Genomic DNA, 56,440 nt, shown 5'->3' on the forward strand with positions numbered 1-56,440 from the left:
CGCCGGTTTTATCGCGCGCAACTTCCTGTTGTTCGCCTGGCCGGTCTGGCCGATCGCGGCCTTTGCGTGGCTGTCGTGGCGCGGCATGCGGCGTGCGCCTCACATGGCGCTGCCGCTGGCCATCCTGGGCATGCTGTTCCTGCTGCTGGTGCTGCAACGCAGCCCGGGCGACGTGCAGTTCATCCTGCTGCTGCCGCCGATGGCCATCCTGGCTGCGTTCGCGCTGCCCACGCTGCCGCGCGCGGCGATCAACGCGGTGGACTGGTTCGCCCTGCTCTTCTTCACGATCTTCGGCGGCACGGTGTGGTTCATGTGGATCGCCAAGACCACGGGCTGGCCGCCCAAGGTGGCCAACAACGTGTTCCGGCAGATTCCCGGCTTCGAGCACACGTTCACGATCAGCGCCGTAGTTATCGCGCTGGCCGCCACGGTCGCCTGGGTGCTGGTCGTGCGCTGGCGGCTGTCACGCGCGCCCAAGCAGATCTGGCGCCCGGTGGTGATCTCGGCCGCCGGCACCACGCTGATGTGGGTCATGGCCATGACGCTGTGGCTGCCGTCGATCAACTACGGCAAGACCTACCGCGACGTGGCAAAGGCCGCCGCGCTGGCGCTGCCGTCCACGTACGAATGCGTGCAGCCGATCCGCATGGGCGATGCGCAGCTTGCGTCGTTTGCGTACTTCGGCAATATCCGCTTCGGCGGCCCGGGCGACGGCTGCGACGTGCTGCTGCGCCACGATGCCGTGGACTACGGCGCGCCAAGCAATGTCTCGCACTTCGAATGGCGCCTGATCTGGGAAGGCCGGCGCCCGGCGGACCGTGACGAGCGGTTCCGGCTGTATCGACTGGTCGATACATCGCAAGCCAAGTCGGCGCAGGCCCCCGCGCGACGCCGTCTGCCACGGCAGTAATCCCTTCCCCCGCGCGGGCGGCCAGCCGCCCGCGAACTGGCCCGGCCCCGCGCCGGGTGCGTCCCCAACCTACCTTCCACGATGAGCAGCGCGCTGCAGGACCTTCGTCGCATCGTTCACCTTGCCGCCCCGGTACTGGTGGGGCAACTGGCCGTCATCGCCTTCGGTGTCACGGACACCATCATGGCCGGTCAGGCCTCGGCCGCCGATCTGGCCGCGGTCGGGCTGGGCGGATCGATTTACGTCACCGTCTATATCAGCCTGATGGGCGTGCTGCAGGCGCTTGCGCCGGTCGCCGGCCAGCTCTACGGCGCCGGACGCACCGCCGAGATTGGCGTCGAAGTCCGCCAGGCCGCGTGGCTGGGACTGGCGCTGGCCGTTCCCGGGATGCTGCTGTTGCTGTTCCCCGGTCCGCTGCTGACGTTCGCCCAGGCGCCGCCCGAGCTGGTGGACAAGGCATCGCGCTACCTGCATATCGTGGCGTTCGGCCTGCCTGCAGGGCTGGCGTTCCGTATTTACATGGCGCTGAACAATGCGCTGTCCCGGCCGATCATGGTCACGGTGCTGCAGATTGCCGGCCTGATACTCAAGGTGCCGCTCAATGCGTGGTTCATCCACGGCGGTTTTGGCGTGCCGGCGATGGGCGGGCCGGGGTGCGCGCTGGCCTCCACGCTGATCAGCTGGACGTGGTGCCTGTCAGGGCTGGCCATCCTGCGGCTTGGGTCTGCCTACCAGCCGCTGGCGATTTTTGCGCGCTGGGAATGGCCCCGATGGGACCGTATCCGGCCGTTGCTGCGGCTCGGGGTGCCGATGGGCCTGACCTACCTGATCGAGATTACCTCGTTCACGCTGATGTCGATCTTCATTACGCGGCTCGGCACCGAAACGCTGGCCGGCCATCAGATCATCGCCAACCTGAGCGCGGTGGCGTACATGATGCCGCTGTCGCTGTCGATTGCCACGTCCACGCTGGTGGCACAAGCCATCGGCGCCCGCGACATGTGCGGCGCCCGACGCATTGGCTGGCGGGGCATCCGTTTTGGCGCCGGCCTGGCACTGTTCACTGGCGCGCTGCTGTGGCTATTTCGCGAGCCGCTGCTGCACGCCTACGCCAAGGACCCGGCCGTGGTGGCCAAGGCACTGCCGCTGATGCTCTTCGTGGCCTTCTACCAGGCCTTCGACGCCATCCAGGTGATGAGCGCGTTCATCCTTCGCGCGTACAAGATCGCATTGATTCCAACGCTGATCTATGCGGGCTCGCTATGGGGTGTCGGCCTCGGCGGCGGCTATGTGCTGGGCTTCGGCCTGATCGACGCGCTGCCGGCCTTCACCCGTGGCGCAGCCGGATTCTGGATGGCGAACAGCATCAGCCTGGCCATCGCCGGGACGCTGCTGGTCCGCTACTTCAGGCAGGTGAGCCAGGTAAAGGCAGTCGACGCAAGGGAGACGGCGGAGGTGGCGTGATAGCTCCGCGGTTGGGACCAAAAAAGCCTGCTTGCGCAGGCTTTTTTAAATTTGGCGGAGCGGACGGGGCTCGCCTACATCCCGCAGGCCGCGGATTCGCTTGCAAGCGAATCCCTTCTCGCCCCGCCGGGAGCTGCGCAGGCAGCTCCCTTCGCTCCTTATGGACGAAAAAAAAGCCTGCTTGCGCAGGCTTTTTTAAATTTGGCGGAGCGGACGGGGCTCGAACCCGCGACCCCCGGCGTGACAGGCCGGTATTCTAACCAACTGAACTACCGCTCCGTTTTCTGCTGTTACCCGGGAATCCCGGCTAACTGCTAGGCGTTTGATTACGCCCGGCTGTTTGGCGTCCCCTAGGGGATTCGAACCCCTGTACTCACCGTGAAAGGGTGATGTCCTAGGCCTCTAGACGAAGGGGACAGAAATCTGTTGCAAGCAACGTCTTCCGTCGTTTGCTGCGAAGTCCGGCATTCTACCAGAATTTTCGCAACTTGAAGCAACTTTTTTACTGCATCGGTTACTTCGAAATTCTTGGTGGAGCTAAGCGGGATCGAACCGCTGACCTCTTGCATGCCATGCAAGCGCTCTCCCAGCTGAGCTATAGCCCCGAATACTTCCGGTACTGCCTATAATCGCAACGACTTGCGAGGCCGCGATTATAATTTGATTTTTCGAAGCTAACAACATTCGCCTCGGGTAAATCGAAACGTGATTATCTAATAATCACCTCTCACCCAAATAAAAACCCGCTTGGTTTCACCCAAGCGGGCTCAGTCTGGCGGAGCGGACGGGGCTCGAACCCGCGACCCCCGGCGTGACAGGCCGGTATTCTAACCAACTGAACTACCGCTCCGTTTTTTGCGGTTGCCACCCGAAGCTTCGCTCCGGACAGCCAACTGGACGTATGATTACGTCCAACATCTGGCGTCCCCTAGGGGATTCGAACCCCTGTACTCACCGTGAAAGGGTGATGTCCTAGGCCTCTAGACGAAGGGGACAGAAACTTTGGTGGAGCTAAGCGGGATCGAACCGCTGACCTCTTGCATGCCATGCAAGCGCTCTCCCAGCTGAGCTATAGCCCCAGAGTTACTGCCATTTACTACTGCTTGCCGCCAGATTTACTGCTTTCCGGCGAAGCGGCGATTATAAATCAATCACCATATTTTGCAAGCCCCTTTTTCCGGCTTTTCAACCGGGCTGCTTGACTTGCGTCGCGCAGCAGGGAGAACGAGATTATGCTGAAGTCTCGGCCTGAGCGCAAGCCCCTGCCGAGACATTTCTGCACATTTTTATGCGGCGCCCAGACGACGCAGCACCGTATCGCGACCGAACAGCTCCAGCACGGCATCGATGCTCGGCGTCTGCAGCTGTCCTGCCACCAGCAGGCGTACCGGCATGGCCAACTTCGGCATTTTCAGCCCGAACTCGGCCAGCACGGCCTTGAACGTGGCGTTGATGGCTTCGCGCTTCCACTCGGGCAACGCGGCCAGTTGCGTCGCCAGCGCCTGCAGCGCCGGCCGGATCTCGTCGGTCAGGTGCTCCGCCTTCAGCGCCGCGTCGGCCTGCGGCTCGCCGCGATAGAACAGCATCGCCGTCTGCGCCACTTCCTTCAGCGTGTTCGCACGGTCCTTGACCAGCGCGACCACGCCCACCAGATCCACGCCTTCCACCTTACCGCCCAGCGCCTCGATGAACGGACGCGTCAGGTCGGCCAGGCGCGCATTGTCGCCAGTCTTGATGTAGTGATTGTTCAGCCAGGCCAGCTTTTCGGGGTTGTACTGCGCCGGCGACTTGCCCAGGTGATCCAGGTCGAACCACTCCACGAACTGTTCGCGCGTGAAGATCTCTGCGTCGCCGTGAGACCAGCCCAGCCGCGCCAGGTAGTTCAGCACGGCCTCGGGCAGGTAACCTTCGTCGCGGTAGCCGGTCACGGGCATCGCGCCGTGGCGCTTGCTCATCTTCTCGCCCTGCTCGTTCAGCACGGTCGGCAGGTGGGCGTACACAGGCTCTTTACCACCGAGCGCGCGGATGATGTTGATCTGGCGCGGCGTGTTGTTGACGTGGTCGTCGCCACGGATCACGTGCGTGATCTTCATGTCGAGGTCATCGATCACCACGCAGAAGTTGTACGTCGGCGTGCCGTCGGGGCGGGCGATCACCAGGTCGTCGAGCTCTTCGTTCGAGATCTCGATGCGACCCTTCACGGCGTCGTCCCACACCACGCTGCCGCCTAGCGGATTCTTGAAGCGGACCACGGGCTGCACGCCGGCCGGCGGTTCGGGCAAAACCTTGCCCGGCTCCGGGCGCCAGAAACCGTTGTAGCGCGGCTTTTCGCCGGCGGCGCGCTGGGCTTCGCGCAGCGCGTCCAGTTCCTCGGTGCTCATGTAGCAGTGATAGGCCATGCCGTTGTCCAGCATCTCGCGCACAACCTGGCGATATCGGTCCATGCGCTGCATCTGGTAGAACGGGCCCTCGTCGATATCGAGGTCCAGCCAGGCCATGCTTTCCAGGATCACATCCACGGCTTCCTCGGAAGACCGCTCGACGTCGGTATCCTCGATGCGCAGGATGAAGTCGCCCTTCATGCGGCGGGCAAACGCCCACGGGTAGAGCGCGGAGCGGATGTTGCCTAGGTGGATAAAGCCGGTCGGGCTCGGCGCGAAGCGGGTGCGGACGCGTTGTGTCATGGTCGGGGAGAAACAAAAAGGCCCACGCACGGATGCGCGCAGGCCGGATTTCGCTGAACTTCTGAACGCTGCATTATACGCCCTGCCCGATTCCGGACTGACCACGGAATCATTTATGCTTGCCACCGGTCTGAATCCAGGCCGCGCGCATCCGGTGACGCGATGCGCGCCTGCCGATGCCCGGCACATCACTTCCGCAAGCGTTTTCCATCCTCGATGCAACGACGACATTTTCTTGGCGCCTCGGCGGCCATGCTGCTGGCAGGCTGTGCGTTCGGCCCGAAGCCGACCACCCCGACCACCCCGACCACCACGCCCACCATGGCCGCCGTACCGCCCGTCGCCACGCCGCCGCGGCCGATCCGGGTTGGCCTGGCCCTGGGTGGCGGCGCCGCACGCGGCTTTGCCCATATCGGCGTCATCAAGGCGCTGGAAGCCCAGGGCATTCACGCCGATATCGTCACGGGCACCAGCGCGGGTTCGGTGGTGGCGGCGCTCTATGCCACCGGCATGGACGGCTTCCAGCTCAACAAGCTGGCACTGACGATGGACGAAGCGGCCATCGCCGACTGGGCCCTGCCCTTCGGCACCAAGTTCGGCGGCTGGCTCAAGGGCGAGGCGCTGCAGAACTACGTCAACCGGCTGGTCAATAACCGGCCCATCGAGGCCATGAAGCTGCCGCTGGGCATCGTGGCCACCGACCTGAAGACCGGCGAGCGCATCGTGTTCCGGCGCGGCAATACGGGCCAGGCCGTGCGCGCATCCAGCAGCGTGCCGGGTGTGTTCCAGCCGGTGTCGATTGCCGGCCACGATTACGTCGATGGCGGCCTGGTCGAACCGGTGCCGGTGGACGCGGCGCGCGAGATGGGTGCCGATTTCGTGATCGCCGTGAATATCTCGGCCGATCCGTCCAGCCAGAAGAACAACGGCCAGAGCGGCGTGCTGTTGCAGACCACCGCCATCATGGGCCAGTCGATCAACCGCATGGCGCTGTCCCGCGCCGACATCGTCATCCGCCCCGACCTGCCCGACATGGGCGGCAGCGACTTTACCTCGCGCAACCGGGCGATCCTGGCCGGCGAGCAGGCCACCTCGGCGGTGATCGGCGCACTGCGCGAGAAGCTGGCGGCGGCGCGGCTGCGGCCCGCGCAGGCGGGCGCAATCGCCGTTCAATAGGAAGGTGCCGCCCGTCGGTTGTCACATGTCCTGTCACATGGATCGACATGCCTGACAGAAACCGTCACCGACGATGACAGAGGATGTCACCCTTTGGTGGGGTATTTGTCTTAAGACATGGTAGCAACGCACAACAAAAAAGGACTGCCGAGGCAGTCCTTTTTGCTTGCGCGAACGATGCGTCAACCACCGAACATCGTACGGCCTTGGGCATTCGGATCGAAACGCTTGAGCGTCTCGATCATGCTGCCCGTATTTTCGACCGAGCCACGGGCCGAATCGTCGATGCGACGGGCGCCGTTGTAGCGCGTGACCCAGTACGACGCACGCATGTCGTCAACGCGAATCTTGCTGCCGGTGGACGGCGCGTGGACGAACTTGTTGTCGCCGATATAGATGCCAACGTGCGAGAACGTATGGCGCATCGTGTTGAAGAACACGAGATCGCCCGGACGCAGCTCGTTGACCGCCACCGTGGTGCCCACCTGGCTCATTTCGACGGAACGGCGCGGCAACATGAAGCCGAAGGTGTCGTTGAACACGTAGCGGACAAACCCGCTGCAGTCCAGACCTGATTCGGGGCTGTTACCGCCGAAGCGATAACGCACGCCAATCAGGCCCAGCGCGTTCATGACCAGGTCGCCAGCCTTGCTGGCGACGTTGCTGGTGGAGTTCATCACCGACGACAGCAAGCCACGCTTGCCTTCCGGATGCGCATCCGCGTCAACGCGGGCCTCGATCCGGGCGTCGGGGTCCTTGAACACCGTATCCGCCAGCACTCCATTCGACACAGTCGCACCGCAGGCAATGGCAATTCCGATAGCGGCGCGCGCCAGGGAATGAAGTACCGTTTGCATTGGCTCTCCTGATGATCGGACAAAACTGACCGGCAAGTCAGACAAAGCCGGACAGCGTGAAAACATCAGGGCGGAACGTACGCAAGAAGTACGCCAGCGCGACTGCGCCTGCCGCGTGCAACGTCGACCTTCCCCAAGGCCTGCATGCGGCGGACGAACCACCCCCGACAAAACTCATCGCGGGATAGTAAAGGACGCACCCTTGACGTGTCAAAGATGGTTACAACTTTCCCGCAAAGCGCCGCCAAATCAATGAATTAGCGTAAAAAACGTATTCTGTTTCTCGGAAACGCTATAAAGATTTCGTGTTACTTCGGCGTGACAAGGCGTACTGCCCAGCACATCATTCAGGCGCACCCAGCTGCGCGGCGGCCATCAGCTTTCTGGTATACGGATGCTGCGGCGCGCCGAGTACGGTTTCCGTCTCGCCTGATTCCACCACTTCACCGTTTTTCATGACGATGACTCGGTGCGCCATCGCACGAATCACGGCCAGATCGTGGCTGATGAACAGATAGCTGAGGTTGTACTTGTGTTGCAGCTGTGACAGCAGCGCCAGCACCTGCTGCTGGATCGACACATCAAGTGCAGAGGTCGGCTCATCCAGCACCAGCACCTGCGGCTTCAGGATCAGCACGCGCGCAATGGCAATGCGCTGGCGCTGGCCCCCCGAGAATTCGTGCGGATAGCGGCCCAGCGCCGTGCGGTCCAGCCCCACCTCGCGCAGGGCCTCGGTCACACGTTCGCGCATGACTTCCTTCGTCAGCCCGGGCTGATGCAGCGCCAGCCCCTCGCCCACGATCTGCTCGATCGTCATGCGGGGAGACAGCGAGCCGAACGGGTCCTGGAACACCACCTGCATGCGCTTGCGCAGCGCGCTGCGTTCTTTCTGCGAGCAGGCGTCGAAGCTGCGCCCCAGGAACTGGATGGCGCCGCTGCTCTTGCGCTGCAGCGCCAGCACCGCGTGCGCCAGCGTGGTCTTTCCGGACCCCGATTCGCCGACGATGCCCACGGTCTCGCCCTCGCGCAACTGCAGCGTGACGTCCTTGACCGCCGCGAACGCCTCCTTGCCGAACCAGCCGGCAATACCGGCCCGCTTCTTGTGATAGTTCACACACAGCGCGTCGGTTTCCAGCAGCACCGGCGCCAGCGGCACCAGCGGCAGCACTTCGCGCCGGGGCCGGCTGTCGATCAGCTTGCGGGTGTACGGATGATGCGGATTGGCAAAGACCTCGGCGGTCTCGCCGGTTTCGACCAGCACGCCCTTTTCCATCACGCCGACCCGCTGCGCGAACGCGCGCACCATGTTCAGATCGTGCGTGATCAGCATCACCGCCATGCCGAATTCGGCCTGCAGGCTGCGCAGCAGGTCCAGGATCTGGGCGCGGATCGTGACATCGAGGGCCGTGGTCGGCTCGTCGGCCAACAGCAGCTTGGGGCGACAGGCCAGCGCCATGGCGATCATCGCGCGCTGGCGCTGCCCGCCGGACAACTGGTGCGGAAAGCTGTTGAAGCGGTTGGCCGCATCGCTGATGCCGGTGCGCTCCAGCAGCGCGATGGCGCGGTCGCGTGCGGCGCGGCGGTCCAGGCCCTCATGCAGCGCCAGTGTCTCCACGATCTGGTTGCCGATCGTATAGAGGGGGTTCAGCGCCGTCATCGGCTCCTGGAAGATCATCGCGATCTCGGACCCGCGGATACCGCGCATCTCGCGATCGGATACCTGCAGCAGGTCCTTGCCTTCGAAGCGGATGGCACCCTGGTAGCGCGCATCTTCCACCAGCCGAAGCATGGCCAGCGCCGTCACGGTCTTGCCGGAGCCGGACTCGCCCACCAGCGCATAGCGTTCGCCGGCACGCAGGTCGAAGCTGACATCGCGCACCGCGCGCGTGGCGTGCTCGCCTTCGCCAAAGGTGACGGACAGGCGATCCACGCACATCAGCTTGGTGCCGGGCGCCGGGATGTCCGCCAGGTCCGGAAATACCGGATTCACCGCCATGGCGGGATTTGCCGAGTTCATGACGTCGCCTCCGCCGCCGCGCCGCCGGCCGGCACCTTCGGCTCCACCCGGCCGCGCAACTGGGCCAGGCCCAAGCGCGTGTCGAATGCATCACGCAGGGCATCACCCATGAACGTGAGCAGCAGCAGCGTGATCACCAGCACGGCAAACGTCGAGAGTGAAATCCACCAGGCATCAAGGTTGGCCTTGCCCTGGGCCAGCAGTTCGCCCAGGCTCGGCGTGGTCGGCGGCACGCCCAGGCCCAGGAAGTCGAGGCTGGTCAGCGCCAGGATGGCCGCGCTCATGCGGAACGGCAGGAACGTGATCACCGGCGTCAGGCTGTTCGGCAGGATATGGCGCCACATGATCTGCACGTTCGACAGGCCCAGCGCCCGCGCGGCCTTGACGTAGTCCAGCGACCGGTTGCGGTAGAACTCGGCGCGCACGTAGTCGGACAGGCCCATCCAGCCGAACAGCGACAGCAGGATGATCAACAGCGCCAGGCTCGGCTCGAAGATCGACGCGAAGATGATCAGCAGGTAAAGCTCGGGCATCGAGCTCCAGATTTCGATGGCGCGCTGCGAAAACAGGTCGAAGCGGCCCCCGAAGAAGCCCATCAGCGCCCCGGTGAGCGTACCGATCAGCACACCGATCACCGTCAGGGCCATGCCGAACAGCACCGATACCCGGAAGCCGTACAGCAGGCGCGCCAGCACGTCGCGGCCGCGATCGTCGGTACCGAGCCAGTTGTCGGCCGACGGCGGCGCCGGGTTCGGCTCCTTGGCGAAATAGTTGATCGAATCGTAGGAATAGCGATTCAGCGGATAGACGGCGAAGTTGCCGTTCGACGTGATCCGGTCCCGGATGAACGGGTCCAGGTAGTCGGCCCGCGTCGGAAAATCGCCATCGAATGTGGTTTCCGGATACGCCTTGACGATCGGGAAGTAGTACTCGCCCTTGTAGCGCACCACCAGCGGCCGGTCGCTCGACAGCAGTTCGGCGCCCATGCTGACGACAAAGATGATCACGAACAGCACCAGGCTCCAGTAGCCCAGCCGGTTGCGGCGAAAACGCTGCCAGGCCCGCTGGCGCGGCGACAGCGAATGCGGCAGGCCGTTCTTGGCGGCAGCTTTCATCGGTGCATCCCCTCGAAATGGATGCGCGGATCCACCATGACGTAGCAAACGTCCGAAATCAGGCGCGTCACCAGCCCGATCAGCGTAAACAGGTACAGCGTGCCCAGCACCACCGGATAGTCGCGGCGCAGCACGGCCTCATAGGACAGCAGGCCCAGGCCGTCGAGCGAGAACAGCGTCTCGATCAGCAGCGAACCCGTGAAGAAGGCGCCGATGAAGGCGGCCGGGAAGCCCGTGACCAGCGGAATCAGCGCATTGCGGAACACATGCTTCCACAGCACGCGGCGCTCCGACAAACCCTTGGCGCGGGCCGTCAGCACGTACTGCTTGCGGATTTCTTCCAGGAAGGCGTTCTTGGTCAGCATCGTCACCACGGCGAAGCTGCCCACCACCGAGGCCGTGATCGGGAGCACCAGGTGCCACAAATAGTCCATGACCTTGCCCATCAGCGACAGCTGGTCCCAGTCGTCGGAAGTCAGCCCGCGCAGCGGGAACCACTGCACGAAGGTGCCGCCGCCGAACAGCACCAGCAGCAGCACGCCCAGCACGAAACCGGGGATGGCATAGCCCACCAGCACCACCATGCTGCTGATCACGTCGAACCGGCTGCCCGCCCGGATCGCCTTCGAGATGCCGAGCGGCACCGATATCAGATAAGTGAGAAAGAACGTCCAGAGCCCCAGGCTGATCGACACGGGCATCTTCGACTTGACCAGCTCCCAGACACTGCGGTGCTGGAAGTAGCTCTGTCCCAGGTCGAACTGGGCAAACCGCTTGAGCATCATGAAATAGCGTTCCAGCGGCGGCTTGTCGAAGCCGTAGAGCGCCTGGATTTCCTTGATCTTGTCGGGGTCCACGCCGCGCCGGCCACGGTATTCCGCCCCGCCGCCGCTGGCTTCCCCGCCGCCGCCCCGGCCCTTCATCTCCAGCATCATCTGCTCGACCGGGCCGCCCGGCACGAACTGGATCACGACAAAGGTAAGCGTCACCACCCCGACCAGCGTCGGGATCATCAGCAGGATGCGCTTCAGCAGATAGGCAAGCATTGGCCGTCCGATTGGGGGGATGACTGGAAGACTGGGTTACTGGGTCTTCGGCGCCAGGTCCTTGCGCCACCAGCTTGAAAGAATCCAGCCCTCCGCGGTGTAGAAGTACGGCAGGCGGGTCGGATACGCCAGTTCCTTGCGGTACGACACACGATGGAAAGCACTGTACCAGTTCGGCACGATGTAATAGCCGTGCATCAGCACGCGGTCCAGCGCGCGGCCCGCCGTGATCAGTTCGTCGCGGGTTTCGGCGTGCAGCACGGCGTCCACCAGCTTGTCCACGGCCGGCGACTTCAGGCCGAACAGGTTGTCCGATCCGGGCATGCCGGCGGCTTCGGCCGAAAAACGGTCGCGCAGCTCGTTGCCGGGGCTTTGCGAATCCGGGAAGCGGATCGACACCATGTCGAAGTCGAAATCCTCCAGCCGCTTCTGGTACAGGGCAAAGTCGGTGGTGCGCTGGTGCACCTCGATGCCGAGCTTTTCCAGGTTGCGCACGTAGGCCGTGATGACGCGGCTCATGGCGCCACCGTCATCGAGGAATTCGAACACCATCGGCTCGCCCCTGGCGTTGCGCAGCGCGCCATCGTCGTAGGTCCAGCCGGCCTGGGCCAGCAGGCGCCGCGCGTCGCGCAGGTTGTCCCGCAGCGACCGGGGCGCATTGGTGCTGGGCTGCACCACGTCGGGGCCGAACACTTCCGCCGGCAACTGGGCGCGCAACGGCTCCAGCAGCTTCAGCTCGCCAGCCCCGGGCCGACCGTCGAAGGTGGCGCTGGCGGCCAGTTCACTGTTGGAGAACCAGCTGTCGAGCCGCTTGTAGGCCCCATAGAACAACTGGCGATTCAGCCATTCGAAATCGAGCGCCAGGATCAGGGCCTGGCGCACGCGGACGTCCTGGAACATCGGCTTGCGCATATTCATGACGAAGCCCTGCATGCCGGCGCCGTTGCGGTGCGGAAATTCGGTCTTGATCAGGCTGCCGTCCCGGAACTTGGTGCCGACATAGCTCTTGGCCCAGTTTTTCGAGCGGTATTCGACGATGGCGTCGAACTCGCCCGCCTTGAACGCCTCCAGCTTGGCGGTCTCGTCCTTGTACAGCCGGTAGACCACGCGGTTGAAGTTGAACGTGCCGCGCCGTACGTTCAGGTTCTTGCCCCAGTAGTTCGGATCTCGCTGGAATACGATGCCGCGACCGGCGTCGTAGCGTTCGATCTTGTACGGGCCGCTGGTGATCGGATCTTCGAAGGTCAGCTTCTCGAACGGCACCTTGGCCGTCCATTTCTTCGAGAACACGGGCAACTGGCCGACGATCAGCGGCAATTCGGCGTTGCGTTGCTTGAAGTCAAAGCGGATCGAGCGTTCGCCGGTCACCACCACGGCCTTCACATCGGTACACATGCTGCGGTAGCCCGGGCTGGCGGACTTGCTCATCAGCATGTCGTAGGAATACTTCACGTCGGCGGCCAGCACCGGATCGCCATTGACGAAGCGGGCCTCGGGGCGGATACGGAAGGTGACCGACAGCTGGTCGGGGGCCACCGTCACGTCGTCGGCCAGCAGGCCATAGGCGCTGGCGGTCTCGTCGGCGCTGCTGATCAGCAGCGTCTCGAACATCAGCGAGGTCAGGCCCGGTGCGGCCGTGCCCTTCAGCGTGAACGGATTGAACTTGTCGAAGCTGGTGCGGCGGTCGGGATTGGCCAGCGTCAGCGTGCCGCCCTGGGGCGCATCGGCGTTGACATAGTCGAAGTGGCCAAAATCGGGCGGATACTTGAGATCGCCGTGGAGCGCAAAGCCGTGTGCGCCATAGCCCAATGCGGGAAAACCCCAGCCCAGCACGATCGACAGTGCCAGCGCCCAATGCACTACCGCGCGTCGACGGAAGCACTGCCCTGCCGCCAGACGCGGCCAACGTGCATGAATCAGCATCCGGTTGCAGACCTCCACAATGCCCGAGACGGCCCGGCGGCTTGTGGCCGGGCGAAGTTGTGCGACAATTTTACATGCGTTCGGGTGGCGCCCAACCATCCGGACATTCCCTCTACGCGGCGCAACAAACAGCGGGGATTTGACTCCCTGCCATGCACCGGACACGGGCCAGTGCATGAAGCATGCCCGTCCCCCACAAACAATCTGGAGAATTTATGGGATTTCTGGCAGGTAAGCGGATCCTGATCACGGGCTTGCTTTCGAACCGTTCCATCGCCTACGGCATTGCGTCGGCCTGCAAGCGCGAAGGCGCCGAGCTGGCCTTCACCTATGTGGGCGAGCGTTTCAAGGACCGCATCACGGACTTCGCCAAGGAATTCGGCTCCGACATGATCTTCGAATGCGACGTCGGCAGCGATGAACAGATCGCCGCCACGTTCGCCGCTTTGGGGCAGCGTTGGGAAAAATTCGACGGCCTGGTGCATTCGATCGGTTTTGCACCGCGCGAAGCCATCGCCGGCGACTTCCTCGAAGGCCTGTCGCGCGAGGGGTTCCGCATCGCGCATGACATCTCCGCCTACAGCTTCCCGGCACTGGCCAAGGCCGCCCTGCCGCTGCTGAACGACAAGGCGTCGCTGCTGACGCTGACGTACCTGGGCGCCGAGCGCGTCGTGCCGAACTACAACACGATGGGCCTGGCCAAGGCATCGCTGGAAGCCAGCGTGCGCTACCTGGCATCGGCCGTGGGCCCGAAGGGCATCCGCGCCAACGGCATCTCCGCCGGCCCGATCAAGACGCTGGCCGCGTCGGGCATCAAGGACTTCGGCAAGCTGCTCAAGCATTTCGAGGACGTGGCCCCGATGCGCCGCAACGTGACGATCGAGGAAGTCGGCAACGTGGCCGCCTTCCTGCTGTCGGACCTGTCCAGCGGTGTGACCGGCGAGATCACCTACGTCGACGGCGGCTACAACATCGTCGGCACGGCCGTCGAAGAGTAAGCAGCCAGATCCCGGCAGGCGGCACGTTGGTCCGCCGCATCGAGAAAGCGCTCCCTGGGGCGCTTTTTTGTTTGCCTCTGCCCCGTTTTCACGTCCGCGCGATGGACTCGATCACGGCCACGGCGCGCTCGGCCGCCGGCGACAGCGTCCGCTGCGCGAGCCGGACGATCGCAAACTGCATCGTGATCTCGGGCAACTCCGGGATCTCCAGCGCGACGAGCCGGCCGGCTTCGACCAGTTCCTCGCGCACCGCCCGCGCCGGCGCCAGCAGCAGCGCATCGGCATGCCGCACCAGGTGCGTCAGCGCGCGGAAATCGTTGCTTTCCACCTGGAACGGCAAGGCCTCGCCCGGCTTGCAGCGCAGCAGCTTGCGCAGCCGTTCGTGGGTTTCCGGTGGGAAGACCACCGATACCAGCGCCGATTCGCGCAGCGTGGCCAGGCTCACGGGCCCTGCCGCCAGCGGATGCCCGGCGCGGGCATAGACCCCGCCGGGGCCGGCGGGCAGTCGTATCACTTCCAGTTCGGCGGCCGTGGGCACGGTGCTGTGCTCGACCACCACGAAATCCACCTGCTCGCCGTGCAAGGCGTCCAGCAACGCGGCGGGATGGCTGACCTCGGTCGTGATGCGCAGCTTCGGCCATTGCCGGTGCAGCTGGCACAGCAGTTCCGGCAGCAGGATGGCCGCCGGGAACGCCCCCAGCCCGATCTGCACGCTGCCGATCTCGTGCTGCCGCACCAGGGCCAGGTCGCGCGCCAGGCAGCCCGACTCGAACAGGATGCGCCGGGCGCGCTCGGTCACCATGCGGCCCACGGTGGTCAGCGTCACGCCACGCGCGCCCCGGTCGAACAGCACGGCGCCGGCCTCTTCCTCCAGCGCCTGGATGCTGCGCGTCAGCGCGGGCTGGCTCAGATGCACGCGCCGTGCCGCCGCAGCCAGCGAGCCTTCTTCCGCCACCGCCACCAGGTGTTCGAGCCGTTTCAGATTCATATATGCACCATTCGCATTGCTGCGATACGAAATTTGCAATTGAATTATAGGTGCGGCGCGCTTTCAATGGATGCCTTGCCCAACCGAGGAGTCGATTTCCCATGCGTTTTGCCCGCACCGCCATGCTGGCCGCAGCCGTTCTGACCCTGCCCGCCGCGCCGACCGCTTCGGCAGCTTCGGCCACGCCGGCTGGCCCGAACGCCGCCACGCCACTGACCGAGCAATCGAATGCCGAATGGCTGCGCCGCCTGCCGTTCTCGGATCGCGCCGATTTCGAGGACGCCCGGCGCGGGCTGGTGGCGCGCTTTCCAGAGGCCGCCATCAAGACCGCGGACGGCAAGGTGGCGTGGGATTTCAACGCCTACGCGTTCGAATCGGCGGCGGACGCGCCAAAAACCGTCAATCCGAGCCTGTGGCGGCTGGCGCAGCTGAACAACGAAGCGGGGCTGTTCAAGGTCACCGACCGCGTGTACCAGGTGCGCGGCGCGGACATCGCCAACATGAACATCATCGAGGGCGATACCGGCCTGATCGTGATCGATACGCTGCTGACCGCCGAGACCGCCCGCGCCGCGCTGGACCTGTACTACGCCCACCGCCCCCGCAAGCCGGTGGTGGCGGTGATCTACACCCATAGCCACGTCGACCACTTCGGCGGCGTGCGCGGCATCGTCAACGAAGCCGATGTCAAGAGCGGCAAGGTGGAGATCCTGGCGCCAAGCGGCTTTATGGACGAGGCGGTCAGCGAGAACGTGCTGGCCGGTAGCGCCATGAGCCGCCGTGCGCAGTACATGTATGGCACGCAGCTGCCGAAAAGCGCCACGGGCCAGGTCGATACCGGCCTGGGCAAGGCCACGGCACGCGGCACCATGACGCTGCTGGCGCCCACGTCGTCGATCACGAGGGCGATCGAGACCCGGCGCATCGATGGCGTGGACTTCGAATTCCAGCTGACGCCCGGCACCGAGGCGCCCGCGGAGATGAACGTCTACCTGCCGCAGTTCCGCACGCTGTGCATGGCCGAAAACGCCGTGCGCACCCAGCACAACGTGCTGACGCTGCGCGGCGCGCAGGTGCGCGATGCCAAGGGCTGGTCGTACTTCCTGGGCCAGGCGCTGCTGCGCTACGGCGAGCGCACCGACATCCTGATCGGCCAGCATCACTGGCCCACCTGGGGCCGCGAGCGCATCGTCGAAATGCTATCCGACCAGCGCGACATGTACGCCTACCTGAACGACCAGGCGCTGCGCCTGATGAACCAGGGCTACACGCCGCTGGACATCGCCGATCAGCTAAAAACCCTGCCGCAGCCGCTGGCCAGCAAATGGTATGCGCGCGACTACTACGGGTCGGTCAGCCACAATGTTCGCGCGGTGTACCAGCGATATCTGGGCTTCTATGACGGCAACCCGGCCCACCTGAATCCGCTGCCGCCCGAGCAGGCCGCCAGGAAGACCATCGAATGGATGGGCGGCCCCGACGCCGTGCTGGCCCGCCTGCGCGACGCCTACGCGCGGGGCGAGTACCGCTGGGTCAGCCAGATCGGCAACGAACTGGTATTCGCCGATCCGTCCAACGCCGCCGCCCGCGCGCTGCAGGCCGATGCGCTGGAGCAGCTGGGCTACCAGAGCGAGAACGCCACCTGGCGCAATATCTATCTGACCGGTGCCCAGGAATTGCGCGATGGCGTGGCCAGGCCGTCCACCACGGGTACCAGTTCGTCGGACCTGGTCCGCGCGCTGAGCGTGCCGAACTTCTTCGATTTCCTGGCGGTCCGCCTGAACGCCGACAAGGCGGCCGGCAAGACCCTGACGCTGAACTGGCAATTCACCGACCTCAAGCAACGCTATGCCATGACGCTGCGCAACAGCGCGCTGACCTACGTGGCAGAGGCCCAGCACGCGCAGCCCACCGCCACGGTCTCGCTGACCAAGGCCACGCTGGACCAGATCAGCCTGAAACAGCTGACGCTGCCACAAGCCATGCAGTCGGGCGCGGTCCGGATAGACGGCAATCCGCAGGCCGTGGCAGGCTTGTTCGGCATGCTGGACACGTTCGACCCGAACTTCAATATCGTGACGCCGCACGGCTTCCAGAAATAAGCCCCCCACAAGAACAACCCCGAGGAGACACCATTCATGGGCGATACCAGCTTCGACTACATCATCGTGGGCGCCGGCTCGGCCGGCTGTGCGCTGGCCGGACGGCTGGCGGACCAGCCCGGCGTGACCGTGGCCCTGCTCGAATCGGGGCCTGACGACCATCACCCCAGCGTCTGGACGCCGCTGGCCATCGCCAGGACGGTGCCCCATCCGGGGCCGCGCAACTACGGCTTCCGGACCGTGCCGCAGCCGGGCCTGAACGGCCGCCAGTCGTACCAGCCGCGCGGGCGCGGACTGGGCGGCAGTTCGTCGATCAACGCCATGCTCTACGTGCGCGGCCACCGTAGCGACTACGACCGCTGGGCCGAACTGGGCTGCGACGGCTGGGGCTACGACGCCGTGCTGCCCTACTTCCGCCGCAGCGAATGCAACCAGCGCAATGCCGGCCGCGACGACGCCTGGCACGGCGGCAGCGGCCCCCTGCATGTCAGTGACCTGCGCACGCCGAATCCGTTCTCGCGCCGCTTCGTGCAGGCGGCGGCGCAGGCTGGCCTGCCGCTGAACCAGGACTTCAACGGTGCCGAGCAGGAAGGCGTGGGGCTGTACCAGGCCACGCAGTTCAATGGCGAACGCTGGAACGCGGCGCGCGCCTATCTGCATCGCGGCAACCGCGCCGACGCCGGCCACAACGGCGGCCGCCAGAACCTGAGCGTGATGACCGGCACGCAGGCGCTGCGCATCGTGTTCGAAGGCAAGCGCGCCGTGGGCGTGGAGGTGGTGCGTGACGGCCAGACGCAGACGTTGCGCGCGCGGCGCGAGGTCATCGTCAGCGGCGGCGCGTTCCATTCGCCACAGCTGCTGATGGCGTCGGGCGTGGGCCCGGCCGACCACCTGCGCAGCGTGGGCGTTGCCGTGGTACATGACCTGCCCGGCGTGGGCCAGAACCTGCAGGACCATCTCGACGTCATCATCGGCAAGCCGGTCACGTCGTGGCATCTCTACGGCTACTCGCTGCGCGGCGTGGCACGCATGGCCGGCGAGGTCATGCGCTACCGCTGGCGGCGCACCGGCATGCTGGCATCGCCCGTGGCCGAGGCCGGCGCGTTCGTGCGGACGCAACCGGGCCTGACCGCCCCCGACCTGCAGCTGCATTTCGCGCCGGCGCTGCTGGGCAATTCCAACGTACTGCGCAAGGGCCGGCCCGGCCATGGCTATTCCTGCCACGCCTGCGTGCTGCGCCCGGAAAGCCGTGGCACGGTGGAACTGGCATCGGCGGACATGCGCGATGCCCCGCGCATCGACCCGCGCTTCCTGTCTGCCGCGTCCGACCTGGACGGCATGGTGGCCGGCGTGAAGCTGATGCGGCGGATCTTCGCCCAGTCGGCGCTGGCCGAAGCGGGCGGCAGCGACCCGCTGACCGCCCTGCTCGGACCCGGCGACGGCGACGATGGGGCCATCCGCGATTTCGTGCGCGCCCACGCCGACACCATCTACCACCCCGTGGGCACCTGCAAGATGGGCGTCGATGCCATGGCCGTGGTGGACCCGCAACTGCGTGTTCACGGCGTGGAAGGCCTGCGCGTGGTGGACGCCTCGGTCATGCCCACGTTGATCGGCGGCAACACCAACGCGCCCACCATCATGATTGCCGAGCGCGCCGCCGATCTGCTGCGGATGGCGGCCTGAACGGCACATCAGGCTGCAGGCGGGGCAGGCTGCGACAGCCTGTCCCGATGTCGCCGTTTCTCCACATCGGCCCACTGCCTGCCAAAGCGATCGCCGGCAACCGTGTCGGCCCGATGCACATTGTCGGTGTAGGCACTACCGCCGCTGGCAAGAAATGCGTCCGCGTTTTGCGAAGCCCATGCAGGGAAGGCCCAATCGGGAACGGCCCGGTGCAACGCACAACACGGGTCGGGCATGCCGTGGACGACATGCGGCACGCGGCGACATGGGTGACCCCCTCGCCGCGCTGCTCAACGTGCAGGGTCGTCCCGGTGAGCGGCCACCGCCTCGGACACCTTGGCGGGGCTTTCGTAGTGCTGTTCCGGTATGCGCATCAGTGCGTTGATGATGCGGTCGTCCGCCCGGTTGTCGCGCGCGGCAGAGATCAATGCGCCCCGAGTGGCGGGATAGTCCAGCCCCTTGAGTGCCTTTTGCAGTTCGATCGGATCGGGGCTGCGGGAAGCACCGGAAGCACCGGAAGCGGATTGCGACTGGCTGTCGGCCATGGTTTTGCTCCTGTGGAAGGGCTCAGCGCACCGCGCCTTCGGCCTTCCGCTCCTTGTCGAGCGGCTCGGCCATCTTGCGATGCTGTTCGGCCAGCAGATCCGACGGGGTGATCGATGCAATGGCCGCCCGGAGCTTGTTCTGCCAGCCGGTAACGACTTCGGCCTCGCCGCGCATCATGGCCTCGAATCCCTGCTGCGCCACATCTGCGGGGTCATCCTTCTTCGCCTCGCCCATGCGCGTATCGAGCATGTCGGCGCGGCGGAAGAACTCGGTCTCGGTGGCGCCCGGCATCAGGCATGTCACGCTGACGCGGCTATCGGCCAGTTCGTGGCGCAGCGCAAAGGCAAACGAATCCAGAAACGCCTTTGTGCCGTTGTAGACAGCCTGGTAGGTGCCCGGCATCAGGCCCGCAATCGATCCCGTGATCAGGATGCGGCCGGCGCGGTTCTCGCGCATATGCCGCGCAACGCTATGCAGCAGGTACAAGGTACCCACCACGTTCGTTTCGAGCACCCGCGCAATATCGGCAAAATCCTGGTCGACAAAGGCATGGCCCAGACCCCTGCCGGCATTGGCACACAGCACGTCGATGCGCCGGCCGCGCACGCTGGATAGTAATTCGTCCACGCCTGCCCGCGTGGACAGATCGGCAACCAGCGACTCCACCGCCGCGCCATGTTCGCGCAGGCGGGCGGCTGCATCGGCAATCTCGGGTTCGTCGGCCACGACGATCAGATCCATGCCGCTGGCCGCGCAACAATCCGCCAGGTGAAAGCCGATGCCGGTCGATGCCCCGGTGACAATGGCCAGGGGGCGCGTGTCGGAAATATCCTGCAGCCCCAGTTCGGCATAATCCACATCGCTGTTTGACGAGTTCACGGCCACCTCCCCTGTCGGAACATATCTAGCCAGCAGCGTGCAAATGTCGTACCAGCGGAAGACCTGCCACGGGCCAACGGTCAGAAATTCCAGAGCACGCCCACCCGGAATGTCCGCGGCTCGGCCGGATGGATATGGTGGTCGTTGATGCCGGCGGGCGAGCCATCGGCGTTTGAAGCGGAGGTCTCGCCTTTCAGCAACGACGCGTAGTAGTAGTCGATGTCGTTGACCCGCTTGCCCAACACATTGAGCACTTCGGCAAAGATTCGCACGCCCTTGAGTACACGATAGCCGACCTTCAGATTCACCAGGAACGAGGAAGCGGACCGCACGCTGTTGTCCTCGACGAGCGGACGCGGACCGAAGTAGCGCGCCCTGGCACCGACGGACCATCGTCCGGTGTTGTACGAGACGCCCGCCGATGCCGTCGTCTGGATGGACTCCGGGATGTGGTCACCAATGTCCTGGTGATCCCGGAAGCGCGCGCCAGAGAAGGCAGCATCCGCGTCGAGAATCAGCCCGGCCAGCAAGCCGTCTGGCGGCGCATAGTAGCCCGCCAACTCAACGCCACGGCGGCGGCTCGGCCGACTTGGTTCCGTGGTGCCGCTGTCGCCGGAGAACACGAGCTCGGAGCCGATATCGAGTTGCCAGAGCGACGCCGACAATTGCAGGCCGTGCGCCAGACGCCGGGTGCGGACGCCGATCTCGTAGCCCGTTGCCGGCACGAGCACGCTGACCTTCTGCGTCGGCTGCCCGGTGGTCGGGTCCATCGTGGTGGTCGCGCCCCGTACATCGTTGCTGTGATAGCCGCGCCCCCAGTTCAGAAACACTTCGGTCTGGTCGGCCGGCGACATGACGACACTGAACTTCGGGCTGACGATATGGTCGGCGCCATGCCCTGAGTTGGCGGGATTGTCGCTCGATACGCCATACCAGAAACGATCCGCGCGCAGGCCCGCGATGGTGCGCAGCCACGGCAGCCATTCCGTCGTGTTGCGCACGTAGAGCGCGGCGCTGGTTTCGTTGACGGTGTCGGTCCGTACCGTTTCGTAGATCTGTCGCGCTTCCGAGTTGGCCAGTGTGATGGGGTCCAGACGGTCATAGCGCACCTGCACACCGACCTCGGTTTCGGTATCGCGCTGTCCCAGCTTGCCCAACCAGAGTCTCGACGCATTGACGCCCGCCGTGACGCGATTCTCGAATTGCTGGAACTGGTCGCCACGCTCCGGATTGTCCAGCGCGTAGGTGAAGTTGGAAAAAAGCTGGAGCCGGCTCTTGATGACATAGGCATTCGCCTTGAACAGGCCCGATTGCACCGGCCTGAGCCAATCGGCGGACAGGCTGTAGCGCGACGCATAGCCGCCATCTGTCGGATCGATATACCCAAAGCGCGAGATAAGCCCCGCGTTGATCGCACGCTGCGGCACCTGGTCGGTCGAATCCCAGCGATTGCGATAGCCCATGGCGGTGACGCTCACGCGCTCCCCCGCGCTGAGCGGCAGCGTGTAGCGGAACACGCCGTTGAGCTTGCGAACGCCTTCGGGCAACACCCAGGGACCGTTCTCTTGCAACCACTCCAGACCATAAAGGGCGGTTCCCGGGCCCACCTGATGCGAATTGGCCAGCACGGCCCTACGATAGTCATGTTGGCCCAGCTCGATCTGCGCGATACCGGCAGGCAGTTGCGACAGGTAGTCCATCCGCACTGCACCCGCCGCAGAGAAGTCGCCCTCTTCGGCGAAATACGTGCCCTTCTTGTAGGCGATGCCGCTGACCAGTTCCGGAATCACGAAATTCAGGTCGGTGTAGCCCTGCCCATGAGCATTCGTGCGCATGTTGACCGGCATGCCTGCCACGGTGGTGGAAAGGTCCGTGCCGTGGTCGAGGTTGAAGCCGCGCAGGAAATACTGATTGGCTTTGCCATCGCCGCTGTGCTGCGTGACGATCAGTCCCGGGACGGTTTCGAGCAGTTCGCCGGGACGCAGCAATGGACGATTGGCAAGCTGGTCGCGGCCGACATAGCCCTGGTTGGCGGACACGGCCGCGTCCGATGTTGCACCGTCGGATCGTGCCGCCTGGACGGCGACCTCTGGTAATACGTGCTGGGCTTGCTGAAGGCCGCCGGCCAGTGCGGTTGGCGGGATGGTGGCCAGCGTTGCGGAAAGCACCCCAAGCGTGGGCATTGCCGAGCGCAACGACGGCGCACGGCGAAAAGACATACGGTGGCGCATTTTTTATTATGTGGATTGGCATGATCCATTATGCAAGCTTCATGCCAATCCGGGCGCACATTGCTTTATGGCCGATGCGCAGCGCGCATCGGCCGAGCTGCCGTGTGGCGCGCTTTTGGACTATTTACGACGTGCACCTGCGAACATCTCAATGGCTGCCTGGCTGAACGCGGGAATGTCGTCGGGGTTGCGGCTGGTGACCAGGTTGCCGTCCACCACTGCCTGCTCGTCGACCCAGTTGGCGCCAGCGTTGACCAGATCGGTTTTCAGCGACGGCCACGACGTCATCCTGCGCCCCTTGACCGCGCCCGCCTCGATCAACGTCCACGGTCCATGGCAAATCGCAGCCACAGGCTTGCCCGCATCGACAAATGACTTGACGAACGACACGGCAGACGCATCCATGCGCAGCGCGTCGGGGTTGATCACACCACCCGGCAAGAGCAGCGCGTCGAAGTCGTCGGCGCGCGCCTGCGCCAATGGCCTGTCCACCGGCGTTGCGTCGCCCCACTCCTTGAACTTCCAGGCTTTCACCTCGCGGTCCTTGGGCGAAACGACCTGGGTCGTGGCGCCTGCGGCGTCCAACGCCTTGCGAGGCTCCTCAAGTTCCACCTGCTCGAATCCGTCGGTCACGAGAATGGCCACTTTCAGGCCATCAAGCGTTCTGTCAGCCATGCTTGTCCTCCTTGTTCGTCCGTTTCGGGATGGAACATGCCAAGCACTGGCCATGCCAGCCGCGCGCCCGCGCCGGCTGCCCTGCCCCGCCCGTCCAGCATAAGGCTACCGGTACGCGTGATCGTCCACGACCCTGGCGACGGTCTGCAGTGCCTGCCGCAGCATGTCAACGGGGACGGAGCCCAGTGCGAGCCGGATCGCGTGCGGCACCTGTTTCGATGCCGCGTAGGCAAGCGCGGTGGATACGGAGATGCGCTGCGCGAGCAGCGTCTTGGCGATGGCATCGGCTCGTGCGTCTTCCGGCAGCGGGAGCCAGACGAAATAGGACGCACGGTGCCGGACGGGATGCAGATGCCCGAGCACTTCGGTCACGACACCTTGGCGTAAGGCGGCGTCATTTCGCTTCTGCGCCTCCAGGCGCGCGACCGTCCCGTCTTCGATCCAGCCACAGGCAATGGCGGTCATCATGGTTGGCGTATGCCAGGTGGTTGCGCGGATCGTGCGCTCGAACTTTGGAATCCAGGCTGGCGGCGCGCAGACCGGGCCGACGCGGAGCCCCGTTGCCACGCTTTTGGAGAGACTCGATACGTACACGGTCAATTCGGGCGCCAATGCGGCCAATGGCTGCGGCGCGTCGGCTTCCAGGAACGCGTATGCAGCGTCTTCGATCAGGATCAGACCATGGCGCCGCGCGATGGCAACGAGATCGCGCCGCCCGCGCGCGCTCATGACCCAGCCAAGCGGATTGTGCAGCGTCGGCATTGTGTACACGGCGCGCACCCGGCGTTGCCGGCACAGTCCCGCCAGTGCGTCCAGGTCCGGACCCTTGGTGCCTGCGGGAATCGCCACCAGTTCCAGCCGGCACGCTTCTGCGGTGAGCTTGAATCCCGGGTACGTCAGCGCGTCAACCGCAACCACGTCGCCGGGTTCCAGCAACGCCATCGCCGTGACCGTCAGGCCGTGCTGTGCGCCGCTTACCAGCACCGTGTTGTCCGCGCTCGCGGACAATCCGCGTCCGGCAAGATGCCGGGCCATCGTCTCGCGGTCACGCATCCGGCCACCATGCGGATGGTATCGGAGCAACGCCTCGAGATTGCCCGTGCCGGCCAGTTCGCGCAGCGCCGTCCGGAGCAGGTCGCCCTGGCCTGGTATCGACGGATTGTTGAAGCTCAGGTCGACGGTGTCGTCGCTCCATGGCTGGAGATCGATACCGTGTCCAGGCGGAAGCACTTCCTTGACGAACGTGCCCCGTCCGGTCTCGCCGCTTACCAGCCCCATGGCGTGCAGTTCCGCATAGACGCGGGTCGCCGTCACAAGCGCCAGGCCTTCGCGGGCGGCAAGTTCACGGTGTGTCGGCAAGCGGGTGCCAGGACGCAGCCGGCCGTCCTGGATATCTGCGGCGAATTGGTCGACCAGTTGCTTGTAGCGGTGTCGAGGCATGGCGAGCGGACGCATGACAATGAAAAGAATGTACTGATTATGACCCCGGATCGCGCAGTGCAACTCACCGTGCAACCTGTTTCGCATCGCATCGCCGACGGTTTACTTCGCATACGAATTATCTATATACTTCGCATGCGAATTTAAACCAACGGAGACCAGCATGACCGCGGCAATTCAAATCGACCTGACACATGGCGTACTGACCATCACGCTTGCCCGCCCCGACAAGAAGAACGCCCTGACCAACGAGATGTACGGCGCCCTGGCCGACGCCATCGAGGGCGCCGAGCACGACGGAAACGTGCGCGTGGTGCTGGTACAAGGGGATGGCGACATGTTCACTGCGGGGAACGATGTGGGCGAGTTCGCGGCGATCGCCGTGGGCAAGGGCCCCAGCGAACGGCATGTCCACCGCTTTCTGCATGCGCTGGCGAAGGCGACGGTGCCCATCGTTGCCGCGGTTCATGGCAAGGCGGTGGGTGTAGGCACCACAATGCTGCTGCATTGCGACTACGTGCTGCTGGCACAGGACGCGCAACTGATCACGCCGTTCGTCAACCTTGCCCTGGTGCCGGAAGCGGCCTCCAGCTATCTGCTGCCGCTGCGCATCGGCCACGCGCGGGCCTTCGAGATGTTTGCCATGGGAGATCCGCTCGACGGACAGACCGCGCTCGCCTGGGGCATCGCCAACAAGGTGTGCGCCAATGACCAGCTCCGCACCGAGGCACGGCAGATCGCAGAACGCATTGCCGCCAAGCCTGCCGGGTCGCTGAGCGCCACGAAAGCCCTGATGCGCCAGGCCGCGATGCTGGTGACGCAGATGGATACCGAGAGCGCGAAGTTCCAGGAGCGGCTGACGAGCGCGGAAGCCCGCGAAGCATTCACCGCCTTTGCCGAAAAGCGCAAGCCTGACTTTTCGAACGTCAGCCAGCAATAGGCTGCATCGTGCTGCTCAGCCGCGGACCAGGCCAGGCGCCGCCTAGTCGTGGCCCTCGTCGCGATCGTCGCGCCCGTCGCGCGCATCGCCCGCGACCGGAAACTTGGTCTGCAGGCTGGTCAGCCATCGCGCCACCACATCGATCTCGGCTTCGGTAAAGCCCTCGGTCAGCCTGGCGTTGAGGTCCGTCATGCCGGCCTTGGCACGCTGCCGCGCGGCGCGCCCGGCGTCCGTGAGCCACAGCCGCGATGCGCGGCCGTCCATCTCGTCCGCACGGCGTTCTATCAGGCCCGCTCTTTCCGTCCGGTCGGCCAGGCCGCTCATTCCAGGCGCGCCCAGGTCCAGCGCGGCCGCGGCTTCGCTCATCAGCGCGCCGTTGTGCGTACCCAGATAGAACAGCAGCCCCGATTGCGCGGCCGTGACGCCACCACGGGCGGCACGCGCCTGCGACCAGCGTTGCAGCCGTCGCTGTCCAACGTTCAGAAGATACACAAGACGATGTTTCATGCTGGGCCCGGCAGCGTTGATCGTTTAGTTCGCGCGCGAATCATATCACGCGGCGCCATGGGCAGCCCTAAGCAGCTTTCGGCGGGGTGACGGAAATTGTATCCATGACAATGGTTTGATTGTATTGGGTAGGCACTCTACGATGATCACCAGACGACCGGCCTCAATGCCGAAGCCATCATGGAACTCAATACCACCACCATCCTCGTGACCTTTGCCGGGGTTTTCCTGATCTGCTTCATGAAGGGCGCCTTTGGCGGAGGATTTGCCATCGTCGGCATTCCGCTGTTGTCGCTGGTGATGGACCCCGTCTCGGCCGGCGGCCTGCTGGCGCCACTGTTCGTTGCGATGGATCTGTTCAGCCTGCGCTACTGGAAGCCATCGACGTGGTCCAGGCCCGACCTGCTGTTGCTGGTGCCCGGGCTGGTGGCAGGCATCGGGGTCGGCTACTTCCTGTTCAAGGTACTGGACCATCGCGCCATCTCCATCGTCATGGCCGTGGTCACGTTGAGCTTTGTCGGGCTATGGCTGTTGCGGGGCGCCGATGTCGCAGTGCAGCCCAGGTCCTCGCCCAAGGCCCTGGCGGCGGGCCTGACGTCGGGTATCACCACCATGGTTGCCCACTCCGGCGGGCCGCCGCTGGCGATCTACTTGCTGCCGCTGGGCCTGAGCAAGCAGGTCTACGCAGGAACCACCAGCATGTTCTTTACGGTGGGCAACGCCCTCAAGGCAGTACCCTGGCTGGCGCTGGCAAGGCCGGTTGGTGCCGTCTGGACGTTGATGGCGATCTGCCTGCTTGCCGTCCCTGCGGGTGTCTGGCTGGGCTGGCGTCTGCATGCGCGGCTCGATCAACGCCAGATGTACAGGGCCTGCTACGGACTGCTGGTCATCACGGCGATAAAGCTGCTGTGGGATGGCGCGGCCGGCTACCTTTCCTAGGCAGGCCGGCGTTCGGCTGGTGTTTGTCACAGAAGTACGCTTGCCGGGATTGCCGTAGTTGTGAAATTTCCATGATTCGACTATATTCGAATCATGGAAACCGAAAACGCTCTCGAAGCCCTTTCTGCGCTGGCCCACGCCATCCGCCTGGCCGTGTTCCGTCTACTCGTGCAGGCCGGCCCCGAAGGCCTGCCCGCCGGCCGCATTGCCGAACTGATGGAGATGCCGGCCTCCTCGCTGTCGTTCCACCTCAAGGAACTGCACCGCGCCGGTCTGCTGGCCAGCCGTCAGGAAGGCCGGTCGATCCTCTACATGGCGCGCTTCCAGACCATGAATGCCCTGCTCGGCTATCTCACGGAAAACTGCTGTGGCGGTAATCCGTGCTCGCCGGTGTCCTCGTGTTCCGTCCCAACGGAGAGCTGACCCATGAAGCGGGCCAGGATGCACCCGCTCGCCCGAACATCGCTCAACCGCCCAACAAGCACCATGCCCGACAAGACTTTCAACGTACTGGTGCTGTGCACCGGTAACTCCGCCCGCAGCGTGATGGCCGAAGCACTGTTCAACGTGCTCGGCAAGGGACGCTTTCACGCCTACAGCGCCGGCAGCCATCCAGCGGGCGCGGTCAATCCCTTTGCCATCGAGCGGTGCCAGTCGATTGGCTACGACACCTCGGGCCTGCGTAGCAAGGGCTGGGACGAATTCGCCCTGCCCGACGCACCCCGGATGGATTTCGTCATCACCGTCTGCGACCAGGCCGCGGGCGAGGTCTGCCCAATCTGGCCGGGCACGCCCATCACGGCGCATTGGGGCTTTATGGACCCCGCCGCCATCCAGGGCTCGGACGACGAGAAGCGCAAGGTCTTTGATCAGGTCTTCCGTCAGATCCTGAACCGCGTCAGCCAATTCGTGAACCTGCCGCTGCACGTGCTGGACCGCAACGCTATCCAGAAGGAGATACGCGCCATCGGCGAGCCGCCTGCCGAGGCGGGGCAATGAGCACAGCGCAACGGTCAGCAGGGGCCGCGCAAGCCACCGCCATCGGCTTTTTCGAACGCTACCTGACCGTCTGGGTGGCCCTCTGCATTGTCGCTGGGATCCTGCTTGGCCAATGGTTGCCACCGGTCTTTCTGGCCATTGGCGACATGGCGATCGCAAAGGTGAACCTGCCGGTCGGCGTGCTGATCTGGATCATGATCATCCCGATGCTGATCAAGATCGATTTCGGCGCCATGGGGCAGGTCGCGGGACACTGGCGCGGCATCGGCGTGACGCTGTTCGTGAACTGGCTCGTCAAGCCGTTCTCGATGGCCCTGCTGGGCTGGATCTTCGTGCGCCATCTGTTCGCTGGCTGGCTGCCAGTGGATCAACTCGACAGCTACATCGCTGGCCTGATCCTCCTGGCGGCGGCGCCTTGCACGGCGATGGTGTTCGTCTGGTCGCAGCTCTGCAAGGGCGACCCGTACTTCACCCTGTCGCAAGTGGCGCTCAACGACGCGATCATGGTCGTGGCCTTCGCGCCTGTTGTCGCACTGCTGCTAGGCCTGTCGTCGATTACCGTGCCGTGGGACACGCTCATCACGTCGGTCGCGCTCTACATTGTGGTGCCGGTGCTGATCGCACAGGCCATCCGCAAGGCACTGCTGGCGCGCGGCGACGCCACCTACAAGCGCGTCGTTGGCGCGCTCGGCCCCTACTCTATCACCGCCCTGCTCGCGACGCTGGTGCTGCTGTTTGGATTCCAGGGAAATGCCATCGTCGAGCAGCCGCTGATCATCCTGCTGCTGGCCGTGCCGATTTTGATTCAGGTCTTGCTGAACGCCGGCCTGGCCTACCTGCTGAACCGCAAGCTCGGTGTGGCCCATTGCGTGGCGGGCCCATCGGCGCTGATCGGCGCGAGCAACTTCTTCGAGCTGGCCGTGGCCACCGCCATCAGCCTGTTCGGATTCCAGTCCGGGGCGGCGCTGGCCACCGTCGTCGGCGTGCTGATCGAGGTTCCCGTGATGCTGTTTGTGGTTGGCGTGGTCAATCGCTCACAGCACTGGTATGAATCGAATCAGTGGCCCGCCCTAGAGGATTCGAACCTCTGACCGCTCGCTTAGAAGGCGAGTGCTCTATCCAACTGAGCTAAGGGCGGATGGCCGTGGCTGTCTGGGCCTTGGACGGCCTTGCCGTTGCGGCAAGGCGTGCATTCTACCGCACCGGTTGCGCAAGGGGAACGCGCCCGCCTACCTGGGATGCTTCTGCAGGATGAACTCGATGGCACACTCCGCGGTGGGTGTGCGCGTCTGATCGAAATCTCGGTTCAGCAGGCTTTGCCGCACGCCGATGTCGACGCGAAACATCGAGATTGGCGATACCTGGTCGCATACGGACCGGACAAAGTCGATGACATTGATGGACACCGGCGACCACGACCGCGCCTTGAACATCGTGAACGTGTGCTTGTGATCGTTGTTGAACCGCGAGGGCCAGTGCCCCTGCTCGTACAGGTCTTCGTCCGGCACCTGGATCACCAGGTGCCCTCCCGGCTTCACGACCCGTATCCAGTGCCGGATGGCTACGGCCGGATCGACCATATGCTCCAGGCAGTGCGACGAATAGACGAAGTCGAACGATTCGTCCTCCACCCGTTCCAGGTACTGGGCGTCGCCATGCTGCATATCGAAGACGAAGACATGCTTCATCGCCGGGAACATGTCGGCGAACAGCGCGATGGAATCGATGCCGCCGCCTATATCGAGGCCATTGCCGACGAAGTAACGCGTGGCATAGCGGGAATCATGCACGCGGCGCAGGATCGAGATCGACGTCGCGCCGGGAATGTTCTGGTGAATCTGCCTGGCCTGCTGGGCAGCGTGTTCCGGCCGGATGATGTCCATGGATGTTGGCGCAAGGCGCGTTGCAGTGACCTGCGCATCTATAGCATCGGCGAGCCGGGCCTTGAATCAGATTTCGACGAAACTGAAGTCGGCCCAGGCCAAGGCTGGCGAAACAGCGATATGGATGCCGAACTCAGGACGACTCGCGCTCGCGCACGCGCGGCCGGCGCGGCATGCCGACACCCTCGGCCGTGTCGTGCGAAGACACGCAGTTGCGGCCCATCTGCTTGGCATCGTAGAGCGCGCGGTCGGCGCGCCGCATGACCGCGTCGGCGTTCTCGCCGGCCTGGCGCTCGGCCATGCCGATGCTGACCGTATAGGCAATGGCATCGGGCTCCGACGGGCATGGCGCCGAACGCACCATCGCGCTCAGCCGGACGCTGATGGCGCGGCCGGTTTCCAGCGTGGTGTCGGGCATGACGATCGCGAACTCCTCGCCGCCCAGCCGGCCCAGCACGGCCCGCGCCGGCGCGGCCTTGCGCAGCAGCCCCGCAAAATGGCGCAGGACGCTGTCGCCCGCCAGATGCCCGTAGAGGTCGTTGATGGCCTTGAAGTGATCGAGGTCGATGAAGGCCACGGTGAACGCGGTGCGCTGGCGCTCGGCCCGCTTGCATTCGAGTTCCAGCTCTTCCCAGAATGCGCCGCGCGACAGCACGTCGGTCAGGTCGTCATGGCGCGCGCGGCGTTCGATGATGCGCCGCAGGCGGTCATGCGCCATCAGCGCGAAGCTGACCGACAGCCCCACCACGCCGAACACGAAGCAGAGGGTGATGTTGTCGCGCTCGTCCGGCGTGGCCAGCGGATGGCCATCGACCAGCGTCGACAGCGGCGCCCATGCCTGCGCGCCTGCAAACACCGTGCAGGCCAGTGCCACGAGCGTCAGCGACAGGATGGCCAGGCGACCCGTGCCGCGCTTCGCGGGCAAACGCGGCACGACCACGCGGATCATTTCCAGCAACAGCAGCATCTGGATCAACGACGAGGCCAGCATCAGCCCTGCCACGACGGACGGCGACACCAGCATCCCGGCCGACAGCGGGCCGGGCGCGCGGCCCATCAGTCCGCCGGCCATATGCAACCCGAACACGATGGCGCCGGGCAGGTTCAGCACGGCCAGCACAAGGGCCCGCCCCGGCTTGCCGACAAAATGACGCGTGCCGTGGACCATCATCGACAGCCCGGCCGTCAGGGCCAGCTCCGGCAAGGCGGCCAGCGGCCATTCGGGACGGTAGCCATGGGCGGCCAGCAATACCGCGGCCAGGGTCACTACCAGATCGCCGATCGCCCACGAGGTGAGCCCGCTGCGCTCCATACCGGCAGAGCGCCGCAATACGGCACAGACGATCGCCATCTGCAGCACGAACAAGGCCGCGATCAGCACTACCACCTGCGACTGAAACATCTTCATTCCCGTTCACAAAGACATCGCCGGTGCCCCGCGTGGCACCGGACTGCCTTCTGTTTGCGGCCTGCGAGCAGCCGTCCTGTTTTGTTTCCGCAAAGTCCGGCACCTCCGCGTCACGTCGATGCGGGGCATCGCGGGCGAAGTATGGATCAGGCACGGCGCAGCGCGTCCGCGTCGCTAGCGGGGCTGGCGTGCCATAGTTGTGATAGTGGGACCAGGTCCGGGTGGGCACAGCATTGCCAGGCGTGAAGCGCCGGGTCGGACCGATGCGGTGTGCGGATTATGTCAGCGCGACGCATCAAGTCAAGCCAAATACGATCCCACCTGAAGCGGGGTACGTGCCCGCCACTTCCGCGCGTTGCCATCCTTCGCACGCCACATTTGACCTGGCCGCACGTGTCGCGATAGAATCGCCGGCTCCGGAGCGTAGCGCAGCCTGGTAGCGCATCTGATTTGGGATCAGAGGGTCGTAGGTTCGAATCCTATCGCTCCGACCATATTTGCAAGTAGTTTTAGGTACAAGGATCAAGGGCTTACGTTGAAAGACGTGAGCCCTTTTTTCTTTTTCGTGTTCGCGCTTGCGAAATTTGCGCCGCAGGCAAGGATCACGGCGCCATGCCGCGCACCTCGTCCATGTGGCGAATGAATCGCATACGGACTGTGTATCAGCGGCATCGCGCCGCGCTGCACCATGGCACCAGCCGCCTGTGCATGGCGTTGGCGCAACAGCGCCGTAGCGGATGCTGCGCCTGCGAAGATGGTGCGATCGTGCTACAATCGCGCGTCAGTTCGGGGTATCTGAGCATGCCCTGTTAACCGGGAAAGCGCCGCCTGGCGCACTGGAATACCGCCGGCCCGCCCTCATATTGTTGATTCGGATATGACAGGGCGGATGCGTTGCCGGCCCCGGAAACACCTTGCCCGCTGTCCCCGTGATGTACACGGTCGCGCCAGACGCCCGCGCAGCCGTAAGTGGCAAGGCAATCGTCAGGGTCATCCGCGCCCCTACTCGATTCTCTGACCCGCCTGGCTCCATGGTTTGCCAAGCCCGTCAGCTTGCTTCCCGACGACGTATCGCGCGGCGGCCGCCATGGCGGCATGACGTGGATGCGCGCGACCGGGCGCCCACAGGATACTCACCCACTTAACGCAGCCTTCGTGGCTGCCACAAAGGAAAACAGATTGGCTAAGGAAGAACTCATTGAATTTGGCGGCGTGGTGTCGGAAGCCCTGCCCGACAACCGTTATCGCGTGACGCTGGAAAACGGCGTGGAAATCTGGGCATACGCTTCGGGCAAGATGCAAAAGCACCGCATCCGCATCCTGGCCGGCGACCGCGTCACCCTGGAAATGTCGCCCTACGACCTGACCAAGGGCCGCATCAACTTCCGCCACAAGTCCTGAGTTCGCGGCGCGCAGCCGATGCGCCGCTGTCACGCGGCTGACATCGCTGCTCCCGACACTGACGGGCTATCCGTGGGCTTTGCCCACTGGATGGCCCGTTTTGTTTTTGGCGGCCCGGTCGCGCACTTGCGGCACGCCCCGCGCGTCACCATACTCAAGGCTCGACGAAGCCTCTGCCCAATATGAATCTGATCCTGTGGCGCCATGCCGAGGCCGAAGATCTGCCCGATGCCTTGAGCATCTCCCGCAGCGCCGATCTCCAGCGCCCCCTGACCCGCCGCGGCCGCAAGCAGGCCGAAACGTCCGCCAACTGGCTGCGCGCCCACCTGCCCGCCGACTACCGCGTGGTCTGCAGCCCGGCCCTGCGTACGCGGGAAACCGCAGCGGCCCTGTCGGGCAAGGCCGAAATCCTCGATGATCTGGCACCGGGCGCCGATGTGGGCGCCGTGCTGGCCGCGATCGACTGGCCGCAGGGCAGCGACCACACCGTCGTGGTGGGCCACCAGCCGTGGATCGGACAACTGGCCAGCCTGCTGCTGGCCGGCCAGGAACTGCCCTGGAGCGTGAAGAAAAGCGGCATCTGGTGGCTGGCCGGACGCACACGCGAAAATGAAGCGCAGGTCGTGCTCCGCGCGGTGATTCAGCCCGACCTCCTCTGAACCATTTTTAAGACAATGACGGCGAAAATGAGATTTCGCTGTCACAAATTTGGCATCTGTTTGTTCATTTGGACGATCGCCGATGTGCTCTAGCGGAAGCCTGTCCTATCGTTAAGGCTTGCGCCGGCGACAACGATGTGTCAGTCACGGAAGCGTCATCATCGGTTCACGGCGCTGTCACCCGGCCTCTCTACATTGTTTCGAAGCCGTTTCGTCACCGAAAGGACACACTGATGCGAGACTTACCGACGCCTACCCAGCCGCTTTTCGACTCCTTGCCCACTGGCCTGACCGGCCAGTCGGCGCGGAGGCGTCTTCCTCGTCAGCCAGCACATCTCCAAACCCAGATTCAAGCTCCGGCGCCTGCTTTCAGCGTGGCGTGGGCACGTCACCAGGACGAAGTAGCCGAGGCGCAGCGTCTGCGCTACAAGGTGTTCGCCGAGGAAATGGGCGCGCGCCTGCAATCGACGGCCACCGAGACCGACGTGGACATGTTCGACGCCTACTGCGACCACCTGATCGTGCGCGACCAGGAAACGCTCAAGGTGGTGGGCACCTACCGCGTGCTGCCGCCGCACCAGGCCAAGCGCATCGGCTGCCTCTACGCAGAATCCGAATTCGATCTGGTCCGCCTGGCGCACCTGCGCCCGAAAATGCTGGAGCTAGGCCGTTCGTGCGTGCACCGCGACTACCGCTCGGGCAGCGTGATCATGGCCCTGTGGGGCGGCCTGGGCGAATACCTGCAGCGTTACAACCTCGAATCGATGCTGGGCTGCGCCAGCGTGCCGATGAGCGACGGCGGCCACTACGCGGCCAGCCTCTATCGGCAGTTCGCAGAAAAGTCGCTGGCACCGATTGAATATCACGCCTTCCCGCGCGTGCCGCTGCCGGTGGACGACCTGAACCAGACGCTTGACGTGGAGCCGCCCGCGCTGATCAAGGGCTATCTGCGGCTGGGCGCCAAGATCTGCGGCCTGCCGGCCTGGGACCCCAATTTCAACGTCGCCGATTTCCTGACCCTGCTGCGCGTGCGCGACATGAACCCGCGCTATGCCCGGCACTTCCTGGGCATGCAATCGGCCTGACCGCTGATCGGCAGCCCCCTCTTACCGGACGAAACGGCTGATCGATCCGGTACCGGAAACAGGAACGGCGACTCATCGGAGTCGCCGTTCCTGTTTCGTCGCCGGGTCGCCGGGTGGCCGGGTTGCCCGGCCCACGGGCCAGCCGTCTCAGACGTAGACGACCTTGTAACGCTTGCCCACGCGTTCCCACTCGTCGGCCTCCTGCGCCAGACTGTATTCCACCAGCGGGTTGGCATCGATCCACGATTTCGGCAGCCGCACCTCGAAGCCCTCGTCGAGTTCATCTGAACGCTGCCTGACCTGGATGTGCGGCAGCTTCATGTCGCCCCGCCGGCGGCATAGTACAAACGCCAGCCGCAGGCTGAACAGCATGCGCCAGTCCAGGAACTTGCCGCTGCCGGACAGCTTGCCTAGCTTGCCCGCGTGGCCGAGCAGCAGCGTGGCCAGGCGCGCCTGGTCGGTCTTCGAGAAACCGGGCATGTCGGCGTGCGTGGCGATATAGGCCGAATGCTTGTGATAGCCACTGTGCGAGATCGTCATGCCGATCTCGTGCAGGCTGGCCGCCCAGCCCAGCAACGCAAGGTTGTCCTCGCGGCGCTCGTTGCGCGGCTCGGGAAACTGCGCCAGCAGATCGCGGGCCGCCTGCCCCACCCGTATGGCCTGCGGGCGGTCCACGGCATAGCGGCGCATGAACTGGTCGACCGTTACGGTCCGCATGTCCTCATGGTGGCTGCGGCCCAGCAGGTCGTACAGCACCCCCAGGCGCAGCGCGCCGTCCGTGACGTCCATGCGGTCGATATCGAGTTCGGCAAACACGCCGAGCATGATCGACAGGCCGCCCGGCAGCACCGGAATCCGGTCGGCCTTCAGGCCGGTCAGCTTCACCCGATTGGTGTTTTCGGCCTTGACCAGCGCCCGTTTCAGGCGCTCCAGCCCTTCGCGCGTAATGCCGTGCTCGGACGCGCTGTCGTTCATCCCGTTGAGCTCGATCAGTTCCGCCAGGGCGCGCGCAGTACCCGACGACCCTACCGCCTGCTGCCAGCCGGCTGCCTTGTACTGGCGCACCAGTACCTGGATCTCGCGGCGCGCGGCCAGTTCGGCCTGCTTGAACGCGTATTCGTCGACGTTGCCGCTCGGAAAGAACTGACGGCTATGCGATACGCAGCCGATGTACAGGCTTTCCATCAGCTTGGACTGATAGCCGCTGCCAATGATGAATTCGGTGGAACCGCCGCCGATATCCACGACCAGCCGGTTGCCCTGGCAAGCCGGCGCATCATGCGACGCGCCCAGGTAGATCAGGCGCGCTTCCTCGCGGCCGGCGATCACTTCGATCGGGAATCCCAGGGCGGCCTCGGCCTCGATCAGGAAATCCGAAGCATTCCTGGCCACGCGCAGCGTATTGGTGGCCACCGCGCGCACCTGCTCGGGTGCGAAGTCGCGCAGGCGGTCGCCGAAGCGGCGCAGCGCGTCAACACCCCGGCGGCGGGCCGGCTGGTCCAGATACTTGTCCGGCGTCAGGCCGGCGGCCAGCCGGACCGGCTCGCGCAGCGCGTCGACCTGGAAGATCTGGCTGGCGGGACCGGAGGCAGTGGGCGTTTCATCCACCCGCCCGATCATCAGGCGGAAGCTGTTGGAGCCCATGTCGACGGCGGCCAGCAAGCGGGGATTCTGTGTCATTGCGTCAGTGTTACGCGGGATCGGCCGTGGCGGGCCAAAACCCGAAAGATTATGTCCCTGTCATGTCTGCATCATGACAAAATCAAAGTGTCATCAAAATGACACGGATCTATGAAAAAGTCGCCTCATCGCCAAAATAAGGTCATAGACATGTCGACGACGCCGCCTGGCTCGCTCTGGAACCGCGAACTGGGCATTCTGGATTTCAACGCGCGCGTGCTTGCGCAGGCCGCCGACCCCAATGTCCCGCTGCTGGAACGGCTGAAGTTCATCTGTATCGTGTCCAGCAACCTGGACGAGTTCTTTGAAATCCGGATGGCCGGCCTGAAGGAGCAGATGCGGGACAACGCATCGGGCCTGACGCCCGATGGCCTCTCGATCCAGCAGGCCTACCAGCTTGTCACGGAGCGCACCCAGCGGCTCGTGGCATCGCAGTATGACATGCTGCAGAACGTCATTTTCCCCGCGCTGGAAAAAGAAGGGGTGTTTTTTCACCTGACCGGCACGTGGACGGACGCGCAGCGCGCCTGGGCGCGGGACTTCTTCACGCGCGAGCTGGGCCCGGTGCTGACGCCCATTGCGCTGGACCCCGCCCATCCGTTCCCGCGCGTGCTCAACAAGAGCCTGAACTTCGTGATCGAGCTGTCCGGCAAGGACGCCTTCGGCCGCGACGCCGACCTGGCCATCGTGCAGGCCCCGCGCGCGCTGCCGCGCGTGGTGCGCATGCCGGAGAAGCTGTCGGGGTATCCGTACGGCTTTGTGATGCTGTCGTCGTTCATGCAGGCGTTCGTCCACGAACTGTTTCCGGCCATCGAGGTGCAGGGCTGCTACCAGTTCCGGGTCACGCGCAATTCCGACCTGTTCGTGTCCGAGGACGAAATCACCGATCTGCGCGAAGCGTTGCAGGGCGAATTGCCTGCACGTCACTTTGGCGACATGGTTCGGCTGGAAGTATCGTCCGACACGCCACCTGCGCTGTCGCGGCGCCTGCTGCTGGAATCGGGCCTGACCGAACAGGACCTGTACCGCGTGGGGGGCCCGGTGAATCTGGTGCGGCTGATGCAGATCCCCGATCTGGTGGACCGCCCTGCCCTGAAATACCCGCCGCACGTGCCCGCCGTGGTCAAGGCCTTCCCGCCTGGCACGAGCATGTTCGACGTGATCCGCCAGCGCGACGTGCTGCTGCATCACCCTTACGAGAGCTTCTCGTCGGTGCTGGACCTCATGCAGGCGGCCGCCAGCGATCCGAACGTGGTGGCGATCAAGCAGACTGTCTATCGCACCGGTAACGAATCGGCCGTGATGGAGGCGCTGATGACGGCGGCCCGCAACGGCAAGGAAGTGACCGTGGTGGTGGAACTGCTGGCGCGCTTCGATGAGGAAACCAACATCAACTGGGCCGAACGGCTGGAATCGGCCGGCGCCCATGTCGTGTACGGCGTGGTGGGACACAAATGCCACGCCAAGATGCTGCTGATCGTGCGGCGCGAGCCGGCGGGCCCGAAGGCCAAGAACGCGGTGCTGCGGCGCTACGCGCACCTGGGCACCGGCAACTATCACCCGCGCACCGCCCGCCTGTACACCGACTTTGGGCTGCTCACCGCCAATGAGCAGGTCTGCGAAGACGTTCACCATGTGTTCCAGCTGCTGACCGGCACGGCCGGCACCATCCGGCTCAATCACCTGTGGCAGTCGCCATTCACGATGCACAGCAACCTCGTGGAGCATATCCGCGCCGAGGCCCGCAACGCGCGCGCCGGCAAGCGGGCTCGCATCATCGCCAAGATGAACGCGCTGCTGGAGCCGACCATCATCGACGAGCTTTACAAGGCGTCGCGGGCGGGCGTGAAGATCGACCTGATCGTGCGCGGCGTCTGCGCGCTGCGCGCCGGCGTGCCGGGGCTGTCGGAGAACATTTCGGTGCGCTCGATCGTTGGCCGCTTCCTGGAGCATCACCGTGTCTATTACTTCCACGCCGCCGGCGACGATGTGCTGTACCTGTCCAGCGCCGACTGGATGGACCGCAACCTGTTCCGGCGCGTCGAGGTGGCCTTCCCGATCCTGGATCGCACGCTCAAGGCCCGCGTGATCAAGGAAGGCTTGCAGGTGCATCTGCACGACAACGCTTCGGCCTGGATCATGGAGCCCAATGGCGATTACGTGCGCAAGCCGTCGCGCGCCAAGCTCCAGCGCGTCAGCCAGCAGGAACTGCTGCTGAAGTTCGGCACCTGATCGCCGCCGGATTTCGGAATGAAACAGGCCGCTCCCGGACCGGGCAGCGGCCTGTTTTCATGGCGCCGGGCGCGTCCGGGCTCAGGCAGCGTGGCGCGAGGCGTCGCTCAGCCGGGACAACGGTTGCGCGGCGTCCGGCTCGTAGCCGCTACGGTCCACGGGGAACACGATGCGGAACGTACTGCCGCGCCCCACTTCGCTGGTCACACGCAGATCGGCGTGGTGGCGTGACAGCACGTGCTTGACGATGGCCAGCCCCAGACCGGTACCGCCCGTATCGCGCGACCGGCTGCGATCCACCCGGTAGAACCGCTCGGTCAGGCGGGGAATATGCTCGGGCGCGATGCCCAGGCCCGTGTCGCTGACCGAGAACACCGAGTGTCCATCGGTAAAGGTCATGCGGATGGCGATGCGTCCGCCGTCGGGCGTGTAGCGCACCGCGTTCGACACCAGGTTGCCCAGTGCCGACAGCAGCTCGCCTTCCGCACCGCGCAGCACCACGGCGGTATCGATATCGGTCTCGATGTCGTGCCGGCCCTGGGACAGCGCCTCGGCGTCGTGCACCATGTGGGCGGCCAGCGCGGCCACGTTGACACGGTCGTGCGACGGCGGCTGCGCGTCGGATTCCAGCTTGGCCAGCGCCAGCAGGTCTTCGACGATGTGCTGCATCCGCATCGACTGCACCAGCATCAGATCGATATAGCGTTTGCGGTCTTCCTCGGAGACCGGCAGGTCGCGCACGGTCTCGAGGAAGCCCGTCAGCACCGTCAGCGGCGTCTTCAGCTCGTGCGAGACATTGGCCACGAAGTCGCGGCGCATGGCCTCGGTGCTTTCAACCTTGGTAATGTCCTGCGTCAATACGAGCTTGCGGTTCTCGCCATACGGCAGGATCTGCACCGACGTGATACCGCGCTTGTGTTCCCCCATGTCGCGCATCACCAGCGGTTCGTCATAGCGTTCGCGCGTCAGGTAGTGGACAAACTCGGGCCGGCGGATCAGGTGGGTGATGCGCTGGCGCACGTCGCGCCGCGCGTTCAGCCCGAAGTGCTGCTCGGCCACGCCGTTGCACCATTCGATCTGGTCGGCATCGTCAAGCATCAGCACGCCATAGGGCGACGCCTGGATGGCCTGGATAAACCGGGTGTGCTGCTGTTCCACCTGCAGCACCTGGGTGCGCCATCGCTTGACCAGCCGGTGCAGGCGGTAATACACCTCGCCCCATAGCCCGAGTGCGCTGGGGATCTCGCCGTAGGCCGGCGCGTCCAGCACCCGCCACAGACGGTTGATCTGGAACAGGTAGTACGCGAGCAGCAGGAACAGCGAAATGGAAAGGAAAAGCAGGCCGGGCACGGCGCCAGCCACGGCATACAGCCCCGCGGCTATCAGCACGAGACCGGCAAGGATGGCCGCGGAGCGGGCCCAGATGACATTCATGCGCGGAGTAGAAGAGATTCAGACTGCGTTCGCACTGCGACAAAGTCTGCCACAACAAGGCATCGCAGCGTGGCATTCAGCCGGCATTATCCGACATCGGCCGGCGCGGCCCCCGCTGCTCCGCCGCCGGCCGGTTCCGGTCAGTGGCTGGGCGACCGCGCCAGGCGGTAACCGCTGCCCCGGACCGTCTCGATCATGTTGCTGTATCCCCCCGGGGTCAGCGCCGCACGCAGACGCTTGATATGCACGTCAACGGTACGCTCTTCCACGAACACGTGGTCGCCCCAGACCTGATCCAGCAATTGTGACCGGCTGTGCACACGTTCCGGGTGCGTCATCAGGAAGTGAAGCAGACGGAACTCCGTGGGGCCCAGGTCCAGCTTGATCGGGCCGCTGTCGTCCTGACCGGTCACCCGATGCGTGGCCGGATCGAGCCGCAGGCCATTGATGGCCACCACGTCGTCGGTCAGCTGCGGCGCGCGGCGGCGCAGCACGGCCTTGATGCGGGCCAGCAGTTCCTTCGGCGAAAAGGGCTTGGTCACATAGTCGTCCGCACCGGCTTCCAGGCCCATGACCTTGTCCTGCTCTTCGCTGCGGGCAGTGAGCATGATGATCGGGATCTGCTTGGTGCGGTCGTTGGTCCGCAGCTCCTTGGCGAAGGTGGCACCCGACTTGCCCGGGAGCATCCAGTCCAGCAACACGAGGTCCGGCAGGACATCGCTCATCAGCGACAACGCCTGCTCGGCGTTGTACGCACGAATCGGATAGTGCCCCGCGTGCTGGAGATTGACGGCGATCAGCTCAGCAATCGCCGGTTCGTCTTCGACAACGAGAATACTGCTCGGCATGTAATAGTTCTCCGCTTATCAGTGCTGGCGCGTCATTCAGCTCAACGCTTCGCGCTCCATGTCTTCGCGTGAGACATGGCGTACGTCCGTGCCCTTCACTATGTAGATGATGAATTCTGCAATGTTCTTCGCGTGGTCGCCGATCCGCTCGACGGCCTTGGCGATGAACAGGAAGTCCAGCGCCACCGAGATCGTGCGCGGGTCTTCCATCATGTAGGTGATCAGCTTGCGCACGAAGGCGCGGAATTCCTCGTCGATGGCCTTGTCGTCCTTGACGATGCGGGCCGCCGCCACGGTGTCCAGGCGGGCGAACGCGTCCAGCGCCTGGCGCAACAGGTTGATGGCCATCTCGCCGGACAGCTTCACCTCGGCGTAATTGATGTTGTGCGCGGCCGCATCTTCCATGATGTGCTTGGTCCGCTTGGCGATCTTCTCGGCCTCGTCGCCGGCGCGTTCGAGGTTGGTGATCGTCTTGGAGATCGCCATCACCAGGCGCAGGTCGCGGGCGGTGGGCTGGCGGCGCGCGATGATGTTGCCGCAGTCCGCATCGATCTCCACTTCGAGCGCGTTCAGCTGCTGCTCGCGGGCCATGACCTGGTCGGCCAGGTCACCGTCGAAGTCGGCCAGCGCGCGCATGGCCAGTTCGATCTGCGACTCCACCAGGCCGCCCATCTGCAGCAGCTTGGTGTTGATCGCGTTGAGGTCGGCGTCGAACTGGGTCGACAGGTGCTTGTCAGTCATGGTGTTCTCCTGGCCGCTTGTCCGTATGCTGGATTGTCCTGCAATGCCGTTGCGGATCAACCGAAGCGGCCGGTAATGTAGTCTTCGGTTTCCTTGCGGTGCGGCTTGATGAAGATCTTCTCGGTCTCGCCGAACTCGATCAGCTCGCCAAGGTACATGTAGGCGGTATAGTCCGAGCAGCGCGCGGCCTGCTGCATGTTGTGGGTGACGATCACCACCGTGTACTCGTCCTTCAGTTCGGCGATCAGTTCCTCGATGCGGCCCGTGGAAATCGGGTCGAGCGCCGAGCACGGCTCGTCGAGCAGCAGCACTTCGGGGCGGATGGCAATGCCGCGCGCGATGCACAGGCGCTGCTGCTGGCCGCCCGACAGGCCGTAGCCCGACTGGTGCAGCTTGTCCTTGGCCTCGTTCCACAGCGCGGCCTTCGACAGCGCCCACTCCACGCGGTCGTCCATTTCCGAGCGTGACAGCTTTTCGAACAGGCGCACCCCGAAGGCGATATTGTCATAGATCGACATCGGGAACGGCGTCGGCTTCTGGAACACCATGCCCACCTTGGCGCGCAGCAGCGAAATGTCCTGCTTGCTCGTCAGCAGGTTCTCGCCGTCCATGTTGATCTCGCCCTCGGCGCGTTGCTCCGGGTACAGCGCGAACATCTTGTTGAACGTGCGCAGCAGCGTCGACTTGCCGCAGCCCGACGGGCCGATGAACGCCGTGACCTTGCGGTCCGGGATCGACATGTTGATGTTCTTCAGCGCGTGGAACTGGTTGTAGTAGAAGTTCAGGTTCCGCACGTCGATCTTGGCGCGCACGGTATCGGGAATATCGATGACGGTAGAGGTCATGCTGATGTCTCGCTTGAATTCGGTAGTCAGGTCAGGCGTTGTGCGTGGCGCCGCTTATTTCTTGAACAGGACGCGTGCCACGATGTTCAGCGCCAGCACCCCGACGGTAATCAGGAACACGCCGGCCCAGGCCAGTTGCTGCCATTCGGTGAACGGGCTCATGGCGAACCGGAAAATCGTCACGGGCAGGTTGGCCATCGGCTTGTTCAGGTCGGCGCTCCAGAACTGGTTGGACAGCGCGGTGAACAGCAGCGGCGCGGTTTCGCCGGCAATACGGGCCACGGCCAGCAGCACGCCGGTCACGATGCCAGCGTACGACGACTTGACCGTGATCGACATCACCATCTTCCACTTCGGCGTGCCCAGGGCCACCGCCGCTTCACGCAGCGCGTTCGGCACCAGGTTCAGCATGTTCTCGGTGGTGCGGACCACGATCGGGATCTGCAGCAGTGCCAGCGCACACACGCCGGCCCAGCCCGAGAAGTGGCCCATGCGGGTCACCACCAGCGCGTAGACGAACAGGCCGATCACGATCGACGGGGCCGACAGCAGGATGTCGTTGATAAAGCGGGTGAACGAGGCCAGGGGCGATTTCTGGCCATATTCGGCCAGGTAGATGCCAGCCAGGATGCCCAGCGGCGTACCGACCAGCGTCGCCACGCCCACCAGCACGAAGCTGCCGAAGATGGCATTCGCCAGGCCACCGCCGGCGGTGTTCGGCGCCGGCGTCATCTGCGTGAACAGGTCCAGCGACAGGCCGCCCACGCCCAGCGAGATGGTGGTCCAGAGAATCCACGCGAGCCAGAAGAGGCCGAACCCCATGGCGCCCAGCGAAGCCGTCAGGGCGAGGGCGTTGGTACGACGGCGGGCACTCTGGAGCCGGGTGCGGACCGCTTCGGAATCGGGACGGACGGCGGGAATGGATGACGTGGACACGGCTTGACTGACTTGGTTCATTTGCCACCCTCATTCTTTGCAAGACGCAGCAGCAGGATCTTGGACAGGGCCAGCACCACGAAGGTGATGAAAAAGAGGATCAGGCCCAGTTCCATCAGCGCGGCGGTGTGCAGGCCGGCACCGGCTTCGGCGAATTCGTTCGCCAGCGCGGAGGTGATGCTGTTGCCCGGCGAGAACAGCGACGCGCTGTCGAGCAGGTTGGTGTTGCCGATCACGAACGTGACGGCCATGGTTTCGCCCAGCGCGCGGCCCAGGCCCAGCATGACGCCGCCGATCACACCGGCACGCGTATAGGGCAGCACCACGCGCCACATCACTTCCCACGTGGTGCAGCCGATGCCGTAGGCGGACTCCTTGAGCAGCACGGGCGTGACTTCGAACACGTCGCGCATCACCGAGGCAATGTAAGGGATGATCATGATCGCCAGGATCACGCCCGCGCACAGCAGGCCGATCCCCAGCGGCGCGCCCTGGAACAGCTTGCCGATCACCGGCACCTGCCCCACCGTATTGGCGAGCGGCTTCTGGAAATACTCGCCGAAGATCGGCGCGAACACGAGCAGGCCCCACATGCCGTAGACGATGGACGGCACTGCGGCGAGCAGCTCGATGGCGGTGCCGAGCGGCCGGCGCAGCCACACGGGCGACAGCTCGGTGAGAAACAGGGCGATGCCGAAGCTGACCGGCACGGCGATGATGAGAGCGATCAGCGAGGTCACCAGCGTGCCGTAGATCGGTACGAGCGCGCCGTACACGTCGGCGGGCGGATCCCATTCGGCGGTCCACAGGAACGACAGGCCGAACTGCTTGATCGATGGCCATGCGCTGATGGCGAGCGACACGATGATGCCGCCGAGCAGCAGCAGGGTGACGATGGCGGCGCCGCGGGTCAGGCCACCGAACAGGATGTCGCCAAGGCGGCTGGGAGGCCGGACGGCTGGAAGATCGGACGTAGTCGCCATGATGGGAATCGGTAGGTGGAACATGTGCCGCGGTGGCGCCAGGGCCACCGCGGCCCCGTCACGCCGCGCCCGTTCCGCCATGGGGCGGTCCGCGCTTGCGTGCCGGGCCGTACTTCAGTACAGCAACAGCTTAGTACAGGGCCTTGCCCGAACCGTCCTTGATGCTCTGCTTCCAGGTCGCGCGGATCTGGTTGGCCACGGCGTCCGGCAGCGGCACATAGTCCAGGTCCGAAGCCATGGCACCGCCGCTCTTGTAGGCCCAGTCGAAGAACTTCAGCACTTCCTGGCCCTGGGCCGGCTTTTCCTGGTTCTTGTGGACCAGGATGAACGTCGCGCCAGCGATCGGCCATGCGCCCTTGCCCGGCTGGTTCGTCAGGATCTGGTAGAACGTCTTGTTCCAGTCGGCACCGGCAGCGGCGGCCTTGAAGGCGTCGTCGCTCGGCTGCACCACTTCGCCTGCCGCGTTCTTCATCGTCAGGTACGTCATCTTGTTCTGCTTGGCATAGGCGTACTCGACATAGCCGATCGCGCCATTCAGACGCTGCACGAAAGCGGCCACGCCTTCGTTGCCCTTGCCGCCCGTGCCGCCACCCGGCCAGTTCACGGTCGTGCCCTCGCCTACCGAGCTCTTCCAGTCATTGCTGACCTTCGACAGGTAGTTCGTGAAGATGAACGTCGTACCCGAGCCGTCGGCGCGGCGCACCGGCAGGATGTCCTGGCTCGGCAGCTTGGCCTTCGGGTTCAGGGCCTTGATCGCGGGATCGTCCCACTTCTTGATCTTGCCCAGGTAGATGTTGGCCAGCACGTCGCCGGTGATGGTCAGCTCGCCCGGCTTCACGCCTTGCAGGTTGATCACGGGCACCACGCCGCCGATCACGGTCGGGAACTGGATCAGGTTGCCCTTGGCCAGTTCGTCGTCCTTCAGGGGCGCATCCGAAGCGCCGAAATCGACCGTCTTGGCGTTGATCTGCTTGATGCCGCCCGACGAACCGATGGATTGATAGTTGACCTTGTTACCCGTCGCTTTTTGGTAGGCGTCAGCCCACTTGGAATACACGGGCGCCGGGAAAGAAGCGCCTGCACCGGTAATTTCCGCCGCGAACGCAGTACCCGCCACCACAATCGACACGATGCCTGCCACGGCAGTCTTGACCAGCTTCATATGTCCTCCAGAGAACATTGGTTGGGAATGACAAATTTTTGACAAGGCGAACTGTATGCTGCTTGTATGACAGTTCCATGACATCCCGAAATCTTCTTCAAAGACCCCGCCAACAGGCCGATATTCCCCACCCGTCACGAAACCGCCTTCTCCCCGTGCTTTAATCGCCACTCCTCTAACGGTAACGTTTGCATCACATCGCGGCGAACCCTATGTCGGTTAATTGCATAAAAAGAGAAAAAGCAAACGCCACGGACCGAGGGCCGTGGCGTCGATGAGGTGCAAGGGGTCGCCGGGACCCCGCGTGAGGATCAGGCGGCGCGCAATGCGTCGGCCAGCGTCTGTGCGGCGCGCTCGGCGGTCTCCACCTGTTCGGCCTCCACCATCACCCGCACCACCGGCTCGGTGCCCGAAGCGCGAATCAGCACGCGGCCACGGCCTTCGAGTTCAGGCTCGATCTGGTCGCGCGCCGCCTTCAGGCCGGCGTGGCTCTGCCAGTCGAAGCCCTTCTCGACACGGACGTTGATCAGCGTTTGCGGGAACAGATGCACGCCGTCCAGCAGTTCCGCCAGCGTCTTGCCGCTACGGCGCAGCGCGGCCAGTACCTGCAGCGCGGACACGATGCCGTCGCCCGTTGTGTGCCGATCCAGACACAAAAGGTGGCCCGACCCCTCGCCGCCGAGCTGCCAGCCGCGCTTCTTCAGTTCCTCCAGCACGTAGCGGTCGCCGACCTTGGCGCGAACGAAATCGACGCCCAGCCGCTTGAGCGCCAGTTCCACGGCCATGTTGGTCATCAGCGTACCAACCGCGCCCTCGACCTTCTGGCCGGACGCCTGACGGTCGCGCACGATCAGGTACAGCAGCTCGTCGCCGTTGTAGAGCCGGCCCTGCGCGTCCACCACCTGCAGGCGGTCAGCGTCACCGTCGAACGCCAGGCCGACGTCCGCACGATGGGCGCGCACCGCTTCGACGAGCTTTTCGGGCGCGGTCGCGCCATAGCCCGCGTTGATGTTTCGCCCATCCGGCTGATTGCCGATCGGAATCACCTCGGCGCCGAGCTCATGGAACACATGCGGTGCGATGTGGTAAGCCGCGCCATGCGCGCAGTCCACCACGACGCGCAGCCCGTGCAGGTCCTGCTCATAGGGAAACGTGCTCTTGCAGAACTCGATATAGCGGCCGGCAGCATCGTCGATACGCTTGGCGCGGCCCAGATCCTCCGAGCGCACGCACATCATCGGCTCTTCCAGCAGCGACTCGATCTTCGCCTCCACCTCATCGGGCAGCTTGTCGCCCGAGGCCGAAAAGAACTTGATGCCGTTGTCGTAGTAGGGATTGTGGCTGGCCGAAATCACCACCCCGGCCGCCAGGCGCAGCGCGCGCGTCAGGTAGGCGATGGCAGGCGTCGGCAACGGCCCCGTCAGGCGCACGTTGACGCCCGCGGCCGTGAAACCGGCCTCCAGCGCGGCTTCGAGCATGTAGCCCGAGACCCGCGTGTCCTTGCCGATCAGCACGGTCGGCCGGCCTTGCGACGTCTTTTGCCCCAGCGCCAGCACCTTGCCGGCGGCATAGCCCAGCCGCATCACCACATCCGGCGTGATCGGCACCTCGCCAACCCTGCCTCGTACGCCATCCGTCCCGAAATACTTGCGTGTCATTTGATCATTCTCCTTGCTGCCCCTGCGGGACAACTGACTCATGGCGGATCGCCCACCAGACCTTGAGGGCGTCCACGGTTTGTTCTACGTCATGCACGCGCACGATATATGCGCCTTTCTCTGCGGCGCAGACCGCCGCAGCAATGCTGGCCGCCACCCGGCCCTGCGGCGGCTTGCCGCCGACGATGGCGCCCAGCGTCGATTTGCGCGACAGCCCGGCCAGGATCGGCAGCCCGTCGATTGCCAGCCTTGGCATTTGCCCGAGCAGGCGCAGATTATGATCCGGCGTCTTGCCAAATCCAAATCCCGGATCGAGCGACATGCGCGAATCGTCCACGCCCGCCGCACGCAGGGTTGACACCCGCTCGCGCAGGAAATCCGCCACTTCCGCCACCACGTCGGCGTACTGCGGGTCTTCCTGCATGGTCTGGGGATCGCGCTGCATGTGCATCACGCACAGCGCCGCCTGCCCCGCCGACACCGCCTCGACGGCGCCGGGCATGCGGAAGCCCCAGATATCGTTGATCAAATCGGCTCCGCCCGCCAGTGCGGCCCGCATCACCTCGGGCTTGTACGTGTCGATGGACAACGGTTTGCCGCAACCGGCCAGCGCCTCCACGATCGGCATGACGCGGTCGAGCTCCTGATCCAGGGGCAATGCCGCCGATCCCGGCCGGCTCGATTCCCCGCCGATGTCGATCAGGTCGACACCCTCGGCAATCATCTGCTCGGCATGGCGCAGCGCCGCGTCGCGCGAGGCGTGCTGGCCACCATCCGAGAACGAATCGGGGGTCACATTGAGGATGCCCATTACCAGCGGGCGGCGATTGCGGGCAAATCGATAACGCCCGCACTGGAAGAACTCAGTCGGCAAGATGTCCACCTGAAAAACAAAAAGCCGGCGCACCAGGCACCGGCTTCGGAGGCTATCAGAATCCGCTGCGTTTGGAACCGTTGCAAACGGTCTGTTACGCGGCGGTGCAGCCCAATTACACCGTATCGTCGACGCGCGCCGTGGCAGGCGCATTGGTCGGGGCTACGGGCGAACCACCCGGCGGCGTGCTGCCGCCACCGCTCGGACCCTGCAGGCCACGCGGCGGGCGCGGCGGCTTGCCGGCCATGATGTCGTTCACCTGATCGGCGTCGATCGTTTCCCACTCCATCAGCGCGTTGGTCATGGCTTCGACCTTGTCGCGGTTCTCTTCGAGCAGGCGCTTGGCCAGCGCGTATTGCTCGTCGATGATGGTGCGGATTTCCAGATCGACCTTCTGCTGCGTGGCTTCCGATACGGTCTTCGACGACAGCTTGCCGAACATGCCGTCCTGCTCGGTATCCACGTAAACCATGGCACCCAGCGAATCGCTCATGCCGAAACGGGTCACCATGTCGCGGGCGATCTTGGTGGCGCGTTCGAAGTCGTTCGAGGCACCGGTGCTCATGGCGTTGAGGAAGACCTCTTCGGCAGCACGTCCGCCGAACAGGATCGCAATTTCCTCAAGCATGTTGTCCTTGTACTTCGAATACTTGTCGTGCTCCGGCAGCTGCCAGGTCACGCCCAGCGCCCAGCCACGCGGCATGATGGTGACCTTGTGGACCGGGTCGGCCTTCGGCAGCAGCTTGGCAACCACCGCATGGCCGGACTCGTGGTAAGCCGTGGCCTTGCGCTCTTCTTCGCGCATGACCGTCGACTTGCGCTCCGGACCCATGTAGATCTTGTCCTTGGCGTCCTCGAAGTCCTGCATGTCCACCACGCGCTTGTTGCGGCGGGCGGCGAACAGCGCAGCCTCATTGACCAGGTTGGCCAGGTCGGCACCCGAAAAGCCCGGGGTACCCCGCGCGATGACCGATGCATCCACGTCGTTGCCAATCGGCACCTTGCGCATATGCACCTTCAGGATCTGCTCGCGGCCGCGGATGTCCGGCAACCCCACGTAGACCTGACGGTCGAAACGTCCCGGACGCAGCAGTGCCTTGTCCAGCACATCGGCACGGTTGGTCGCGGCGATCACGATCACACCCGAGTTGGCTTCGAAGCCGTCCATCTCGACCAGCATCTGGTTCAGCGTCTGCTCGCGCTCGTCGTTACCGCCGCCCATGCCGGCGCCACGATGGCGGCCGACCGCGTCGATTTCGTCGATGAACACGATGCAGGGTGCCTGCTTCTTGGCGTTCTCGAACATATCGCGCACGCGGGCAGCACCCACGCCGACGAACATTTCGACGAAGTCGGAACCCGAGATGCTGAAGAACGGCACCTTGGCTTCGCCGGCGATGGCACGCGCCAGCAGCGTCTTGCCGGTACCCGGCGGGCCAACCAGCAGCACGCCACGCGGAATGCGGCCGCCCAGCTTCTGGAATTTCTGCGGATCCTTCAGGAAGTCGACCAGTTCGACCACTTCCTCCTTGGACTCGTCGCAACCGGCCACATCGGCGAAGGTCACCGCGTTCTGGTTCTCGTCGATCAGCCGCGCACGGGACTTGCCGAACGAGAAGGCACCGCCTTTCCCGCCGCCCTGCATCTGCCGCATCATGTAGAACCAGAAGACGATGATCAGCAACGTCGGTCCCAGGTAGTACAACGCCTGGACCAGTACGTTCGGCTCGTCATCGGCCTTGCCGGTCACCTGGACGCCGTACTTCATCAGGTCGCCGACCATCCAGATATCACCCGGCGAGATGATGGTGTACTTGGCGCCTTCCTTCGGGGAGACCACCAGGTTACGGCCCTGCACGTCCACGCGCGACACCTTGCCGTTCTTGGCGTCATCCATGAACTGCGAATAGGTGACACCGTCCTGGGCGCGTGGTTTGTCGAACTGCTTGAAGACGGTGAACAATACCAGCGCGATCACGAGCCAGATTGCCGCCTTTTGAAACAGGTTGTTATTCAAGGCCGAACTCCTTTGCAATTGCCTTGCCAACGGATAGCTGCATTGCATTGTAATGCAGCGCCCGTCCCCACAGGGAAATCTGATTCTATGAGCCTGATAGTGCCCGAGCCGTCCAATCCGGGCAAGCGGGACAATGCCCGGCACAAACCCGGATACCCCTGCTTTCGTGGGGGTGGCCGCACACCGTCATGCATCCTGTCAGTCCACTGATTTCAGGTAACGCCCAAGAATAAAGGTTTCTGAAGACTTGTCGCGCGACGCCTTGGGCTTGCGCTTGGCGACAACCTTGAACTGACGCTTGAACTTCTCAACGATCTGGCTGTAGCCGGACCCGTGAAAACACTTGACCAGCAACGACCCCTCGGGCTTCAGGTGAGCCTGCGCAAATTCCAGCGCCAGATCACACAAATACTCGATCCGCGCGGAATCCGCCGACGCCACACCGGACAAATTGGGGGCCATGTCCGAGATAACAAGGTCGATTCTCGACCCGCCGGACGCCTCCAGCACCACCTTTTCGAGTTCCCGGAACACTTCCTCCTCCCGGAAATCACCCTGGATGAATGTCACATCGGCCACGGGCTCCATCGGCAGGATATCGATGGCCACCACGGCACCGTCCGGCTTGCCGTCCCGTGCACGGGGCGACGCCGCCAGCTTGTTGCGGGCATACTGGCTCCAGCTGCCCGGCGCGGCGCCCAGGTCGACAATGACCGAGCCGGGCTGGATCAGCTTGTCCTGGTCGTCGATCTCCTTGAGCTTGTAGGCCGCACGGGCGCGATAGCCCTCCCGCTGCGCCAGCTTCACATAGGGATCGTTAATGTGGTCGTGAAGCCACGACTGGTTGAACTTGTTCTTGCCCTTGGCCATTAATGAGACTTGCCTTCTGGCGGGAAAATCCGGCTGCACGGCCACAATTCAGGGCCGAGACGCAGTATTTCTCCCGATTTGGTGATCTTTGCCGCCTGCCGGCGACCTTTTTTTGCAGGGTTGACGGATAATACGCGCCAATCCGAAATTTGCTGCTCCAATGCCCGCTCTACAACTGATCTCCGCCCAACGTTCCGAACTGCGCTCGCGCGCCCACGGCCTCAATCCCGTGGTCATGATCGGCGCGGAAGGCCTGACCCCCGCCGTCCTGGCCGAAATCGACCGCAGCCTCGCGGCACACGACCTGATCAAGATCCGGGTATTCGGTGACGAACGCGATACGCGCATCGCCATTTACGACGCCATTTGCGACGAACTGGACGCCGCGCCGATCCAGCATATCGGCAAGCTGCTCGTCATCTGGCGTCCGGGCCCTGCCCGCCTCAAGGAAAACCAGCCGGACGACATGGGCGCTGCCCGCCGTCGCCTCGGTACCGGCGCCGCGCCGCGTACCGTCATGGTCCGCAAGGCCACCGGCTCGACCCAGCGCCGCGCGCCCCGCACCGCCGTCAAGGTGCTCGGCAATGAACGTGTGACGCAGGCTGGCAACGTCAAGCGAGCCCGCGCACGGCCCACCAGCCAGAAAAAGAAGTCGCTGGGCTGACCGGCAGAATCAGATTGGCCACGGGTCAATCGGTTCCCTGACACAGCAAGAAAGGCGGCCATGGCCGCCTTTTTCATTCCCCGAAACGCGCGGGACGTTCTCGCTGCCTTACTCTCCCGCCCCGCGTGGCGCACTGGCCCGCCACACCAGCACCAGCGCCAGCAGGCTTTGCAGCAGGTAGAACACGCTCGACACGCCATGCAGCATGCCGAACTGGCTCTTGTACGGCGAGTCGGACACGCCCAGGTTCATCGCCTGCGCCTTGACCTTGAGCCCTTCCATGAACGGCTGCAGGCCGAAATAGCCCGCCAGCACGCACACCAGCATGGCCAGCACGATCCAGCGCAGCGCGCGGTAACGCGCGGCGCCCCGGCGGATCAGCACATTGCACAGCACCAGTTGCAGCACGCCGACGGTGACCCCGAGGATCGCCTCATAGCGGAACAGGTGCCCGGCAATCATGCCCGCCGTCTCGCGGCTGGGCAGCACGGCGAACAGCGTGGGCGCCACCATGTAGCCCACCGTCCACAAGCTGCCTGCCCAGACCACGGTCAGCAGCAGGAAGATGCGGTGCGGCAGTGGCGGCAGATTCGAGTACGAAGACGAGAACACCCGTGCCCCGCCGCGTCAGATGTAACGGACGGTGATGACTTCGTATTCGCGTTCGCCGCCCGGGGCCAGCACGGTGGCGACATCGCCCTCGAACTTGCCGATCAGGGCGCGTGCAATCGGGGAACTGACCGAAATCTTGCCGCTGTCGAGGTCGGCTTCGTCGTCGCCGACGATCTGGTAGCTCACGGCCTTGCCCGATTCCAGGTCTTCCAGGTCCACGGTGGCGCCGAAGACGATGCGGCCGTCGGTGTCGAGCTGGGTCGGGTCGATAACCTGGGCGGCGGACAGCTTGGCCTCCACCTCCTGGATACGGCCTTCGATGAAGGCCTGCTTTTCCTTGGCGGCGTCGTATTCGGCGTTTTCCGACAGGTCGCCCTGGGCACGCGCCTCGGAGATGGCGTTGATCACCGCGGGACGTTCGACGGCCTTGAGGCGCTGCAGCTCTTCCTTCAGGAGTTCAGCGCCACGCTTGGTAATCGGAATGGTGCTCATGTCTCGTTCAACAAAAAAATGAGCCGCAGCGGAGCTGGAACCATGCTCCGGCAGCGATTCTGCCGGTCAGCACTTCCGCTCGACCGCGGCTTTCAGATGGGATCGAACCGGCACCGGGGTGCGGATCGATCAGCGAATTCGACGTAGTTTAGGCCAGAACTGCCGCCGGTTTCAACCCGGCGGCAGTGCCGCGGCACGGGGTATTCCCCCCGCACCGCAGCATTGGCGGCACTGACGGGCCTGGATCAGGCCAGTTGCTTGTGCAGGCCCTGCAGGTCGTAGACCTCCAGGCTTTGCATGTGCTTCAGGCCTTCCACGGCGGCGTTGGCGCCGGCGATGGTGGTGTAGTACGGCACGCGGTTGGCCAGCGCGGCGATCCGGATCGAGCGCGAATCGGCAATGGCCGTGCGCGTCTCGTCCACGGTCGTGAAGACCAGGGCCAGTTCGCCGTTCTTGATCATGTCCACGATGTGCGGACGGCCGTCCTTGACCTTGTTGACCACGCGGACCGGAATGCCGGCGGCCTCGATGGCCGAAGCCGTGCCGCGCGTGGCAACGATCGGGTAACCCAGGTCGTGCAGCATGCGGGCCACGGTGACGGCGCGCGGCTTGTCGCTGTCCTTCACCGTAATCAGCACGGTGCCCTTTTCGGGCAGGCGCGAACCGGCCGCCAGCTGGCTCTTGAACAGGGCTTCGCCGAACACCTTGCCCACGCCCATCACTTCGCCGGTGGAACGCATTTCAGGTCCGAGGACCGGATCCACGCCCGGGAACTTGTTGAACGGGAACACGGCCTCCTTGACGCTGAAGTACGGCGGCACCACTTCGGCGCCGATACCCTGCGAATCCAGCGACTGGCCCGCCATGCAGCGCGCGGCGATCTTGGCCAGCGACAGGCCGGTGGCCTTCGACACGTACGGCACCGTACGCGACGCACGCGGGTTCACTTCCAGCACGTAGACGACGTCTTCGCCGTTCTTCTGCTGGATCGCGAACTGCACGTTCATCAGGCCGACCACGTTCAGCGCCTTCGCCATGGCGGCGGTCTGGCGCTTGAGTTCGTCGACCGTTGCCTGCGACAGCGAGTACGGCGGCAGCGAGCAGGCTGAATCGCCCGAGTGCACGCCAGCCTGCTCGATGTGCTCCATCACGCCGCCGATAAACACGCGCTGGCCGTCGCACAGGGCGTCGACGTCGCACTCGATCGCGTCGTTCAGGAAGCGGTCCAACAGCACCGGCGAATCGTTCGAGACCTTCACGGCCTCGCGCATGTAGCGTTCCAGGTCGCGCGGCTCATGCACGATTTCCATCGCGCGGCCGCCCAGCACGTACGACGGGCGCACCACCAGCGGATAACCGATTTCTTCGGCCAGGCGCAGGGCTTCGTCCTCGGCGCGCGCCGTGCGGTTCGGCGGCTGGCGCAGGCCCAGGTCCTGCAGCAGCTTCTGGAAACGCTCGCGGTCTTCCGCGGCGTCGATCATGTCCGGGCTCGTGCCGATGATGGGCACGCCGTTGGCTTCCAGGTCCAGCGCCAGCTTCAGCGGGGTCTGGCCGCCATACTGGACGATCACGCCGACCGGCTTTTCCTTGTCGACGATTTCCAGCACGTCTTCCAGCGTCAGCGGCTCGAAGTACAGGCGGTCCGACGTGTCATAGTCGGTCGACACGGTTTCCGGGTTGCAGTTGACCATGATGGTCTCGTACCCGTCTTCGCGCAGCGCCAGCGCGGCGTGCACGCAGCAGTAGTCGAACTCGATACCCTGGCCGATCCGGTTCGGGCCACCGCCCAGCACCATGATCTTCTTGTTGGCGGTCGGTTCCGCTTCGCACTCGCCATGCTCGGCTTCATACGTGCCGTACATGTAAGCCGTGTTGGTGGCGAACTCGGCCGCGCAGGTGTCCACGCGCTTGTAGACCGGGCGCACGTTCTGCGCCACGCGCGCCTCGCGCACGGCCTTGGCGTCGGTCTTCAGCAGGCGGGCCAGGCGGCGGTCCGAGAAGCCCTTCTGCTTCAGGAAGCGCAGTTCGGCGGCCGACAGGCTTTCCAGCGTGCGGTTGCGCACCAGGCCTTCGGTCTTGACGATGTCTTCGATCTGGGCCAGGAACCACGGATCGATATCGGTCTCGGCGTGCACTTCTTCCAGCGACATGCCCAGGCGGAACGCGTCGCCCACGTACCAGATACGGTCCGGGCCGGCTTCGCCGATTTCCTCGACCACTTCGTCGCGGTCGGTGGACTTCTCGTCCAGGCCGTCCACGCCCACTTCCAGGCCGCGCAGCGCCTTCTGGAACGATTCCTGGAACGTACGGCCCATGGCCATCACTTCACCGACCGACTTCATCTGCGTGGTCAGGTGGCTGTCGGCGGCCGGGAACTTCTCGAACGCGAAACGCGGCACCTTGGTGACCACGTAGTCGATCGACGGCTCGAACGACGCCGGGGTCTGGCCGCCGGTGATTTCGTTCTTGAGCTCGTCCAGCGTGTAGCCCACGGCCAGCTTGGCCGCGACCTTGGCGATCGGGAAGCCCGTGGCCTTCGAGGCCAGTGCCGACGAACGCGACACACGCGGGTTCATCTCGATCACGATCATCCGGCCGTCCGCCGGGTTGATCGAGAACTGCACGTTCGAACCGCCGGTGTCGACGCCGATCTCGCGCAGCACGGCCAGCGACGCGTTACGCAGGATCTGGTATTCCTTGTCGGTCAGCGTCTGGGCCGGGGCCACGGTGATCGAGTCACCGGTGTGGATGCCCATCGGGTCCAGGTTTTCGATCGAGCAGATGATGATGCAGTTGTCCGCCTTGTCGCGGACCACTTCCATCTCGTATTCCTTCCAGCCGAGCAGCGATTCCTCGATCAGCAGCTCGCGCGTGGGCGACAGGTCCAGGCCGCGCTTGCAGATCTCTTCGAACTCTTCGCGGTTGTAGGCGATGCCGCCGCCGGTGCCGCCCAGCGTGAACGACGGGCGGATCACGATCGGGTAGCCGGTGGAGCCGGTTTCCTGGGCGATGCGCGACTGCACGGCCACGGCCTCGTCCATCGAGTGGGCGATGCCCGACTTGGCCGAACCGAGACCGATCTTGGTCATCGCGTCCTTGAACTTCTGGCGGTCTTCGGCCTTGTCGATGGCTTCCGGCGATGCGCCGATCAGCTCCACCTTGTACTTGTCCAGCACGCCATGGCGATGCAGGTCCAGTGCGCAGTTCAGCGCGGTCTGGCCGCCCATGGTCGGCAGGATGGCGTCGGGGCGCTCCTTCTCGATGATGCGCTCGACCACTTCCCAGGTGATGGGCTCGATGTACGTCACGTCGGCCGTGTTTGGGTCCGTCATGATGGTCGCCGGGTTCGAGTTGACCAGGATGACCTTGAAGCCCTCTTCGCGCAGCGCCTTGCAGGCCTGTGCGCCGGAGTAGTCGAATTCGCACGCCTGGCCGATGATGATCGGGCCTGCGCCGATGATTAGGATGCTCTTGATGTCTGTGCGCTTTGGCATTGCACGCTCTCTTTATTGGCCGGTCCGCAAGTTCCCGCGGGCCGTACCGGATATCAGGTTTTGGGTCGTCAGCCCAGGGTGGCCGTGGCCAGCTTGGCACCGAAGCCGATGAACATCGCGCCGACGCCGCTCGACATGCCCGCGGACAGGCGCCGGCGGCGTCGGAACGCATCGGCCAGCCGCGCGCCCACGAAGATGATCGTCGTCAGGTACGCAAGACTGCAGATCTGGCAGACCAGGCCCAGCGCCACGAACGACAGCGCCGGATACGCGAACTGCGGATCCACGAACTGGATGAAGAACGAGATGAAGAACAGGATGGCCTTCGGGTTCAGCAGGC

At 64.5% G+C, this 56,440-nt stretch carries 47 protein-coding genes and 8 tRNA genes (2 of these 55 cut by a window edge); 17 read left to right on the forward strand and 38 right to left on the reverse strand.

Going from position 1 to position 56,440, the window contains the following annotated elements:
• Positions 1-910, forward strand: partial view of an ArnT family glycosyltransferase gene (locus AC3FJ6_RS00985; protein WP_488770376.1) — the 3' portion only. Its footprint begins 875 nt before the window's first position; 910 of the gene's 1,785 nt are visible here — the last part of the coding sequence; its start codon lies beyond the left edge, outside the window; the stop codon is at positions 908-910.
• A gap of 81 nt (positions 911-991) precedes the next feature.
• Positions 992-2,374, forward strand: a complete 1,383-nt coding sequence (locus AC3FJ6_RS00990) for an MATE family efflux transporter (protein ID WP_488770377.1) — start codon at positions 992-994, stop codon at positions 2,372-2,374.
• Positions 2,375-2,576: 202 nt separating this feature from the next.
• Here AC3FJ6_RS00990 and AC3FJ6_RS00995 read toward each other — a convergent pair.
• The 7 genes from AC3FJ6_RS00995 to gltX form a co-directional block, all read right to left on the reverse strand.
• Positions 2,577-2,653, reverse strand: a tRNA-Asp gene (locus AC3FJ6_RS00995).
• A gap of 62 nt (positions 2,654-2,715) precedes the next feature.
• Positions 2,716-2,791, reverse strand: a tRNA-Glu gene (locus AC3FJ6_RS01000).
• Between the two features lie 112 nt (positions 2,792-2,903).
• Positions 2,904-2,979 (reverse strand) — tRNA-Ala (locus AC3FJ6_RS01005).
• 168 nt (positions 2,980-3,147) lie between these two features.
• Positions 3,148-3,224, reverse strand: a tRNA-Asp gene (locus AC3FJ6_RS01010).
• Positions 3,225-3,293: 69 nt separating this feature from the next.
• Positions 3,294-3,369 (reverse strand) — tRNA-Glu (locus AC3FJ6_RS01015).
• A gap of 8 nt (positions 3,370-3,377) precedes the next feature.
• A tRNA-Ala gene (locus AC3FJ6_RS01020) sits at positions 3,378-3,453 on the reverse strand.
• A gap of 207 nt (positions 3,454-3,660) precedes the next feature.
• A complete protein-coding gene (gene gltX / locus AC3FJ6_RS01025) occupies positions 3,661-5,058 on the reverse strand; it encodes a glutamate--tRNA ligase (protein WP_488770378.1) in 1,398 nt (465 codons plus the stop codon).
• A 216-nt stretch (positions 5,059-5,274) separates the two neighbouring features.
• Between gltX and AC3FJ6_RS01030 the strand changes: the two genes are divergently transcribed.
• The gene (locus AC3FJ6_RS01030; protein ID WP_488770379.1) at positions 5,275-6,234 is read left to right on the forward strand and encodes a patatin-like phospholipase family protein; all 960 of its coding nucleotides are present in this window, start codon (positions 5,275-5,277) and stop codon (positions 6,232-6,234) included.
• Positions 6,235-6,416: 182 nt separating this feature from the next.
• On the opposite strand, the gene AC3FJ6_RS01035 is transcribed toward AC3FJ6_RS01030, so the two are convergent.
• The 5 genes from AC3FJ6_RS01035 to AC3FJ6_RS01055 all read right to left on the reverse strand — a co-directional run bounded on the left by AC3FJ6_RS01035 (position 6,417) and on the right by AC3FJ6_RS01055 (position 13,192).
• Positions 6,417-7,091, reverse strand: coding sequence for a C40 family peptidase (locus tag AC3FJ6_RS01035; protein WP_066734394.1), 675 nt, complete (start codon positions 7,089-7,091; stop codon positions 6,417-6,419).
• A 343-nt stretch (positions 7,092-7,434) separates the two neighbouring features.
• Positions 7,435-9,027, reverse strand: a complete 1,593-nt coding sequence (locus AC3FJ6_RS01040) for an ABC transporter ATP-binding protein (RefSeq protein WP_488770765.1) — start codon at positions 9,025-9,027, stop codon at positions 7,435-7,437.
• Positions 9,028-9,104: 77 nt separating this feature from the next.
• A complete protein-coding gene (locus AC3FJ6_RS01045; RefSeq protein WP_488770380.1) occupies positions 9,105-10,223 on the reverse strand; it encodes an ABC transporter permease in 1,119 nt (372 codons plus the stop codon).
• Positions 10,220-11,269 carry a microcin C ABC transporter permease YejB gene (locus AC3FJ6_RS01050; protein WP_153945310.1) on the reverse strand — a complete coding sequence of 350 codons (1,050 nt, stop codon included), beginning with the start codon at positions 11,267-11,269 and terminating at the stop codon, positions 10,220-10,222. The genes AC3FJ6_RS01045 and AC3FJ6_RS01050 overlap by 4 nt, the downstream gene beginning before the upstream one ends.
• Before the next feature lie 36 nt (positions 11,270-11,305).
• Complete coding sequence (locus AC3FJ6_RS01055) at positions 11,306-13,192, reverse strand: extracellular solute-binding protein (protein ID WP_488770381.1); 1,887 nt, start codon at positions 13,190-13,192, stop codon at positions 11,306-11,308.
• A gap of 215 nt (positions 13,193-13,407) precedes the next feature.
• On the opposite strand from AC3FJ6_RS01055, the gene fabI reads away from it, so the two are divergent.
• The gene (gene fabI, locus AC3FJ6_RS01060) at positions 13,408-14,190 is read left to right on the forward strand and encodes an enoyl-ACP reductase FabI (protein ID WP_153945312.1); all 783 of its coding nucleotides are present in this window, start codon (positions 13,408-13,410) and stop codon (positions 14,188-14,190) included.
• A gap of 88 nt (positions 14,191-14,278) precedes the next feature.
• Here fabI and AC3FJ6_RS01065 read toward each other — a convergent pair whose 3' ends face one another.
• Positions 14,279-15,178 carry a LysR family transcriptional regulator gene (locus tag AC3FJ6_RS01065; RefSeq protein ID WP_488770382.1) on the reverse strand — a complete coding sequence of 300 codons (900 nt, stop codon included), beginning with the start codon at positions 15,176-15,178 and terminating at the stop codon, positions 14,279-14,281.
• Between the two features lie 101 nt (positions 15,179-15,279).
• Between AC3FJ6_RS01065 and AC3FJ6_RS01070 the strand changes: the two genes are divergently transcribed.
• Positions 15,280-17,280 carry an alkyl/aryl-sulfatase gene (locus tag AC3FJ6_RS01070; RefSeq protein WP_488770383.1) on the forward strand — a complete coding sequence of 667 codons (2,001 nt, stop codon included), beginning with the start codon at positions 15,280-15,282 and terminating at the stop codon, positions 17,278-17,280.
• A 36-nt stretch (positions 17,281-17,316) separates the two neighbouring features.
• Complete coding sequence (locus tag AC3FJ6_RS01075) at positions 17,317-18,966, forward strand: GMC family oxidoreductase (RefSeq protein WP_488770384.1); 1,650 nt, start codon at positions 17,317-17,319, stop codon at positions 18,964-18,966.
• Positions 18,967-19,256: 290 nt separating this feature from the next.
• Here the strand turns inward: AC3FJ6_RS01075 and AC3FJ6_RS01080 are convergent, their stop codons facing one another.
• The 5 genes from AC3FJ6_RS01080 to AC3FJ6_RS01100 form a co-directional block, all read right to left on the reverse strand.
• Positions 19,257-19,511 (reverse strand): DUF2795 domain-containing protein, encoded by a 255-nt coding sequence (locus AC3FJ6_RS01080; protein ID WP_488770385.1) that lies wholly within the window; start codon positions 19,509-19,511, stop codon positions 19,257-19,259.
• A gap of 22 nt (positions 19,512-19,533) precedes the next feature.
• Positions 19,534-20,391 (reverse strand): SDR family NAD(P)-dependent oxidoreductase, encoded by an 858-nt coding sequence (locus tag AC3FJ6_RS01085; RefSeq protein WP_488770386.1) that lies wholly within the window; start codon positions 20,389-20,391, stop codon positions 19,534-19,536.
• Between the two features lie 80 nt (positions 20,392-20,471).
• Positions 20,472-22,574, reverse strand: coding sequence for a TonB-dependent receptor (locus AC3FJ6_RS01090; RefSeq protein WP_488770766.1), 2,103 nt, complete (start codon positions 22,572-22,574; stop codon positions 20,472-20,474).
• A 168-nt stretch (positions 22,575-22,742) separates the two neighbouring features.
• Positions 22,743-23,297 (reverse strand): type 1 glutamine amidotransferase domain-containing protein, encoded by a 555-nt coding sequence (locus tag AC3FJ6_RS01095; protein WP_488770387.1) that lies wholly within the window; start codon positions 23,295-23,297, stop codon positions 22,743-22,745.
• Positions 23,298-23,402: 105 nt separating this feature from the next.
• Entirely contained in the window at positions 23,403-24,737 is a 1,335-nt protein-coding gene (locus AC3FJ6_RS01100) for an aminotransferase-like domain-containing protein (RefSeq protein ID WP_488770767.1), read from the reverse strand.
• Positions 24,738-24,900: 163 nt separating this feature from the next.
• Here AC3FJ6_RS01100 and AC3FJ6_RS01105 point away from each other — a divergent pair, with 163 nt between their 5' ends.
• Complete coding sequence (locus AC3FJ6_RS01105) at positions 24,901-25,677, forward strand: enoyl-CoA hydratase (protein WP_488770388.1); 777 nt, start codon at positions 24,901-24,903, stop codon at positions 25,675-25,677.
• A gap of 42 nt (positions 25,678-25,719) precedes the next feature.
• On the opposite strand, the gene AC3FJ6_RS01110 is transcribed toward AC3FJ6_RS01105, so the two are convergent.
• Entirely contained in the window at positions 25,720-26,184 is a 465-nt protein-coding gene (locus AC3FJ6_RS01110) for a MarR family winged helix-turn-helix transcriptional regulator (RefSeq protein ID WP_488770389.1), read from the reverse strand.
• A gap of 180 nt (positions 26,185-26,364) precedes the next feature.
• Between AC3FJ6_RS01110 and AC3FJ6_RS01115 the strand changes: the two genes are divergently transcribed.
• From AC3FJ6_RS01115 to arsB, 4 genes are all read left to right on the forward strand, one after another.
• Entirely contained in the window at positions 26,365-27,123 is a 759-nt protein-coding gene (locus tag AC3FJ6_RS01115) for a sulfite exporter TauE/SafE family protein (RefSeq protein WP_488770390.1), read from the forward strand.
• 93 nt (positions 27,124-27,216) lie between these two features.
• Positions 27,217-27,546 carry an ArsR/SmtB family transcription factor gene (locus AC3FJ6_RS01120; protein WP_488770391.1) on the forward strand — a complete coding sequence of 110 codons (330 nt, stop codon included), beginning with the start codon at positions 27,217-27,219 and terminating at the stop codon, positions 27,544-27,546.
• Positions 27,547-27,609: 63 nt separating this feature from the next.
• Positions 27,610-28,122, forward strand: coding sequence for an arsenate reductase ArsC (locus AC3FJ6_RS01125; protein WP_488770768.1), 513 nt, complete (start codon positions 27,610-27,612; stop codon positions 28,120-28,122).
• Entirely contained in the window at positions 28,119-29,213 is a 1,095-nt protein-coding gene (gene arsB / locus AC3FJ6_RS01130) for an ACR3 family arsenite efflux transporter (protein ID WP_488770392.1), read from the forward strand. The genes AC3FJ6_RS01125 and arsB overlap by 4 nt, the downstream gene beginning before the upstream one ends.
• On the opposite strand, the gene AC3FJ6_RS01135 is transcribed toward arsB, so the two are convergent.
• The 3 genes from AC3FJ6_RS01135 to AC3FJ6_RS01145 all read right to left on the reverse strand — a co-directional run bounded on the left by AC3FJ6_RS01135 (position 29,184) and on the right by AC3FJ6_RS01145 (position 31,407).
• A tRNA-Arg gene (locus tag AC3FJ6_RS01135) sits at positions 29,184-29,260 on the reverse strand. The two genes, arsB and AC3FJ6_RS01135, sit on opposite strands and share 30 nt — an antisense overlap.
• A 91-nt stretch (positions 29,261-29,351) precedes the next feature.
• A complete protein-coding gene (locus AC3FJ6_RS01140; RefSeq protein WP_488770393.1) occupies positions 29,352-30,005 on the reverse strand; it encodes a class I SAM-dependent methyltransferase in 654 nt (217 codons plus the stop codon).
• 133 nt (positions 30,006-30,138) lie between these two features.
• Positions 30,139-31,407, reverse strand: a complete 1,269-nt coding sequence (locus AC3FJ6_RS01145) for a GGDEF domain-containing protein (protein ID WP_488770769.1) — start codon at positions 31,405-31,407, stop codon at positions 30,139-30,141.
• A gap of 423 nt (positions 31,408-31,830) precedes the next feature.
• Here AC3FJ6_RS01145 and AC3FJ6_RS01150 point away from each other — a divergent pair.
• The 4 genes from AC3FJ6_RS01150 to AC3FJ6_RS01165 all read left to right on the forward strand — a co-directional run bounded on the left by AC3FJ6_RS01150 (position 31,831) and on the right by AC3FJ6_RS01165 (position 34,558).
• Positions 31,831-31,907, forward strand: a tRNA-Pro gene (locus tag AC3FJ6_RS01150).
• Positions 31,908-32,592: 685 nt separating this feature from the next.
• Positions 32,593-32,814 (forward strand): translation initiation factor IF-1, encoded by a 222-nt coding sequence (gene infA / locus AC3FJ6_RS01155; RefSeq protein ID WP_008641674.1) that lies wholly within the window; start codon positions 32,593-32,595, stop codon positions 32,812-32,814.
• Positions 32,815-32,996: 182 nt separating this feature from the next.
• Positions 32,997-33,473: a SixA phosphatase family protein gene (locus AC3FJ6_RS01160; RefSeq protein ID WP_153945326.1), complete on the forward strand. Its 477-nt coding sequence runs from the start codon at positions 32,997-32,999 to the stop codon at positions 33,471-33,473.
• A gap of 233 nt (positions 33,474-33,706) precedes the next feature.
• Entirely contained in the window at positions 33,707-34,558 is an 852-nt protein-coding gene (locus tag AC3FJ6_RS01165; protein ID WP_488770394.1) for a GNAT family N-acetyltransferase, read from the forward strand.
• 147 nt (positions 34,559-34,705) lie between these two features.
• Here AC3FJ6_RS01165 and ppx read toward each other — a convergent pair whose 3' ends face one another.
• On the reverse strand, positions 34,706-36,238 hold the full coding sequence (ppx, locus tag AC3FJ6_RS01170) for an exopolyphosphatase (RefSeq protein WP_488770395.1): 1,533 nt from the start codon (positions 36,236-36,238) through the stop codon (positions 34,706-34,708).
• A 111-nt stretch (positions 36,239-36,349) separates the two neighbouring features.
• On the opposite strand from ppx, the gene ppk1 reads away from it, so the two are divergent.
• Entirely contained in the window at positions 36,350-38,470 is a 2,121-nt protein-coding gene (gene ppk1 / locus AC3FJ6_RS01175) for a polyphosphate kinase 1 (protein ID WP_153945329.1), read from the forward strand.
• An 81-nt stretch (positions 38,471-38,551) separates the two neighbouring features.
• On the opposite strand, the gene phoR is transcribed toward ppk1, so the two are convergent.
• From phoR to AC3FJ6_RS01230, 11 genes are all read right to left on the reverse strand, one after another.
• Positions 38,552-39,904, reverse strand: a complete 1,353-nt coding sequence (gene phoR, locus AC3FJ6_RS01180) for a phosphate regulon sensor histidine kinase PhoR (RefSeq protein WP_153945330.1) — start codon at positions 39,902-39,904, stop codon at positions 38,552-38,554.
• A gap of 140 nt (positions 39,905-40,044) precedes the next feature.
• Positions 40,045-40,752 (reverse strand): phosphate regulon transcriptional regulator PhoB, encoded by a 708-nt coding sequence (gene phoB, locus AC3FJ6_RS01185; RefSeq protein ID WP_066735924.1) that lies wholly within the window; start codon positions 40,750-40,752, stop codon positions 40,045-40,047.
• A gap of 36 nt (positions 40,753-40,788) precedes the next feature.
• Positions 40,789-41,493, reverse strand: coding sequence for a phosphate signaling complex protein PhoU (gene phoU, locus AC3FJ6_RS01190; protein WP_153945331.1), 705 nt, complete (start codon positions 41,491-41,493; stop codon positions 40,789-40,791).
• 56 nt (positions 41,494-41,549) lie between these two features.
• Positions 41,550-42,338, reverse strand: coding sequence for a phosphate ABC transporter ATP-binding protein PstB (gene pstB, locus AC3FJ6_RS01195; protein ID WP_061959259.1), 789 nt, complete (start codon positions 42,336-42,338; stop codon positions 41,550-41,552).
• Between the two features lie 54 nt (positions 42,339-42,392).
• Positions 42,393-43,295, reverse strand: coding sequence for a phosphate ABC transporter permease PstA (gene pstA / locus AC3FJ6_RS01200; protein ID WP_488770396.1), 903 nt, complete (start codon positions 43,293-43,295; stop codon positions 42,393-42,395).
• Positions 43,292-44,257 carry a phosphate ABC transporter permease PstC gene (gene pstC / locus AC3FJ6_RS01205; protein ID WP_153945333.1) on the reverse strand — a complete coding sequence of 322 codons (966 nt, stop codon included), beginning with the start codon at positions 44,255-44,257 and terminating at the stop codon, positions 43,292-43,294. Before pstC ends, pstA begins: the two co-directional genes overlap by 4 nt.
• Before the next feature lie 130 nt (positions 44,258-44,387).
• Positions 44,388-45,419 carry a phosphate ABC transporter substrate-binding protein PstS gene (pstS, locus tag AC3FJ6_RS01210; RefSeq protein WP_400391291.1) on the reverse strand — a complete coding sequence of 344 codons (1,032 nt, stop codon included), beginning with the start codon at positions 45,417-45,419 and terminating at the stop codon, positions 44,388-44,390.
• Between the two features lie 311 nt (positions 45,420-45,730).
• Entirely contained in the window at positions 45,731-47,077 is a 1,347-nt protein-coding gene (gene glmM, locus AC3FJ6_RS01215) for a phosphoglucosamine mutase (RefSeq protein WP_153945335.1), read from the reverse strand.
• Positions 47,078-47,081: 4 nt separating this feature from the next.
• Entirely contained in the window at positions 47,082-47,951 is an 870-nt protein-coding gene (gene folP, locus AC3FJ6_RS01220; RefSeq protein ID WP_488770770.1) for a dihydropteroate synthase, read from the reverse strand.
• A 115-nt stretch (positions 47,952-48,066) separates the two neighbouring features.
• Entirely contained in the window at positions 48,067-49,968 is a 1,902-nt protein-coding gene (gene ftsH / locus AC3FJ6_RS01225) for an ATP-dependent zinc metalloprotease FtsH (protein WP_092594158.1), read from the reverse strand.
• Positions 49,969-50,166: 198 nt separating this feature from the next.
• Positions 50,167-50,838 (reverse strand): RlmE family RNA methyltransferase, encoded by a 672-nt coding sequence (locus tag AC3FJ6_RS01230; RefSeq protein ID WP_153945337.1) that lies wholly within the window; start codon positions 50,836-50,838, stop codon positions 50,167-50,169.
• Positions 50,839-50,998: 160 nt separating this feature from the next.
• Between AC3FJ6_RS01230 and AC3FJ6_RS01235 the strand changes: the two genes are divergently transcribed.
• A complete protein-coding gene (locus AC3FJ6_RS01235) occupies positions 50,999-51,502 on the forward strand; it encodes a YhbY family RNA-binding protein (RefSeq protein WP_092594160.1) in 504 nt (167 codons plus the stop codon).
• 108 nt (positions 51,503-51,610) lie between these two features.
• Here the strand turns inward: AC3FJ6_RS01235 and AC3FJ6_RS01240 are convergent, their stop codons facing one another.
• From AC3FJ6_RS01240 to leuE, 4 genes are all read right to left on the reverse strand, one after another.
• Positions 51,611-52,114 carry a DUF4149 domain-containing protein gene (locus AC3FJ6_RS01240; protein WP_249641092.1) on the reverse strand — a complete coding sequence of 168 codons (504 nt, stop codon included), beginning with the start codon at positions 52,112-52,114 and terminating at the stop codon, positions 51,611-51,613.
• A gap of 15 nt (positions 52,115-52,129) precedes the next feature.
• The gene (gene greA, locus AC3FJ6_RS01245) at positions 52,130-52,606 is read right to left on the reverse strand and encodes a transcription elongation factor GreA (RefSeq protein WP_092594162.1); all 477 of its coding nucleotides are present in this window, start codon (positions 52,604-52,606) and stop codon (positions 52,130-52,132) included.
• 245 nt (positions 52,607-52,851) lie between these two features.
• Entirely contained in the window at positions 52,852-56,100 is a 3,249-nt protein-coding gene (gene carB / locus AC3FJ6_RS01250; protein WP_488770397.1) for a carbamoyl-phosphate synthase large subunit, read from the reverse strand.
• Between the two features lie 68 nt (positions 56,101-56,168).
• Positions 56,169-56,440 carry the 3' end of a leucine efflux protein LeuE gene (gene leuE / locus AC3FJ6_RS01255; RefSeq protein ID WP_488770398.1) on the reverse strand. 406 nt of this gene lie beyond the right edge of the window, so 272 of the gene's 678 nt are visible here — the last part of the coding sequence; the start codon falls outside the window, past its right edge; its stop codon occupies positions 56,169-56,171.

The sequence above is a fragment of the Cupriavidus sp. 94F1 genome, assembly GCF_057798875.1.

What these genes read in the sequence shown, in the direction of transcription:
- AC3FJ6_RS01165 (WP_488770394.1), top strand. Translation starts at nt 33,707, where the DNA reads ATGCGAGACTTACCGACGCCTACCCAGCCGCTTTTCGACTCCTTGCCC.
- pstS (WP_400391291.1), bottom strand. Translation starts at nt 45,419, where the DNA reads ATGAAGCTGGTCAAGACTGCCGTGGCAGGCATCGTGTCGATTGTGGTG.
- AC3FJ6_RS01120 (WP_488770391.1), top strand. Translation starts at nt 27,217, where the DNA reads ATGGAAACCGAAAACGCTCTCGAAGCCCTTTCTGCGCTGGCCCACGCC.
- gltX (WP_488770378.1), bottom strand. Translation starts at nt 5,058, where the DNA reads ATGACACAACGCGTCCGCACCCGCTTCGCGCCGAGCCCGACCGGCTTT.
- AC3FJ6_RS01235 (WP_092594160.1), top strand. Translation starts at nt 50,999, where the DNA reads ATGCCCGCTCTACAACTGATCTCCGCCCAACGTTCCGAACTGCGCTCG.
- fabI (WP_153945312.1), top strand. Translation starts at nt 13,408, where the DNA reads ATGGGATTTCTGGCAGGTAAGCGGATCCTGATCACGGGCTTGCTTTCG.
- AC3FJ6_RS01140 (WP_488770393.1), bottom strand. Translation starts at nt 30,005, where the DNA reads ATGGACATCATCCGGCCGGAACACGCTGCCCAGCAGGCCAGGCAGATT.
- AC3FJ6_RS01040 (WP_488770765.1), bottom strand. Translation starts at nt 9,027, where the DNA reads ATGTGCGTGGATCGCCTGTCCGTCACCTTTGGCGAAGGCGAGCACGCC.
- AC3FJ6_RS01050 (WP_153945310.1), bottom strand. Translation starts at nt 11,269, where the DNA reads ATGCTTGCCTATCTGCTGAAGCGCATCCTGCTGATGATCCCGACGCTG.
- AC3FJ6_RS01065 (WP_488770382.1), bottom strand. Translation starts at nt 15,178, where the DNA reads ATGAATCTGAAACGGCTCGAACACCTGGTGGCGGTGGCGGAAGAAGGC.
- AC3FJ6_RS01125 (WP_488770768.1), top strand. Translation starts at nt 27,610, where the DNA reads ATGCCCGACAAGACTTTCAACGTACTGGTGCTGTGCACCGGTAACTCC.
- AC3FJ6_RS01030 (WP_488770379.1), top strand. Translation starts at nt 5,275, where the DNA reads ATGCAACGACGACATTTTCTTGGCGCCTCGGCGGCCATGCTGCTGGCA.
- phoB (WP_066735924.1), bottom strand. Translation starts at nt 40,752, where the DNA reads ATGCCGAGCAGTATTCTCGTTGTCGAAGACGAACCGGCGATTGCTGAG.
- pstC (WP_153945333.1), bottom strand. Translation starts at nt 44,257, where the DNA reads ATGGCGACTACGTCCGATCTTCCAGCCGTCCGGCCTCCCAGCCGCCTT.
- AC3FJ6_RS01075 (WP_488770384.1), top strand. Translation starts at nt 17,317, where the DNA reads ATGGGCGATACCAGCTTCGACTACATCATCGTGGGCGCCGGCTCGGCC.
- AC3FJ6_RS01070 (WP_488770383.1), top strand. Translation starts at nt 15,280, where the DNA reads ATGCGTTTTGCCCGCACCGCCATGCTGGCCGCAGCCGTTCTGACCCTG.
- AC3FJ6_RS01055 (WP_488770381.1), bottom strand. Translation starts at nt 13,192, where the DNA reads ATGCTGATTCATGCACGTTGGCCGCGTCTGGCGGCAGGGCAGTGCTTC.
- AC3FJ6_RS01115 (WP_488770390.1), top strand. Translation starts at nt 26,365, where the DNA reads ATGGAACTCAATACCACCACCATCCTCGTGACCTTTGCCGGGGTTTTC.
- AC3FJ6_RS01230 (WP_153945337.1), bottom strand. Translation starts at nt 50,838, where the DNA reads ATGGCCAAGGGCAAGAACAAGTTCAACCAGTCGTGGCTTCACGACCAC.
- arsB (WP_488770392.1), top strand. Translation starts at nt 28,119, where the DNA reads ATGAGCACAGCGCAACGGTCAGCAGGGGCCGCGCAAGCCACCGCCATC.
- AC3FJ6_RS01100 (WP_488770767.1), bottom strand. Translation starts at nt 24,737, where the DNA reads ATGCCTCGACACCGCTACAAGCAACTGGTCGACCAATTCGCCGCAGAT.
- glmM (WP_153945335.1), bottom strand. Translation starts at nt 47,077, where the DNA reads ATGACACGCAAGTATTTCGGGACGGATGGCGTACGAGGCAGGGTTGGC.
- greA (WP_092594162.1), bottom strand. Translation starts at nt 52,606, where the DNA reads ATGAGCACCATTCCGATTACCAAGCGTGGCGCTGAACTCCTGAAGGAA.
- AC3FJ6_RS01160 (WP_153945326.1), top strand. Translation starts at nt 32,997, where the DNA reads ATGAATCTGATCCTGTGGCGCCATGCCGAGGCCGAAGATCTGCCCGAT.
- AC3FJ6_RS01035 (WP_066734394.1), bottom strand. Translation starts at nt 7,091, where the DNA reads ATGCAAACGGTACTTCATTCCCTGGCGCGCGCCGCTATCGGAATTGCC.
- pstB (WP_061959259.1), bottom strand. Translation starts at nt 42,338, where the DNA reads ATGACCTCTACCGTCATCGATATTCCCGATACCGTGCGCGCCAAGATC.
- phoR (WP_153945330.1), bottom strand. Translation starts at nt 39,904, where the DNA reads ATGAATGTCATCTGGGCCCGCTCCGCGGCCATCCTTGCCGGTCTCGTG.
- carB (WP_488770397.1), bottom strand. Translation starts at nt 56,100, where the DNA reads ATGCCAAAGCGCACAGACATCAAGAGCATCCTAATCATCGGCGCAGGC.
- AC3FJ6_RS01080 (WP_488770385.1), bottom strand. Translation starts at nt 19,511, where the DNA reads ATGGCCGACAGCCAGTCGCAATCCGCTTCCGGTGCTTCCGGTGCTTCC.
- AC3FJ6_RS01110 (WP_488770389.1), bottom strand. Translation starts at nt 26,184, where the DNA reads ATGAAACATCGTCTTGTGTATCTTCTGAACGTTGGACAGCGACGGCTG.
- AC3FJ6_RS01090 (WP_488770766.1), bottom strand. Translation starts at nt 22,574, where the DNA reads ATGCCCACGCTTGGGGTGCTTTCCGCAACGCTGGCCACCATCCCGCCA.
- AC3FJ6_RS01145 (WP_488770769.1), bottom strand. Translation starts at nt 31,407, where the DNA reads ATGTTTCAGTCGCAGGTGGTAGTGCTGATCGCGGCCTTGTTCGTGCTG.
- AC3FJ6_RS00990 (WP_488770377.1), top strand. Translation starts at nt 992, where the DNA reads ATGAGCAGCGCGCTGCAGGACCTTCGTCGCATCGTTCACCTTGCCGCC.
- ppx (WP_488770395.1), bottom strand. Translation starts at nt 36,238, where the DNA reads ATGACACAGAATCCCCGCTTGCTGGCCGCCGTCGACATGGGCTCCAAC.
- ppk1 (WP_153945329.1), top strand. Translation starts at nt 36,350, where the DNA reads ATGAAAAAGTCGCCTCATCGCCAAAATAAGGTCATAGACATGTCGACG.
- phoU (WP_153945331.1), bottom strand. Translation starts at nt 41,493, where the DNA reads ATGACTGACAAGCACCTGTCGACCCAGTTCGACGCCGACCTCAACGCG.
- AC3FJ6_RS01105 (WP_488770388.1), top strand. Translation starts at nt 24,901, where the DNA reads ATGACCGCGGCAATTCAAATCGACCTGACACATGGCGTACTGACCATC.
- pstA (WP_488770396.1), bottom strand. Translation starts at nt 43,295, where the DNA reads ATGAACCAAGTCAGTCAAGCCGTGTCCACGTCATCCATTCCCGCCGTC.
- AC3FJ6_RS01095 (WP_488770387.1), bottom strand. Translation starts at nt 23,297, where the DNA reads ATGGCTGACAGAACGCTTGATGGCCTGAAAGTGGCCATTCTCGTGACC.
- AC3FJ6_RS01045 (WP_488770380.1), bottom strand. Translation starts at nt 10,223, where the DNA reads ATGAAAGCTGCCGCCAAGAACGGCCTGCCGCATTCGCTGTCGCCGCGC.